At 69.9% G+C, this 56440-nt stretch carries 47 protein-coding genes (1 of these 47 cut by a window edge); 23 read left to right on the top strand and 24 right to left on the bottom strand.

Features of this window, described 5'->3' with window-relative positions:
• Positions 1 to 971: the 5' portion of a Kelch repeat-containing protein gene (locus LXT12_RS22435; protein ID WP_233394531.1), read on the bottom strand. Its footprint begins 376 nt before the window's first position; 971 of the gene's 1347 nt are visible here — the first part of the coding sequence; its start codon is at positions 969 to 971; the stop codon falls past the left edge of the window.
• A 102-nt stretch (positions 972 to 1073) separates the two neighbouring features.
• Here LXT12_RS22435 and LXT12_RS22430 point away from each other — a divergent pair, with 102 nt between their 5' ends.
• The 13 genes from LXT12_RS22430 to LXT12_RS22370 all read left to right on the top strand — a co-directional run bounded on the left by LXT12_RS22430 (position 1074) and on the right by LXT12_RS22370 (position 21109).
• The gene (locus LXT12_RS22430) at positions 1074 to 1985 is read left to right on the top strand and encodes a LysR family transcriptional regulator (RefSeq protein WP_233394530.1); all 912 of its coding nucleotides are present in this window, start codon (positions 1074 to 1076) and stop codon (positions 1983 to 1985) included.
• A gap of 219 nt (positions 1986 to 2204) precedes the next feature.
• The gene (locus tag LXT12_RS22425) at positions 2205 to 5084 is read left to right on the top strand and encodes a TonB-dependent receptor (RefSeq protein ID WP_233394529.1); all 2880 of its coding nucleotides are present in this window, start codon (positions 2205 to 2207) and stop codon (positions 5082 to 5084) included.
• 88 nt (positions 5085 to 5172) lie between these two features.
• Positions 5173 to 6126: a glycoside hydrolase family 43 protein gene (locus tag LXT12_RS22420; RefSeq protein WP_233394528.1), complete on the top strand. Its 954-nt coding sequence runs from the start codon at positions 5173 to 5175 to the stop codon at positions 6124 to 6126.
• A gap of 110 nt (positions 6127 to 6236) precedes the next feature.
• Positions 6237 to 7991 carry an IlvD/Edd family dehydratase gene (locus LXT12_RS22415; protein WP_233394527.1) on the top strand — a complete coding sequence of 585 codons (1755 nt, stop codon included), beginning with the start codon at positions 6237 to 6239 and terminating at the stop codon, positions 7989 to 7991.
• 111 nt (positions 7992 to 8102) lie between these two features.
• A complete protein-coding gene (locus tag LXT12_RS22410) occupies positions 8103 to 9689 on the top strand; it encodes an aldehyde dehydrogenase (NADP(+)) (protein ID WP_233394526.1) in 1587 nt (528 codons plus the stop codon).
• A gap of 179 nt (positions 9690 to 9868) precedes the next feature.
• Positions 9869 to 11410 carry an alpha-N-arabinofuranosidase gene (locus LXT12_RS22405; RefSeq protein WP_233394525.1) on the top strand — a complete coding sequence of 514 codons (1542 nt, stop codon included), beginning with the start codon at positions 9869 to 9871 and terminating at the stop codon, positions 11408 to 11410.
• 199 nt (positions 11411 to 11609) lie between these two features.
• Positions 11610 to 13154, top strand: coding sequence for a glycoside hydrolase family 43 protein (locus LXT12_RS22400; protein WP_233394524.1), 1545 nt, complete (start codon positions 11610 to 11612; stop codon positions 13152 to 13154).
• Between the two features lie 2 nt (positions 13155 to 13156).
• Positions 13157 to 15532 (top strand): glycoside hydrolase family 127 protein, encoded by a 2376-nt coding sequence (locus LXT12_RS22395; RefSeq protein ID WP_233394523.1) that lies wholly within the window; start codon positions 13157 to 13159, stop codon positions 15530 to 15532.
• A gap of 26 nt (positions 15533 to 15558) precedes the next feature.
• Entirely contained in the window at positions 15559 to 16518 is a 960-nt protein-coding gene (locus LXT12_RS22390; RefSeq protein WP_233394522.1) for an ABC transporter substrate-binding protein, read from the top strand.
• 97 nt (positions 16519 to 16615) lie between these two features.
• On the top strand, positions 16616 to 18142 hold the full coding sequence (locus tag LXT12_RS22385; protein WP_233394521.1) for a sugar ABC transporter ATP-binding protein: 1527 nt from the start codon (positions 16616 to 16618) through the stop codon (positions 18140 to 18142).
• 17 nt (positions 18143 to 18159) lie between these two features.
• Positions 18160 to 19149: an ABC transporter permease gene (locus LXT12_RS22380; RefSeq protein ID WP_233394520.1), complete on the top strand. Its 990-nt coding sequence runs from the start codon at positions 18160 to 18162 to the stop codon at positions 19147 to 19149.
• Positions 19146 to 20126: a galactofuranose ABC transporter, permease protein YjfF gene (yjfF, locus tag LXT12_RS22375; protein WP_233394519.1), complete on the top strand. Its 981-nt coding sequence runs from the start codon at positions 19146 to 19148 to the stop codon at positions 20124 to 20126. Before LXT12_RS22380 ends, yjfF begins: the two co-directional genes overlap by 4 nt.
• A 26-nt stretch (positions 20127 to 20152) precedes the next feature.
• Positions 20153 to 21109 (top strand): glycoside hydrolase family 43 protein, encoded by a 957-nt coding sequence (locus tag LXT12_RS22370; RefSeq protein ID WP_233394518.1) that lies wholly within the window; start codon positions 20153 to 20155, stop codon positions 21107 to 21109.
• A gap of 12 nt (positions 21110 to 21121) precedes the next feature.
• Here LXT12_RS22370 and LXT12_RS22365 read toward each other — a convergent pair whose 3' ends face one another.
• Complete coding sequence (locus LXT12_RS22365; RefSeq protein ID WP_233394517.1) at positions 21122 to 21397, bottom strand: hypothetical protein; 276 nt, start codon at positions 21395 to 21397, stop codon at positions 21122 to 21124.
• Positions 21398 to 21660: 263 nt separating this feature from the next.
• Here LXT12_RS22365 and LXT12_RS22360 point away from each other — a divergent pair, with 263 nt between their 5' ends.
• Positions 21661 to 23154, top strand: a complete 1494-nt coding sequence (locus LXT12_RS22360) for an FAD-dependent monooxygenase (RefSeq protein WP_233394516.1) — start codon at positions 21661 to 21663, stop codon at positions 23152 to 23154.
• Here the strand turns inward: LXT12_RS22360 and LXT12_RS22355 are convergent.
• Together LXT12_RS22355 and LXT12_RS22350 are read right to left on the bottom strand one after the other, a co-directional pair.
• Entirely contained in the window at positions 23073 to 23807 is a 735-nt protein-coding gene (locus LXT12_RS22355; RefSeq protein ID WP_233394515.1) for a PEP-CTERM sorting domain-containing protein, read from the bottom strand. The genes LXT12_RS22360 and LXT12_RS22355 overlap by 82 nt on opposite strands.
• A gap of 108 nt (positions 23808 to 23915) precedes the next feature.
• Positions 23916 to 24536, bottom strand: coding sequence for a YdeI/OmpD-associated family protein (locus LXT12_RS22350; RefSeq protein ID WP_233394514.1), 621 nt, complete (start codon positions 24534 to 24536; stop codon positions 23916 to 23918).
• A gap of 79 nt (positions 24537 to 24615) precedes the next feature.
• Here LXT12_RS22350 and LXT12_RS22345 point away from each other — a divergent pair, with 79 nt between their 5' ends.
• Positions 24616 to 24918, top strand: coding sequence for a hypothetical protein (locus tag LXT12_RS22345; protein WP_233394513.1), 303 nt, complete (start codon positions 24616 to 24618; stop codon positions 24916 to 24918).
• A gap of 38 nt (positions 24919 to 24956) precedes the next feature.
• On the opposite strand, the gene LXT12_RS22340 is transcribed toward LXT12_RS22345, so the two are convergent.
• From LXT12_RS22340 to LXT12_RS22290, 11 genes are all read right to left on the bottom strand, one after another.
• Positions 24957 to 26474: a hypothetical protein gene (locus tag LXT12_RS22340; RefSeq protein ID WP_233394512.1), complete on the bottom strand. Its 1518-nt coding sequence runs from the start codon at positions 26472 to 26474 to the stop codon at positions 24957 to 24959.
• Between the two features lie 127 nt (positions 26475 to 26601).
• Entirely contained in the window at positions 26602 to 27582 is a 981-nt protein-coding gene (locus LXT12_RS22335; RefSeq protein ID WP_233394511.1) for a LysR family transcriptional regulator, read from the bottom strand.
• Between the two features lie 47 nt (positions 27583 to 27629).
• A complete protein-coding gene (locus LXT12_RS22330) occupies positions 27630 to 28382 on the bottom strand; it encodes a FadR/GntR family transcriptional regulator (RefSeq protein WP_233394510.1) in 753 nt (250 codons plus the stop codon).
• A 130-nt stretch (positions 28383 to 28512) separates the two neighbouring features.
• The gene (locus LXT12_RS22325) at positions 28513 to 29457 is read right to left on the bottom strand and encodes a glycoside hydrolase family 43 protein (RefSeq protein ID WP_233394509.1); all 945 of its coding nucleotides are present in this window, start codon (positions 29455 to 29457) and stop codon (positions 28513 to 28515) included.
• Positions 29454 to 30977 (bottom strand): arabinosylfuranosidase ArfA, encoded by a 1524-nt coding sequence (gene arfA, locus LXT12_RS22320; RefSeq protein ID WP_233394508.1) that lies wholly within the window; start codon positions 30975 to 30977, stop codon positions 29454 to 29456. The genes LXT12_RS22325 and arfA overlap by 4 nt, the downstream gene beginning before the upstream one ends.
• Complete coding sequence (locus tag LXT12_RS22315; RefSeq protein WP_233394507.1) at positions 30977 to 32314, bottom strand: extracellular solute-binding protein; 1338 nt, start codon at positions 32312 to 32314, stop codon at positions 30977 to 30979. The genes arfA and LXT12_RS22315 overlap by 1 nt, the downstream gene beginning before the upstream one ends.
• Positions 32311 to 33147: a carbohydrate ABC transporter permease gene (locus tag LXT12_RS22310; protein ID WP_233394506.1), complete on the bottom strand. Its 837-nt coding sequence runs from the start codon at positions 33145 to 33147 to the stop codon at positions 32311 to 32313. The genes LXT12_RS22315 and LXT12_RS22310 overlap by 4 nt, the downstream gene beginning before the upstream one ends.
• The gene (locus LXT12_RS22305; protein WP_233394505.1) at positions 33144 to 34037 is read right to left on the bottom strand and encodes a carbohydrate ABC transporter permease; all 894 of its coding nucleotides are present in this window, start codon (positions 34035 to 34037) and stop codon (positions 33144 to 33146) included. The genes LXT12_RS22310 and LXT12_RS22305 overlap by 4 nt, the downstream gene beginning before the upstream one ends.
• Positions 34034 to 35122 (bottom strand): ABC transporter ATP-binding protein, encoded by a 1089-nt coding sequence (locus LXT12_RS22300; protein WP_233394504.1) that lies wholly within the window; start codon positions 35120 to 35122, stop codon positions 34034 to 34036. Before LXT12_RS22300 ends, LXT12_RS22305 begins: the two co-directional genes overlap by 4 nt.
• Positions 35123 to 35135: 13 nt before the next feature.
• Complete coding sequence (locus LXT12_RS22295) at positions 35136 to 36062, bottom strand: arabinan endo-1,5-alpha-L-arabinosidase (RefSeq protein WP_233394503.1); 927 nt, start codon at positions 36060 to 36062, stop codon at positions 35136 to 35138.
• Complete coding sequence (locus tag LXT12_RS22290) at positions 36062 to 36991, bottom strand: dihydrodipicolinate synthase family protein (protein WP_233394502.1); 930 nt, start codon at positions 36989 to 36991, stop codon at positions 36062 to 36064. The genes LXT12_RS22295 and LXT12_RS22290 overlap by 1 nt, the downstream gene beginning before the upstream one ends.
• A gap of 219 nt (positions 36992 to 37210) precedes the next feature.
• Here LXT12_RS22290 and LXT12_RS22285 point away from each other — a divergent pair, with 219 nt between their 5' ends.
• Genes LXT12_RS22285 through LXT12_RS22265 form a run of 5 tightly spaced genes read left to right on the top strand, consistent with a single transcriptional unit; the run spans position 37211 to position 43072 of the window.
• A complete protein-coding gene (locus LXT12_RS22285; RefSeq protein ID WP_233394501.1) occupies positions 37211 to 37978 on the top strand; it encodes an SDR family NAD(P)-dependent oxidoreductase in 768 nt (255 codons plus the stop codon).
• A gap of 31 nt (positions 37979 to 38009) precedes the next feature.
• Entirely contained in the window at positions 38010 to 39071 is a 1062-nt protein-coding gene (locus LXT12_RS22280) for an aldose epimerase family protein (protein ID WP_233394500.1), read from the top strand.
• Positions 39072 to 39087: 16 nt separating this feature from the next.
• A complete protein-coding gene (locus tag LXT12_RS22275; protein WP_233394499.1) occupies positions 39088 to 39555 on the top strand; it encodes an acyl-CoA thioesterase in 468 nt (155 codons plus the stop codon).
• Positions 39545 to 40471 carry an SMP-30/gluconolactonase/LRE family protein gene (locus LXT12_RS22270; RefSeq protein WP_233394498.1) on the top strand — a complete coding sequence of 309 codons (927 nt, stop codon included), beginning with the start codon at positions 39545 to 39547 and terminating at the stop codon, positions 40469 to 40471. Before LXT12_RS22275 ends, LXT12_RS22270 begins: the two co-directional genes overlap by 11 nt.
• 39 nt (positions 40472 to 40510) lie before the next feature.
• Positions 40511 to 43072 (top strand): cation-translocating P-type ATPase, encoded by a 2562-nt coding sequence (locus LXT12_RS22265; protein ID WP_233394497.1) that lies wholly within the window; start codon positions 40511 to 40513, stop codon positions 43070 to 43072.
• 52 nt (positions 43073 to 43124) lie between these two features.
• Here LXT12_RS22265 and LXT12_RS22260 read toward each other — a convergent pair whose 3' ends face one another.
• From LXT12_RS22260 to rpmH, 7 genes are all read right to left on the bottom strand, one after another.
• Positions 43125 to 43694: a PIN domain-containing protein gene (locus LXT12_RS22260; protein WP_233394496.1), complete on the bottom strand. Its 570-nt coding sequence runs from the start codon at positions 43692 to 43694 to the stop codon at positions 43125 to 43127.
• A 19-nt stretch (positions 43695 to 43713) separates the two neighbouring features.
• Complete coding sequence (locus LXT12_RS22255) at positions 43714 to 44187, bottom strand: helix-turn-helix domain-containing protein (RefSeq protein WP_233394495.1); 474 nt, start codon at positions 44185 to 44187, stop codon at positions 43714 to 43716.
• Between the two features lie 136 nt (positions 44188 to 44323).
• Positions 44324 to 45688 carry a tRNA uridine-5-carboxymethylaminomethyl(34) synthesis GTPase MnmE gene (gene mnmE, locus LXT12_RS22250; RefSeq protein ID WP_233394494.1) on the bottom strand — a complete coding sequence of 455 codons (1365 nt, stop codon included), beginning with the start codon at positions 45686 to 45688 and terminating at the stop codon, positions 44324 to 44326.
• Between the two features lie 329 nt (positions 45689 to 46017).
• Positions 46018 to 47733: a membrane protein insertase YidC gene (gene yidC, locus LXT12_RS22245; RefSeq protein ID WP_233394493.1), complete on the bottom strand. Its 1716-nt coding sequence runs from the start codon at positions 47731 to 47733 to the stop codon at positions 46018 to 46020.
• Positions 47726 to 48013, bottom strand: coding sequence for a membrane protein insertion efficiency factor YidD (yidD, locus tag LXT12_RS22240; RefSeq protein ID WP_233394597.1), 288 nt, complete (start codon positions 48011 to 48013; stop codon positions 47726 to 47728). The genes yidC and yidD overlap by 8 nt, the downstream gene beginning before the upstream one ends.
• Before the next feature lie 26 nt (positions 48014 to 48039).
• Positions 48040 to 48537, bottom strand: a complete 498-nt coding sequence (locus tag LXT12_RS22235; RefSeq protein WP_233394492.1) for a ribonuclease P protein component — start codon at positions 48535 to 48537, stop codon at positions 48040 to 48042.
• A 65-nt stretch (positions 48538 to 48602) separates the two neighbouring features.
• The gene (rpmH, locus tag LXT12_RS22230; protein ID WP_054021782.1) at positions 48603 to 48737 is read right to left on the bottom strand and encodes a 50S ribosomal protein L34; all 135 of its coding nucleotides are present in this window, start codon (positions 48735 to 48737) and stop codon (positions 48603 to 48605) included.
• Between the two features lie 321 nt (positions 48738 to 49058).
• Here rpmH and dnaA point away from each other — a divergent pair, with 321 nt between their 5' ends.
• From dnaA to gyrB, 3 genes are all read left to right on the top strand, one after another.
• Positions 49059 to 50534: a chromosomal replication initiator protein DnaA gene (gene dnaA, locus LXT12_RS22225; RefSeq protein WP_233394491.1), complete on the top strand. Its 1476-nt coding sequence runs from the start codon at positions 49059 to 49061 to the stop codon at positions 50532 to 50534.
• 138 nt (positions 50535 to 50672) lie between these two features.
• Complete coding sequence (gene dnaN / locus LXT12_RS22220) at positions 50673 to 51794, top strand: DNA polymerase III subunit beta (RefSeq protein WP_233394490.1); 1122 nt, start codon at positions 50673 to 50675, stop codon at positions 51792 to 51794.
• Between the two features lie 115 nt (positions 51795 to 51909).
• Positions 51910 to 54459, top strand: coding sequence for a DNA topoisomerase (ATP-hydrolyzing) subunit B (gene gyrB / locus LXT12_RS22215; RefSeq protein WP_233394489.1), 2550 nt, complete (start codon positions 51910 to 51912; stop codon positions 54457 to 54459).
• Between the two features lie 374 nt (positions 54460 to 54833).
• On the opposite strand, the gene LXT12_RS22210 is transcribed toward gyrB, so the two are convergent.
• Positions 54834 to 55181 (bottom strand): hypothetical protein, encoded by a 348-nt coding sequence (locus LXT12_RS22210; protein ID WP_233394488.1) that lies wholly within the window; start codon positions 55179 to 55181, stop codon positions 54834 to 54836.
• A gap of 657 nt (positions 55182 to 55838) precedes the next feature.
• Positions 55839 to 56312, bottom strand: coding sequence for a lysozyme inhibitor LprI family protein (locus tag LXT12_RS22205; protein ID WP_233394487.1), 474 nt, complete (start codon positions 56310 to 56312; stop codon positions 55839 to 55841).
• Positions 56313 to 56440 lie beyond the last annotated feature (128 nt).

Genomic DNA, 56440 nt, shown 5'->3' with positions numbered 1-56440 from the left:
GGCAGCCGGTGGGCCTCGTGCATGGCCCGGCGCTCCTCGTTCAGCGGCGACAGCACGCGGTCGAAGCTTTCGGTCGCGGGGTCGAAGACCTCGGCCAGCCGCTGCGCCGGGCCGGCGTGGTCGCCGCCGACGATGAGGACGCGGCCGTCGGCCAGCAGGGTCGCCGTCGGGAACTCGCGCGCGTTGGCCATGCGGTCGGCCACCAGGCGGAAGCGCCGCGTCGCCGGGTCCCACAGCTCGACGCTGTCGCTCTGCAGGCCGCCCACCACGAGGACGCGGCCATCGGTGAGGGCGACCGTGGCGTGGCGCAGGCGCGGCCTGGCGGTCCAACCCGCGGGCTCGGCGCTGCCTGTGGCCGGGTCCACCAGCTCGGCGAAGCCGCCGCTGGCCAGCCCCACCGAGCCGCCCACGACGAGGACGCGGCCGTCGGCCAGCCGCGTCGCCGTGTGGTTGGTGCGGCCGGTGTAGAGGCTGCCGATGCGTCGCCAGCCGCGCGTCGCCGGGTCGAAGCGGTCGATGGCCTCGGACGGCGCGCTCAGCCCGCGCGAGCCGCCCACGACGAGGACGCCGCCATCGGCCAGGGCCACGGCCGCGTGGTACTGCACGGTGGGCGCACCCTCCAGCGCCACGTAATGGTCGCGGTAGGCCGGGCGCAGCTCCAGCTCGCGCCGCGCGCTGGGGCGCCCCGCGGCCTCGACCACCAGGGTGTAGCGCCGCGGGCCGGCCAGCACCGGCGTTCGCACCGGCACTCCGCTCTGCACGGGGCCGAGGTCGGGCTCGATGCGGCCCTGGCCACCGCTGAACACGGCTGTGATCTGCGCGGCCTCGCCCACCCGGGCCTCGCCCGCGTCCAGCCGCTGGACGGCCGGCCCGTCGTCGCCGGGGCTGCCGCCGCCACCTCCGCAGCCGGCCAGGCTCCAGCCCAGTCCCGCCAGCAGCGCCGCGCGGCGCGTGCATGCCTTCTTGTCCATGTCCTCTCCCGAATGCAAATGCCGCCATCGCGCGGCAAGGCCGGCCATGCTGGCGGGCCGGCGCGGCGGCGTGAAGTGCCGAATTGGTGATACCTTTTCGGCATGACCCCGCCTGCCCTTCGCGGCATCGACATCCGGCAGCTGCGCTACTTCCTGGTGCTGGCCGAGGAGCTGAACTTCCGCCGTGCGGCCGAGCGCCTGCACCTCACGCAGCCGCCGCTGTCGCGGCAGATCGCCGCGCTGGAGGCGGCGCTCGGCGTGGCCCTGCTCGACCGTGACGGCCCGGCGACGCGGCTGACGCCGGCGGGGCGCCGCGCCCAGGCGGCCTTCCGCACGGCGGTGCAGGCCTTCGACGCGGCCCTGGCCGAGGCCGCCAGCGGCCCGGCGGCCGACCGCCCGCTGCGCCTGGGCCTGCCCTGGTGGGTGGACATGAGCGCCTTCCCCGCCGTCGACGGCGCCTGGCGCGAGGCCACGGGCCGCGCCGGGCTGGAGCCGGTGATGGACATCGGGCCCACCCTGCTCGACGGCCTGCGCCGCCACACGCTGGACGCCGCCCTCATCGCCATGCCGCATGAACTCCACGGGCTGCGCCACGTGCCGGTGGCCCGGCTGCGCCACGTCGCCCTGGTGCCCAGTGCCAGCCCGCTGGCGCGCAAGCGGGCGTTGCGCCTGCGCGACCTGGAGGCGCTGCCGGCCTTCCTGCGCTTCGCGCGGCGCCAGAACCCGGCGCTGTGGATGCACTACCAGCGCCAGTACGAGGCAGCCGGCTTCAAGCCCGCCACCGAGGCCGAGGCGCCCGGCACCACCGCCACGCTGGCGCAGATCGCCGCCGGCCGCGGCGGCACCTTGATGCCGGCCGCGATGGCGCGCCAGCGCTACGCCGGCGTGGCCTGCCGGCGGCTGCTGGACGAAGTCAGCGTCGAGGTGCACCTCGTGTTCTCGGATGCACTGGCGCCCGAGCTGGTCGAGGCGCTGACCGCGCAATGCACGCTCTTCGAGGCCGCCCTGGGCTGAGGCGCCGCTGAAACTCGAGGCGGCGGCGGGGATGGGCCTCCGTGCTAACCCCGAGTTGCGATGCGAGAAGCGGCATCGGGAAATCCAAAAATGTGATTAGCCGCGGATCGGTCGCTTCCCTAGCATGACCTCACACCCGAAGCCAGCGGCCCACTCGAGCCGGGTACACGCAGGTTTCAGGGTCGGACGGTTACCCCTAATAACGATCCCGGAGACAAGATGAACACCACGAGTCTGGTGCCGCCGCGCGCGGCCGCCATTGCCCCCGTTTTTGCCCTGCGCCTGACCGCCATCGCCACGGCCGCGATGCTGGCCAGCACCGCCCAGGCCCAGGAGGCCAAGGCCGCCGACACCTCGCTGGAGACGGTCGTCGTCACCGGGGTCAAGGCCTCGCTGACCAAGAGCCTGGCGAACAAGCGCACCAACGACCAGGTCGTGGAGTCCGTCGTGGCCGAGGACATCGGCAAGCTGCCCGACAACAACGTCGTCGAAGCGCTGCAGCGCGTCACGGGCATCCAGGTCACCAACCGTGCCGGTGGCGAAGTGGGCACCCTGTCCATCCGCGGCCTGCCCGACATCGCCACGACCTGGAACGGCCGCAACATCTTCACCGCCTCCGGCACGCAGGTCGCGCTGCAGGACATCCCGTCGACCCTGGTGCGCCAGATCGACGTCTACAAGACGCGCGACGCCAGCCAGCTCGAAAACGGCATCGCCGGCCAGATCGACGTCAAGTCGCTGCGGCCCTTCGATTTCAAGGGCTCGAAGTTCTCGCTGCTGGCGCGCGAGACCTATCTCGACCCCGCGAAGAAGTCCAACCCGCAGCTGAGCGCGCTGGCCAGCAACCGCTGGACGACCGGCGCCGGTGATTTCGGTGCGCTGGTCAACCTGTCGATGGTCAAGACGAACTATCGCAACGAAAGCGTGACGCCCGGCGCCATGGTGCCGTTCGTGAGCCCCAATGCCGCGGAAGACCCGGCCGGCTACACCCCGCTGCAGCGCGTCTTCGACAACAACGTCTGGACGCCCGGAACCTATACCGGCCTGCCGCAGAAGGCCGGCTCGACGCTGAATTTCAACGGCCAGGCCTACCCCTACTACCTGTCGCGCGACGCCGTCTTCCAGAGCGACGTGGAGGGCCGGCGCGAGCGCCCGGCGGCCAACGTCGCGCTGCAGTGGCAGCCCAACCAGGACGCCGTCTACACCTTCGAGGCGATGTACAACGGCTATCGCGACAAGGCGTTCAACCAGCTGCTGTTCAGCTTCGTGGACTGGTGGGGGGCCCTGGGCAGCAACCCGGCCGGGACGATCACCACCTTCCCGGGCACCAACGTCATCAAGACGCGCACGGTCGGCAAGGTCTACGGCTTCAACAGCGGCGACTACACCACCTCGGCCACCGATTCCTACATCTACGCCCTGAACGGCAAGTGGAACCTGGGTGACCGGCTGCGGCTGGAGGGCGACGTGTCCTACCAGACCAGCAAGTTCCACTCGGAGTTCACCGCCACCCGCATCGACCGCGTCGCCGATTCCATCAACGTCGACTTCAATTCCGGCGGCGGGAACATGGCCTTCCACTTCGACGACGACGCCAAGCTGGTCGACCCGAAGCAGTGGAACGTGGCGCAGTTCTACGACAACGCCAACCGCAACCAGGGCAGCGCCGGCACGGCCAGCCTCTCGGGCGCCTACGACGCCGACTGGGGCCCGCTGAAGACGCTGAACTTCGGCCTGCGCTTCGACAGCCGCAAGGCCTCGGAGGCGAACCGCACGCAGTCGAGTTTCCTTGGCCGCAACCTGGCCGATGCCTCCCTGGGCTCCAACTACTACCACGTCAACTCCAACTTCGGCACGGACTTCGCCGACGTTCCTCGCTCCTGGATGGAGCCCAATGCCTACTACATCCGCGACAACATCGACGCCTGGCGCGCGATGTACCACTCGGTCGACGCGAACTTCCTGACGACCGACAAGCTCAGCCTGCAGAAGACCTTCGACGTCAAGGAAGACACCACCAACCTCTTCCTGATGGCGGACACCGAGAACCAGCTGTTCGGCCGGCCGCTGCGCGCCAATTTCGGCGTGCGCTACGTGCAGGTCGACACCCGCATGACGGCCTACAAGGTCGATGCCAGCACCAAGGTCGTGACGCCGACGGACGGCCGCAAGACGGCGCGCAAGTTCCTGCCCAGCCTGACGCTGCGTTATGAGCCGGTCCGGGACGTGCTGGTGCGCCTCAACTATGGCGAGACCCTGCGCCGGCCGAACTTCGGCGATCTCAACCCCATCATCCAGCCCAGCGACGACGTCTCCAAGGTCGGCTACGGCGGCGGCAGCGGCGGCAACCCCGGCCTGGAGCCGACACGCTCCAAGAACCTGGACCTGACCGGCGAGTGGTATTTCCAGAAGGACAGCGCGCTCTACGGCACCCTGTTCCAGCGCAGGATCGAGGGCCTGGTCGTGCCGCTGCGCCGTCGCATCCACCTCTCGCCGGCCGAAGACCCATTCCGCAACTCCACCTCGGGGGGCGACCACACCAACGGCTACGACTACGTCATCAGCTCGCCGGTCAATGCGTCCAACGGCAAGATCAGCGGCCTCGAGCTGGGCGCGATCTACTTCCCGAAGGGGCTGCCGGGCCTGCTCGACGGCCTGGGCTTCCAGGGCAGCGTGACGCGCCTCACGTCATCGCAGAACGTGCCGACCGCCAACAACGCCGGCGAGATCGTCTCGCAGCTCGAGGGGCCGTTCTTCGGGGTGTCCAAGCTGTCGTGGAATGCCACCCTGGCCTACGAAAAGGGTCCCATCGGCGCGCGCCTGTCCTACGTCCGCCGCTCCGCCTTCCTGGCCGCCAACGAAGCGGCGCTGTTCGCCAACCCGATCGGCATCTGGCGCCAGCCGGAAAAGAGCGTGGACTTCCAGCTCAGCTACAACATCAACGACCGGATGTCGCTGGATTTCAGCGGTGTGAACCTGACCAACGAAATGCAGCAGCAGTACTACCACTTCGGCGATGCCGGCAACCCGGAGGTGACCAACTTCGGCACCGTGCAAATTGGGCGCGCGTTCTCGGTCGGTTTCCGTTGGAAGATCTGAGGCGAACCCAAACCAGAACTATTCCTTGCTGTTGGGGCGTCGCACGGGCCTTCCCGGGCGACGCCTTTTTTTCATCCCGCAGTCCCCCATGTCCGATCTGCTCGAGCCCCTGATCCGCCAGCGCGCCGACCCCCACATCTCCCGCCACGCCGACGGCTTCTACTACTTCACCGCCTCGGTGCCGCAGTACGACCGCGTCGAGATCCGCCGCGCGGCGACGATCGCCGGCCTGGCCGAGGCGCCTGCCTTCGTGGCCTGGCGCAAGCCCGACGCGGGGCCCTGCTCCGAGCTGATCTGGGCGCCCGAGCTGCACTTCAACCAGGGGGCCTGGTACGTCTACTTCGCGGCCGCGCCCACCCGTGAGCTCGACCACCAGGGCATGTTCCAGCACCGCATGTACGCGCTGCGGAACACTTCGCCTGACCCCTTCGCTGGCCGCTGGGAGCTGCTGGGGCAGGTGGACACGGGCCTGGACAGCTTCTGCCTGGACGCCACCACCTTCACCCACCGCGGCCGGCTCTACTACCTGTGGGCGCAGAAGGACCCGGCCATCCCCGGCAATTCCAACCTCTACATCGCGCCGATGGCGACGCCCTGGCAGCTCGGCGGCCCGCCCGTGCGGCTCAGCCGGCCCGAGCACGGCTGGGAGTGCCGCGGCTTCCTCGTCAACGAGGGGCCGTCGGTGCTCGTCCGCCATGGCCGCGTCTTCGTCAGCTACTCGGCCAGCGCCACCGACGAGAACTACGCCATGGGCCTGCTCTGGGCCGACGAGGATGCCGACCTGCTCGACCCGGCGAGCTGGCGCAAGTCGCCCGAGCCCGTCATGCGCAGCGCGCCCGAGGACAGCGTCTTCGGCCCCGGCCACAACAGCTTCACCGAGGGCGCCACGCCCGGCGAGGTGCTGCTGGTCTACCACGCCCGCACCTACACCGAGATCGTCGGCGACCCGCTGTGGAACCCCGACCGGCACAGCTTCGTCAAGCCGCTGCGTTGGGCCGCCGACGGCATGCCCCGGTTCGGCTGGCCCTCGCGACGGGACTGATACCCGTTCCGGTATCGAGGCACCGAGGAAATTGATTGGATTGCAATTTCCCCCATGCCTAGCATGCCTCGAGCGGCTCCAGGGCCCCGAAGAACAACAGCGAGACACCCATGACGACTGAGGACAAGAAGAGCAAGGTGAGGCTGCGCTCGGCCGAGTGGTTCGGCACGCAGGACAAGAACGGCTTCATGTACCGCTCCTGGATGAAGAACCAGGGCATCCCCGACCACGAGTTCCAGGGCAAGCCCATCATCGGCATCTGCAACACCTGGAGCGAGCTGACGCCCTGCAACGCCCACTTCCGCAAGCTGGCCGAACACGTCAAGCGCGGCATCCTGGAGGCAGGCGGCTTCCCGGTCGAGTTCCCGGTGTTCTCCAACGGCGAGAGCAACCTGCGCCCGACCGCCATGCTCACGCGCAACCTCGCCAGCATGGACGTCGAGGAGAGCATCCGCGGCAACCCGATGGACGCCGTCGTGCTGCTGGTGGGCTGCGACAAGACCACGCCCGCCCTGCTGATGGGCGCGGCGAGCTGCGACGTGCCGGCCATCGTCGTCACCGGCGGCCCGATGCTCAACGGCAAGCTCAAGGGCAAGGACATCGGCTCGGGCACGGCCGTGTGGCAGCTGCACGAGCAGGTCAAGGCCGGCGAGATCAGCATGCACGACTTCATGGCCGCCGAGGCCGGCCACTCGCGTTCGGCCGGCACCTGCAACACCATGGGCACGGCCTCCACCATGGCCTGCATGGCCGAGGCCCTGGGCACCTCGCTGCCGCACAACGCCGCCATCCCTGCCGTCGATGCGCGCCGTTATGTGCTGGCCCACCTCTCCGGCATGCGCATCGTCGAGATGGTCTGGGAGCAGCTGACGCTGTCCAAGGTGCTGACCCGCGAGGCCTTCGAGAACGCCATCCGCGTCAACGCCGCCATCGGCGGCTCCACCAACGCCGTCATCCACCTCAAGGCCATCGCCGGCCGCATCGGTGTCGACCTGGAGCTGGAGGACTGGACCCGCATCGGCCGCGGCACGCCGACGCTCGTGGACCTGCTGCCCTCGGGCCGCTTCTTGATGGAGGAGTTCTATTACGCCGGCGGCCTGCCGGCCGTGCTGCGCCGCCTCGGCGAGGCCGGCCTGCTACCGCACAAGGATGCCCTCACCGTCAACGGCAAGAGCCTGTGGGCCAACTGCCATGACGCGCCCATCTACGACGACGAGGTCATCCGCAAGCTCGACAACCCGCTGATCGCCGACGGCGGCATCTGCATCCTGCGCGGCAACCTCGCGCCGCGCGGCGCCGTGCTCAAGCCTTCGGCGGCCACGCCCGAGTTGATGACCCACCGCGGACGCGCCGTCGTCTTCGAGGACTTCGAGGACTACAAGGCCCGCATCGGCGACCCCGACCTCGACGTCGACGCCAGCTCCATCCTCGTCATGAAGAACTGCGGCCCCAAGGGCTATCCCGGCATGGCCGAGGTCGGCAACATGGGCCTGCCGCCCAAGCTGCTGGCCGCGGGCGTGAAGGACATGGTGCGCATCTCCGACGCGCGCATGAGCGGCACGGCCTACGGCACGGTGGTGCTGCACGTGGCGCCGGAGGCGCGGGCGGGCGGCCCGCTGGCGGTCGTCAAGGAAGGCGACTTCATCGAGCTGGACTGCGCGGCCGGCCGCCTGCACCTGGACGTCTCCGAGGACGAGCTCAAGGCCCGCCTCGAAGCCTGGGCCGCCGCCCAGACCACCGACCCCGCCGACGCGAGCGGCTATCGCCAGCTCTACGTGCAGCACGTGCTGCAGGCCGACGAGGGCTGCGACTTCGACTTCCTGCGCGGCAAGCGCGGCGCGGCCGTGCCACGTCACTCTCACTGAAATGGAATCCAAACAAAGCCACAGAGGCACAGAGACACAGAGAGACCGTCATCCCTCTGCCTCTGTGTCTCTGTGCCTCTGTGGCCGTATTTCATCGTCCCGAAAACAGACATGAGCAACAACATTCAAGGCCTCTCCCTGATCGGCGGCCAGCCCGTCCGCGGCAACGGCAAGCCCTTCCAGGCCTTCGATCCCGGCAGGAACGAGGCCATCGGCCCCGATTTCCACGCCGTCGATGCGGCCCAGGTCGCCGAGGCCTGCGTCCTGGCCGGTGCCGCCTTCGACGCCTACCGCGCCACCAGCGACCACGAGCGCGCCGATTTCCTGGACCAGGTCGCCGCGCAGATCCTCGCCCTGGGCGATGCCCTCGTCGAGCGCGCCATGGCCGAGACCGGCCTGCCGCGCGCACGGCTGGAAGGCGAGCGTGGCCGCACCGTCAACCAGCTCAAGCTCTTCGCCGAGCTGCTGCGCGAAGGCAGCTGGCAGGACGCCCGCATCGACACCGCCCTGCCCACGCGCACGCCGCCGCGGCCGGACCTGCGACTGCGCTTCGTGGGCGTCGGCCCCGTGGCCGTCTTCGGGGCCAGCAATTTCCCGCTCGCCTTCTCGGTCGCCGGTGGCGACACCGCCGCGGCGCTCGCCGCCGGCTGCCCGGTCGTCGTCAAGGCCCACTCGGCCCATCCGGGCACGTCCGAACTCGTCGGTCGAGCGGTGGTGGAGGCCGTGCGCCAGTGCGGCCTGCCGGCCGGCGTCTTCGCGCTGCTGACGGGCAGCGGCCACGGCATCGGCGACACCCTGGTGCGCCACCCCGCCATCCAGGCTGTCGGCTTCACCGGCTCGCGCAGCGGCGGCCTGGCGCTGATGGCCGCGGCGGCGGCCCGCCCCCAGCCCATCCCCGTCTATGCCGAGATGAGCAGCATCAACCCCGTCGTCCTGCTGCCCGGCGCCCTCACCGCCCGCGGGGCCGATATCGCGACGGGCTTCGCCGCCTCGTTGACGATGGGCGTGGGCCAGTTCTGCACCAACCCCGGCCTGGTGCTCGGCCTGGCCGGGCCTGATCTCGACCGCTTCGCCCAGGCCGCGGCCGAGGCCCTCAAGCCTGTGGCTGCCGGCACCATGCTGACGCCCGGCATCGCCGGCGCCTACCAGCGCGGCGAAGAGCAGCTCGCCGGCCAACCGGGCGTCGAGGCCCTGCTGCGCGGCGAATCCGGCGGCTGCCAGGGTGCGCCCAGCCTGTTCCGCACCACCGGTGCCGCCTTCCTGGCCAACCACGCGATGTCGGCGGAGATCTTCGGCCCCGCCTCGCTGCTGGTGGCCTGCCGCGACCTCGACGAACTGCTGGCGGTGCTCGAAGGCCTGGAAGGCCAGCTCACCGCCACGCTGCAGCTGCAGGACGAGGACGAGGCCGACCTCGCCGCCGCCCGCCGCCTGCTGCCGACGCTGGAGCGCAAGGTGGGCCGCATCCTCGCCAACGGCTTCCCGACGGGCGTGGAGGTGTCCACCGCCATGGTCCACGGCGGCCCCTTCCCGGCCACCAGCGACGGCCGCAGCAGCTCGGTCGGCACGGCCGCCATCCAGCGCTTCCTGCGCCCGGTCTGCTACCAGAACCTGCCGCGCGCGCTGCTGCCGCCCGTGCTGCGCGAACCCAACGAGCGCGGCGTCTGGCGCCGCCGCGATGGCGCGTTGACCCGGAACTGAACACAACAAAGCCACAGAGGCACAGAGACACAGAGAGCCCCGGACACAGCAGACACACGAACGCAGAACACCCGTTGATGGCGCTTACCCGCTTTCTCTGTGCCTCTGTGTCTCTGTGGCTGTTTTCTCGGCGGCGCCCATAGACCCAACGACGCAAAGACAACACAGGAGACAAGTCGATGAAGAAACAACTGTTGGCCCTCGTCGCCACGCTGGCCGTCGGCGCGAGCGCCGTGGCGGCGGATACCAAGCTGGTCGTCAACGCCGACCAGCCCGGCCCCGTCATCCACCGCAACGTCTACGGCCAGTTCGCCGAACACCTCGGCACCGGCATCTACGAAGGCATGTGGGTCGGCCCCGACTCCAAGATCCCCAACGTGCGCGGCTGGCGCAAGGACGTGGTGGCGGCTCTCAAGGACCTCAAGGTGCCGCTGGTGCGCTGGCCCGGCGGCTGCTTCGCCGATGAATACCACTGGCGCGACGGCATCGGCCCGCGCGACAAGCGCCCGATCAAGATCAACACCAACTGGGGCGGCGTGCCCGAGGACAACGCCGTCGGCACGCACGAGTTCTTCGACCTCGTCGAGCAGATCGGCGCCGAAGCCTATGTGAACGGCAACCTCGGCACCGGCAGCGCGCAGGAGATGTCGGAGTGGCTGGAGTACATGACCGGCGAAGGCAAGTCCACGCTGACCGACTTACGACGCAAGAACGGCCGCGACAAGCCCTTCCGCGTGCACTACTTCGCCGTCGGCAACGAGGCCTGGGGCTGCGGCGGCAACATGCGCCCCGAGTACTACGCCGACCAGTACCGCCAGGTCGCGAGCTTCCTGAAGACGCCCGGCAACAACCGCCCCATCTTCATCGCCAGCGGCGGCAACGGCCTGCAGACGGAGTGGACCGAGGTGCTCAGCAAGGGCGTGCACAGCGTCAACGCCATCTCCCACCACTCCTACACCCTACCCACGGGCCAGTGGGAGCACAAGGGCGCGGCCGTCGGCTTCCCGGAGAGCGAGTGGATCTCGACGCTGGCCAACGTCAAGAACATCGACGAGATCATCACCAGGAACACGGCCGTCCTCGACAAGAACGACCCGGCGAAGAAGATCGGCTTCTACTTCGACGAGTGGGGCAGCTGGTACGACCCGGACCCCGGCAGCAACCCCGGCTTCCTGGTCCAGCGCAACACGCTGCGCGACGCCCTGCTGGCGGCCCTGCACTTCAACGTCTTCCACGCCCACGCCGACCGGGTGCAGATGACCAATATCGCGCAGATGGTCAACGTGCTGCAGGCCATGATCCAGACGAGCAAGGACAAGCTCGTGCTGACGCCGACCTACCACGCCTTCAAGCTCTACACGCCCTTCCAGGACGCCACCTCCCTGCCGGCCAAGATCGAGAACAACCCGGTCTACAAGGTCGGCGCGGTCGAGATGCCGGGCCTGTCCGCCACTGCCGCGCGCGGCAAGGACGGCAAGCTCTACGTCGGCCTCGTGAACTCGAATGCGAACCAGCCCGCCGAGCTGACGCTGCAGGTCGGCGCCGGCGCGCCCAAGGCGGTCAAGGGCCAGCTGCTGACCGCCGGCGCGATGGACGCACAGAACGAGCTCGGCAAGGCGCCGCAGGTCCTGCCGCAGCCCTATGAAGCCCGGGCTGCCGGCGGCAAGCTGACGCTGAAGCTGCCGGCCAAGTCCATCGTCGTCGTCGCCGTCGAGGGCTGACCCGCCCTCTCGACGAGCACGTTCCGCGAACCGCAACGCCTGCGCCAGCCATGCTGCTCGCCCAGGCGTTGCGCTGCGTTCGCGGCATCCACACGGCATATCAAAACCAGGATCGACAGCGCCTGCAATGTCATTGGTGCACAGCCGCGCAGCCTCCTAGGCTCCGCCGGCCACAACAAGCACACCCGGAGACATCACCATGGCCTTGCACAACCGCCGCGACTTCCTCGCCGGCTCTGCCGCCCTCGCCCTGACCGCCTGCGGCGGCGGTGGCGGTGGGAGCTCTGCGCCCGCCCCCGCGCCTTCGACACCCGCGCCCGCGCCCACGCCGGCCAACCCCAATGCCGTCCAGGCCGCGCTGAGCTTCGGCAACGCGTCGGTCCATGACCCGTCGGTCATCCGCGTCAACGGCTCGTTCTACGTTTTCGGCTCCCACCTCGCGGCGGCCAGGACGACGGACCTGATGAACTGGACCAAGCTGGCCGACGGTGTCGACAACGGCAATCCGCTGTTCGGCAACAAGGTCACGACCGAACTCGCCGCCACCTTCGCATGGACGACGGTGACGGACCTGTGGGCGCCCGACGTCGCCAGGCTCGACGACGGCAAGTTCTACATGTACTACTGTTCCTGCCAGGGCAGCTCGCCGCTGTCGGCCCTGGGCGTGGCCGTCGCCGGCAGCGTCGACGGCCCCTATGCGAACAAGCAGATCGTGCTGAAGTCCGGCATGGTGGGTACGTCCGAGGACGGCACCCCCTACGACGCGACCCGGCACCCCAACGTGGTCGACCCCGCCGTGTTCAAGGACGCGACGGGCAAGCTGTGGATGATCTACGGCTCCTACTCCGGCGGCATCTACATCCTGCAGCTGGACCCGGCGACGGGCCTGCCCATCCCCGGCCAGGGCTACGGCAAGCACCTGCTGGGCGGCAACCACGCCGAGATCGAGGGCGCCTACGTCATCTACAACCCGGCGACCCAGTACTACTACATGTTCACGTCGTGGGGCGGCCTGGCCGCGGCCGGCGGCTACAACGTCCGCGTCTGCCGCTCGCTCGCGCCGGACGGCCCCTACCTGGACGGCTTCGGCACCGACATGGCCACCGTCAGGGCCAGCGCCCCCTTCGACCGCCCCAGCATCCAGAACTTCGGGATGAAGCTGATGGGCGGCCACCAGTACGCCAACGCCGCGTTCGAGACCGGCACGGCCCTGGGCTACGTGTCGCCGGGCCACAACTCGGCCTACTACGACGCGACGACGGGCCAGTACTTCATCATCTTCCACACCCGCTTCCCGGGCACGGGCGAGCTTCACGAGATCCGCGTGCACGAGATGCATTTCAACGCGGACGGCTGGCCCGTCGTCGCCGCGCTGCGCTACGCGCCGCTCAGCCTGGCCAGCCCGGCGCAGACGGCCGACGTCAGCGCGGCGCAGGCGGCCGGCACCTACAAGCTGGTCAACCACGGCAAGGACATCACGGCGACGAGCAAGGGCTCCATCGTCGTGACGCTCAACAACGACGGCAGCATCGGCGGCGCGGGCGGCATGACCGGCACGTGGACGCACGACGGCAGCAACCGCATCACCCTCGTGAGCGGTGGCGTGACCTACAGGGGCGTACTGTCCCGCCAGTGGAATGCCAACTCCAGCGCCTTCGTCGTGAGCTTCAGCGTGATCTCGTCGACCGCCAGCACGGCCGCGGCGACCGGCGTCTCGTTGTGGGCCGTGCGCCTGAGCAGCTGACGATGCGCCGCCTGCTCGCCGCTCTCGCCCTCGCGCTGTGTGCCCATGCGGCCGGCGCGGCGACGCAGGCCTTCGCGCTGGACCGCGTGAGGCTGCTGGACGGCCCCTTCCTCGACGCGCAGGCGACCGACCTGCACTACCTGATGGCGCTCGATCCCGAGCGCCTGCTCGCGCCCTTCCGCCGCGAGGCCGGCTTGCCCGTTCCGGTGGCCAGTTATGGCAACTGGGAGTCCAGCGGCCTGGACGGCCACATGGGCGGCCACTACCTGTCGGCCCTGGCGCTGATGTGGGCCTCCACCGGCGACCCGGCCGTCAAGCAGCGCCTCGACCACGTCGTCGCCGAACTCAAGCGCTGCCAGGACAAGCTCGGCACCGGCTACATCGGCGGCATTCCCGACGGCGCCAAGGCTTGGGCGCAAGTCGGCGCCGGCGACCTCAAGGTCGACAGCTTCTCGGTCAACGGCCGCTGGGTGCCCTGGTACAACCTGCACAAGCTCTTCGCCGGCCTGCGCGACGCCTGGGTGGATGGCGGCAATGCCGATGCGCGCGACATGCTGGTCAAGCTCAGCGACTGGGCCCTGCGCCTGACCACGCCGCTGAGCGACGCCCAGATGCAGGACATGCTGCGCGCCGAGCACGGCGGCATGGCCGAGGTGCTGGCCGACGTGGCGGCGATGACGGGCGACCTGCGCTACCTGGCGCTGGCGCGGCGCTTCACCCACCAGGCCCTGCTGCAGCCCCTGGCGGCCGGCGAGGACCGCCTCACCGGCCTGCACGCCAACACCCAGATCCCCAAGGTCATCGGCTTCGCCCGAATCGCGCAACTGAGCGGCGAGGACGAGGGCCGGCGCGCCGCCGAGTTCTTCTGGCGCACGGTCGTCGGCAAGCGCAGCGTCGCCATCGGCGGCAACAGCGTCAAGGAGCACTTCCACCCCGCCGACGACTTCCGCCCCATGCTCGACGAGGTGGAAGGGCCCGAGACCTGCAACAGCTACAACATGCTCAAGCTGACCGCGCTGCTCGCGCAGTCGGCCGCCGGGCCGCACCGCTACTCCGACTACGCCGACTACTACGAACGCACCCTCTACAACCACATCCTCGCCTCCCAGCACCCCGGCGAAGGCGGCTTCGTCTACTTCACGCCGATGCGGCCCCAGCACTACCGCGTCTACTCGCAGGTCGACCAGGGCATGTGGTGCTGCGTCGGCTCCGGCCTGGAGAGCCACGCTCGGCACGGCGAGTTCATCTACGCCCACGACGGCGACGTCCTCCACGTCAACCTCTTCATCGCCTCCACGCTGGACTGGCGCGAGCAGGGCGTGCGCATCACCCAGAGCACCCACTTCCCCGACGAGCCGCGCACCCGGCTGACGGTGCAGGACGCCGGTGAGTTCGCGCTCAAGATCCGCCACCCCGGCTGGGTGGCGTCCGGCGCGCTGACGCTCAAGCTCAACGGCAGGCGCGTGGCCGCCAAGGCCAGGCCCGACGGCTATGTCGAGCTGCGCCGCCGCTGGGCCGCGGGCGACCAGGTCGACGTCGAGCTGCCCATGCGCACGCGGCTCGAGCCCATGCCGGGGCTGAAGAACTATGTCGCCGTGCTGCACGGCCCCATCGTGCTGGCGGCCAGGACACCCCAGCCCGGCGAAAGCCTCGGTTTTCGGGCCGACGGCTCGCGCATGGGCCACGTCCCGCAGGGCGCCGTCTGCCCCCAGGAGGCGGCGCCCGTCTTCGTCAGCCCGAGCCTGAAGGAAGCCGACGTCGTGCGCCGCTTCAAGCCGGTGCCCGGACAGCCCCTCACCTTCACCGCGCCAGGCCTGATCCAGGGCCGCCACGGCGCCGAGGACCTGCAGCTCATCCCCTTCTTCCGCCTGCACGACTCGCGCTACATGGTCTATTGGGCGCGCAGCACGCCGGCCCAGCAGAGCCTGATGCGAGACGAGCTCGCCAGGGCCGAGGAAGCCCGCCTGGCGCTGGATGCCATCACCATCGACCAGGTCGCGCCCGGGGAGCAGCAGCCCGAGGCCGACCACGGCTTCAAGGGCGAGGGCGCCGAGAGCGGCATCGCGGCGGCCGGCCGCTGGCGGCATGCGCGCCAGTGGTTCAGCTACGAGCTGAGCGACCCGCAGGGCCAGGCCCGGCTGCTCCGCCTGAGCTTCGCCAAGGGCGACGCGGGCCGGCGCTTCGACCTCGTCGTCAACGGCCAGCGCATCGCCGAGATCGAGCTGGCCCGCCCGGATGCGCCGGGCGAGATCTACACCCGCGACTTCGCCCTCCCCGCCGAGCTGGTGGCCCGGGCCGGCGGCCGGCTGACCGTCAAGTTCGTGGCCCGGGCGGATTCCATTGCCGGCGGGCTTTACGGCCTGCGGCTGCTGCGTTAGACATCACACCCTGAAGGAGACACACCATGGCCTTTTCCGTCGTCGCCCGCCGCACCCTGCTGGCCGCCGCCCTCGCGCTGCCCGCCGTCGGCGCCCTCGCTGCTCCCCTCGTCCTGGGCTTCTCCCAGGTCGGCGCCGAGAGCGAATGGCGCACCGCCAACACCGCGTCCATCAAGGCTGCGGCCAAGGAGGCCGGCATCACGCTCAAGTTCGCCGACGCCCAGCAGAAGCAGGAGAACCAGGTCAAGGCCATCCGCAGCTTCATCGCGCAGAAGGTCGACGTGATCGCCTTCTCGCCGGTGGTCGAGTCCGGCTGGGACACGGTGCTGAAGGAAGCCAAGGCCGCGGGCATCCCGGTCATCCTGACCGACCGCTCCGTGAAGGTCGCCGACCCCTCGCTCTACGTCACCTTCATCGGCTCGGATTTCGTCGAGGAAGGCCGCAAGGCGGCGCGCTGGGTGCTGGAGCGTGCGGCCAAGGCGCCCAACGCGGCGCTGAACATCGTCGAGCTGCAGGGCACGGTGGGCTCGGCCCCGGCCATCGACCGCAAGAAGGGCTTCGAGGAGGTCATCAAGGCCAATCCCAAGCTGCAGATCATCCGCTCGCAGTCCGGCGAGTTCACGCGCGCCAAGGGCAAGGAGGTGATGGAGTCCTTCCTGAAGCAGCGCGACAAGAAGATCGACGTGCTGTTCGCGCACAACGACGACATGGCCATCGGCGCCATCCAGGCCATCGAGGAAGCGGGGCTGAAGCCGGGGGTGGACATCCTCATCGTCTCCATCGACGGCGTGCGCGGCGCCTTCGAGGCCATGAAGGCGGGCAAGCTCAACGTCACCGTCGAGTGCAATCCGCTGCTGGGGCCGCAGCTGATGCAGCTGGCCAAGGACGTGGTGGCGAAGAAGCCGGTGGAAAAGCGCATCACCGTCAATGAAGGCGTGTTCCCGGCGGAGGTGGCGGCGAAGGAGCTGCCGAACCGGAAGTACTGACCGTGGTTCGTTGGAATGGGGTTGTGGCCGGGCCCAGCCGGTCACCCGCCGGGGCGAACTCCCGGCACCGCACTCTCGCGACAACGAGAACTCACTCATGAGCACCCAACCCGTGCTGGCCCTCTCCGGCCTCCACAAATCCTTCCCCGGCGTCAAGGCCCTCAGCAATGTCAGCCTGCGCCTCTTCCCCGGCGAGGTCCACGCGCTGATGGGCCAGAACGGCGCCGGCAAGTCCACGCTCATCAAGGTCCTTACCGGCCTCTACCAGCCCGACGCCGGCACCATCACCCTCGACGGACAGCCCATCGCGCCCAAGCGCACCGAAGACGCCCAGGACCTCGGCATCCGCACCGTCTACCAGGAGGTCAACCTCTGCCCCAACCTCAGCGTGGCGGAGAACATCTGCGCCGGGCGCTTCCCGAGGCGCTGGGGCCGCATCGACTGGGCCGCCGTCCATGCCGAGGCTCGCCGCGTGCTCGCGCAGATGGACCTGGACATCGACGTCGCCGCGCCGCTGTCGCGCTACTCGCTGTCGGTGCAGCAGATGGTGGCGATCGCCCGCGCCCTGCGCATCTCGGCGCGCGTGCTCATCCTCGACGAGCCCACGTCCAGCCTGGACGAGGCGGCCGTGCAGCGCCTGTTCACCGTGCTGCGCCGCCTGCGCGACCAGGGCCTGGCCATCCTCTTTGTCACCCACTTCCTCGACCAGACCTACGCCCTGGCCGACCGCATCACCGTGATGCGCAACGGCGAGACCGAGGGCGAGTACCTGGCCAGCGAGCTGAGCCGACTCGCCCTGGTCAACAAGATGGTCGGCGCGGCGCCGGACCAGCAACCCAGCCGCCTGGACAGCCGCAGCGCCGGCACCGGCGAGCCGGTGCTGCGCGCCGAGGGCCTCGCCCGCCGCGGCGCCCTGCAGCCGCTCGACCTCGAACTGCGCCAGGGCGAGGTGCTGGGCCTGGCCGGGCTGCTCGGCTCCGGCCGCACCGAGGCGGCGCGCCTGCTGTTCGGCGCCGACACGGCCGATGCCGGCCACGTGGAGACCCGCGGCCGGCGCGGCCGCTGGCATTCGCCACGCGAGGCCATCGCCGCCGGCATCGCCTTCTGCTCCGAAGACCGCAAGCACGAAGGCGCCATCCTCGACCTCTCCGTGCGCGAGAACATCGTGCTCGCCCTGCAGGCCCGCGCCGGCCTGCGCCTGGCCCTCGGCCGCGAGGAGCAGCAAGCCCTGGCCGAGGACTACATCCGGCGCCTGGGCATCAAGACGGCCAGCGCCGACACCCCCATCGGCCAGCTCTCCGGCGGCAACCAGCAGAAGGCCCTGCTGGCCCGCTGGCTGGCCACGCAGCCCGCCGTCCTCATCCTCGACGAGCCCACCCGCGGCATCGACGTGCGCGCCAAGGAAGACCTGATGGACCAGGTGCGCGCCCTCGCCCACCGGGAAGACGGGCCCGGCATGGCCATCGTCTTCATCTCCTCCGAGCTGCCCGAGGTGCTGCATTGCAGCGACCGCGTCCTGGTGCTGCGCGACCGCCGCGCCGCGGGCGTCTACCGCCGCGGAGAGCTGGACGAACGCAGCGTCCTCGAAGTCATTGCCGCCGAGCCCGCGGCCCAGGCCGCATGAAGCCACTCAGCCTGCCCATGTCCACACCCCCTGCCCGCCCTCCCGCCTGGCGGCATCCCCTCGTGCGGCCGCTGGCCGCCCTCCTGCTGCTGCTCGCCTTCGCCGCGGCCAGCGTGCCGGGCTTCCTGCACCTCGAGGTCAAGGACGGCCACCTCTACGGCAACCTCGTCGACATCCTCCACCGCGCCGCGCCGCTGATGCTGGCGGCCCTGGGCATGACACTGGTCATCGCCACGCGCGGCATCGACGTGTCCGTCGGCGCGGTGGTCGCCATCTCGGCCACCGTGGGCTGCGTGCTGGTCGGGTCGCAGGGCCTGGCCGCGGCCGTCGCCGCCGCGCTGGGCGCCGCGCTGCTGTGCGGGCTGTGGAATGGCCTGCTCGTGTCGGTCCTGGGCCTGCAGCCCATCATCGCGACCCTCATCCTCATGGTCGCCGGCCGCGGCCTGGCCCAGCTGCTGACCGACGGCCAGATCATCACCGTCTACGAGCCGGCCAGCTTCTTCTGGCTGGGCGGGGGCTACCTGCTCGGCCTGCCGGTGTCCCTCTTCGTCGTGGCGGTGGTGGCCGGGCTGACCGCGCTGCTGATGCGGCGCACGGCCCTGGGCCTGTTCATCCAGACGGTGGGCATCAACCCGGTCGCGGCGCGGCTGGCCGGCGTGCACACGGCGGCCATCGTCTTCTTCGTCTATGTCTACTGCAGCCTGGGCGCGGGCCTGGCGGGCCTGGTGATCGCCTCCAACATCAAGAGCGCCGATGCCAACAACGCCGGCCTGCTGCTGGAACTGGACGCCATCCTCGCCGTGACGCTCGGCGGCGGCCAGCTCAGCGGCGGCAAGTTCAGCCTGGCGGGCAGCCTCGTCGGCGCCCTCATCATCCAGACGCTCACCTCCACCATCTACGCCCTCGGCGTGCCGCCGCAGGTGACCATGGTGGTCAAGGCGATGGTGGTGTTCGCGGTCTGCATCTCGCAGTCGTCCGCATGGTCCACGTGGAGGAAGAAGGCATGACGCCCCGCTGGCACGCCATCACCGGCGCCCCTTCGTTCACGACCTGGGTCAGCGTCGTCCTGATGGGCCTGCTGTTCGCCGCCGGCGCGACGGCCTACACCGGCTTCGCCTCCACCCAGGTGGTGCTCAACCTGCTCATCGACAACGCCTTCCTGCTGGTCATCGCGGTGGGCATGAGCTTCGTCATCCTGTCCGGCGGCATCGACCTGTCGGTGGGCTCGGTGCTGGCCCTGACGACCATGGTGGCCGCCTGGCTGCTGCAGGTCGCGCACTGGCCGGCCGAGGCGGTCATCGTGCTGGTGCTGCTCGGCGGCGCGGCCTTCGGCGCGCTGCAGGGCGTCGTCATCCACGTCTTCCGCCTGCAGCCCTTCATCGTCACGCTGGCCGGCATGTTCCTCGCCCGCGGGCTGTGCTTCCTGATCAGCGTGGACTCCATCACCATCGACGCACCCCTGTTCGTCACGCTGTCGCAGACGCAGATCCCGCTGTGGGGCGGCGCCTTCCTGTCGCCTGGCGCGGTCATCGCCCTGGCCGTGCTGGGGGTGGGCCTGTGGGTGGCGCACGCCACCGCCTTCGGGCGCACGGTCTACGCCCTCGGCGGCAACGAGGCCTCGGCGCTGATGATGGGCCTGCCGGTGGGCCGCACCAAGGTCGCCGTCTATGCCCTGAGCGGCCTGTGCGCATCGCTCGCCGGCCTGCTGTTCGCCTTCTACATGCTCAGCGGCTACGGCCAGCACGCCCAGGGCGTGGAACTGGACGCCATCGCCGCCGTCGTCATCGGCGGCACCGTCTTGACGGGAGGTTATGGCTACGTCGCCGGGGCGCTGTCGGGCGTGCTGGTGCTCGGCCTCATCCAGACGCTGATCGCCTTCGACGGCACGCTCAGCTCCTGGTGGACCAAGATCGTCATCGGCGGCCTGCTCTTCGTCTTCTGCGCCGTGCAGCGCCTGCTGTCGCTGAAGAAGGCCCACGCGTGAAGAGGCCCGGCGCTAGGGTGAGGGCCATGGCGAGGACCCTCTTCCTCGCCGCCGCCGCGCTGGCCGGCGGCGCGGCGTGTGCCGCCCCCAATCCGCTGTTCGCGCCGCTCTACACGGCCGATCCCGCCGTGCTCGTGGACGCCGGCCGCGTCTACCTCTACACCGGCCGCGACGAGGCCCCGCCTGACGGCAAGGACTTCGTCATGCACGAGTGGCGCGTGTTCTCGAGCTGCAACATGGTCGACTGGCGCGACGAGGGCGCGCCCATCCGGGCGCGCAGCTTCGCCTGGGCCAAGGGCCGGGCCTGGGCGTCCGACATCGCCAGGCGCAACGGCCGGTACTGGTTCTATGCGACGGTCGAGCACGCCACGGTGCCGGGCTTCGCCATCGGCGTGGCGGTGTCGGACTCGCCCACCGGGCCCTTCGTCGACGCCCGCGGCTCGGCCCTGGTCACGAACGACATGACCACCGAGACCGACATCGCCTGGGACGACATCGACCCCGCCGTCTTCATCGACGACGACGGCCAGGCCTACCTCTACTGGGGCAACACGGTGCTCAAGGTGGCCCGGCTCAAGCCCAACATGACCGAGCTGGACGGGCCCATCACCGTCGTGCCGGTGGCCGATTTCGTCGAGGCCTCCTACCTGCACAAGCACGGCGGCATCTACTACCTCAGCTACTCCCAGCACTTCCCCGAGGAGACGGCCTACATGACCGGGCCGACGCCGCTCGGGCCGTGGACGCCGCGCGGCGTCGTCATGGCCCGCAACCTGAAGACGCCCACCATCCACCAGGCCTTCTTCGACTTCAACGGCCGCAGCTACGTGGCGTATCACAACGCCGAGCTGCCCGGCGGCGGCGAGTACCGGCGGTCGGTGGCGATCGAGGAGTTCCGCTACGGCGCGGACGGGAGCATCCCCTTCATCGCGCAGACGCGCTCCGGCCCCTCGGCCAACCCCTCGGCCGCCTGCACACGCTGACGGCGGCCGGCCTCAGTGCGCCCAGAGCGGGCGGTTCGGGTCGGCCACCGGCTGGGGCTTGAGCGCGCCCCTGACGCGCTCGACGGCCGAGGCGGCATCCCTGTCGTCGACCTTGACGATGAGCCGCAGCCAGCTGGCCTTGGCCCGGTCCGCCTCGCGGCGCGTCCAGCACCAGACCTGCGCACCGAGCTCCCCCGAGGCATCCGTCAGGCAGACCTCGTCGAAGTCCGCCCCCTGGTAGACGAGCAGCTGGTCCTCGTCGACGTAGGTGTTGAAGTAGTCGGGCATTCGCCAAGTCTAAGGATTAGCGCGCCGGCTTGGAAGGGCGCCCCGCAAGCCCGAAAGGCAGGGGAGTTCGCAAGGGAGGCCGCACCGCGGACGCTTCGTCTTGCGTTGCCTCCATTGTATCGGCCGCCCCCGGGCTTGCACGAGGCCCGGGGGGGCGCCCCAGAATCGCCGCCCGATTTCGGGTGCCGGTGAAAAAGGAGTTAGCCCATGTCGTCGACCAGCAGTTCGAAGGGCCGCGAGGCCGTTGTGCCGGAGGTGCGGCCATGAAGGGCCATGCCGTGGTGATCGCCGGCGGGGGCCCGACGGGCCTGATGCTGGCGGGGGAGCTGGCGCTGGCCGGCGTGGACGTCGCCATCGTCGAGCGGCGTGCGAACCAGGACCTGGCCGGCGCGCGCGCCGGCGGCCTGCATGCCCGCAGCCTCGAAGTCCTGGACCAGCGCGGCATTGCCGGGCCCTTCCTCGCCGCGGGGCAGACGGTGCCGCGCTGCGGCTTCGCCCAGGTCAGGCTGGACCTGGGCGACATGCCCACCCGCCATCCCTATTCGCTCGGGCTCTGGCAGAACCGCATCGAGCGCCTGCTGGCCGACTGGGTCGAGGGCCTGGGAGTGGTCTTCCATCGCCCGCTGTCGGTCACGGGCTTCACGCAGGACGAGGCGGGCGTGACGGTGGCGACGTCAGACGGCGCCTCGCTGCGGGCCGCCTACCTCGTCGGTTGCGATGGCGGGCGCAGCACGGTGCGCAAGCTGGCCGGCATCGCCTTCGCCGGCTCCGAGGCCACGGCCAGCCACCTGATCGCCGAGGTGGAGATGCGCGAGGCGCCGCCGCTGGGCGTGCACCAGACGGCGCGCGGCACCTACTCCTTCGGCAAGCGCGACTACGAGGTGCGCGACGGCGAGGTCGTGTTCAAGGAAGGCGGCCCCATCCGCGTGATGGTGCCCGAGGCCCGTGTGGCGAGCGGCGGCGAGCCCACGCTGGCGGAACTGCGCGCGGCCCTCGTCGCCGCCTGCGGCACCGACTTTGGCGTGCACAGCCCGACCTGGCTGTCCCGCTTCACCGACGCGGCCCGCCAGGCCACGGCCTACCGCGACCGACGCGTGCTGCTGGCCGGCGATGCCGCCCACGTGCACTCGCCCGTCGGCGGGCAGGGGCTAAACACCGGCGTGCAGGACGCGGTCAACCTGGGCTGGAAGGTGGCCCAGGTCGTGAAGGGCATCTCGCCCGACAGCCTGCTGGACAGCTACCAGGCCGAGCGCCATCCGGTCGGCGCCACGGTGCTGAGGCTGGCACAGGCCGGGGCGGCCCTGCTCAGAACGGACGACGCCACCGCGGCCCTGCGAGACACCCTGGCGCCCCTGCTCGTCATGGACGGGCCGCGCCAGCGCCTGGCGGGCGAGCTGTCGGGCCTGGGCATCCGCTACGACTTCGGCGACGGCCACCCCCTGCTCGGCCGCCGCATGCCCGACCTGGACCTCGTCACCGCCGACGGGCCGCAACGCGTCTACAGCCTGCTGCACGAGGCGCAGGCGGTGCTGCTGGAGCTGGGCGATGCACGCATTGCCACGCCGCCCGTCGGGCCGTGGGTGAAACGCGTTCGGGCGCACTGCGACGGGCCCTGGCTGCTTCCCGAACTGGGCGCGGTCCCGCCGCCTACCGCCGTGCTGATCCGCCCCGATGGCTACGTGGCCTGGGTGGGCGTGGGGAATGCGTGCGGCCTGAATGCAGCGTTGAGGCGGTGGTGCGGTGTGGGGTTGGCCTGAGGGCAGCGGCTCCCGCGGCGCAGATTCCCTCGCCCTGCGGCGAGCAGGCCGAGCGCACCCAGCCCGATGAGCATGTTCGCCAGCGTGCCCGGCTCGGGGACGCCGCCGACGATGCCCGACATGCCGTCGACGCCGGCGAAGAAGGCGCCGTTGTGCGTCACCTGCAGGTAGTAGACGAAGCTCTCGCCCGTGACCGAGGTCGGCATGGACATCTTGAAGTGCTGGCCGGTCAAGGTGAACGGTATCGAGGCGACGATCTGGCCCCAGCCGCCGGCGGAGGCCAGCTCGCCGGGCGCGGGCGTCCAGGTCATGGGCCGGATCTCCACGATGTCGGCCAGGCCCTGATCCACCACGCGCCGGAACTCGATCACCCGTTCGGTCGTGAGCGGGCGTTCTCCGAACAGGACCTGGTAGGTGCGCCCGACGGGATTGCCGCTGTCCGCCAGCCAGAACTGCAGGCCGTCGGCACCGGGCATGCCGAGCGGCTCGTCGAATTGAACGTCGAACACGGTCTGCCCGGTCTGTGGGTTCGCAGCCGCGTACCACCACAGCGGATCGGCGAGGCCGTTGCCGGCATGTGCCGCGGCGACGGTCGAAGCCAGTGCTGCCGCGCCGAGTACGCGGAGCCCGGCACGGAAGATTCTTGTCGGCATGAACTCCTCCCGAAGACAGGTCTGGCGCCAGGGCGCAGCCGCTCGCGATGAGACAAGCCGGGCACCGGGCGCAAAAATGCTACGACCCCTCGCTGAGTTCGTGTCCCCCTAGTCCACTGTCCCGCCCTTCACTCGCGCCGCAGGCTTCGCAGGATGAATGGTCTCGCCCCTCGCCAGCATCGCCACCAACTGGGCGATGCGCCGGGCGCGGGTCTCGGCCTTGGCGGCGGTCTGGACGCGCCAGAGCACGGCATAACGATTGGCTGCGCTGACGGTGGCGAAGAAGGCCTTGGCGCTGGGCTCGGCGTCCAGCGCCGCCGCCAGGTCCTCGGGCACCGTCGATGTGCGCGCACCGTCGTAGGCCTGGGCCCAGCGGCCGTCGGCCCTGGCAGCCTCGACCTGCGCCAGGCCCGGCGGCTGCATGCGGCCCGCGGCGATGAGGGCCTCGGCCTTGTCGACGTTGATCCTGGACCAGATGCTGCGCGGCCGGCGCGGCGTGAAGCGCTGCAGGAAGTGGTGCTCGTCCAGGCCCTTCTTCTGGCCGTCGATCCAGCCCCAGCACAGCGCCACCTCCACCGCCTCGGGGTAGCTGACGCTGGCCTCCTCGGCTCCGCGCTTGGCGATCCTGAGCCAGAGGCCGTCGGCGCTGGCGTGGTGCTTCTTCAGCCAGGTCTCGAAGGCCTTGGCGGTCTTGAACAGGACGGGGGCCGGGTCGCTCGGGTTGGGCATCCGATGGAGTTTGCATCAGCGGAGCCCGCGCGCGTTGCCGCGGCGTCACGGGACAATCGAGCGCCTCCCCGCCTCAGCCATGCGCCACCTCACCTTCGACCTGACCGAAAGCTCCGACGGCATCTCCACGCTGGAGGCCATGGCCTCCACGCGCGAGTCTGGGCATGCGGCCGTGATGGCCGAGGTGCAGGCGCTGCTGGCCTGGGCGCAGGCGCGCTTCGGCGGCCGGCAGGGGCCCGTTGAGGACGGCTTCGCCTGGGACCACGAGCTGCTGGTGCAGCACGAGGCGGGCGGCTGGGTGACGGTGACGCTGACCTTCAGCGCGTCGGCCGAGTTCGTCGAGGCCTTCGAGGCGGCGTTCGCCGGGCCCGACGACGACTGAATCGCTCGCGGCTTCTTATGGCCCGCGCGCCCCGGGGCTCAGGCTAGCCGCTCGAGCACGCGGCGCTGTGCCGGCCAGCTCCGTTCGCTCGTGACCTGATGGTGGCGAAGCTCGGCGACCGTCTTGAGTTGCTGCTCCTGCACCATCCTCTGTGCACGCTTGACCCGGCCCGCGGCGGAATCGATGAGGGTCGTCACCGTGCTGGCGTCGCGAACGCGGGTGGACGAGTAGTTGCCGGTATCGACGTCGAGCATCCCCCCGTCGAGCGACTCACGGTAGTCGGCGGACAACTCTTCGGACAGGGTCTGCCGGGTTGACTGCCCGCCCTGGCTTTGATTCGTTACCACAGTCTGCTGGTTGAGCCGGTAGGACACCTGGCCGCCCAGGCGCGCCGTACCTGCGGCGTTGAGGCGCCATGTCGGGCCGCCGAAGCCGGCATCGAAGTCCGCCAGCCCACTAGCCGCCGCATCGCCCGCGACCTGGGCAGAGGACTGGGCGGGGACATGGGCCGCCGCCGCAGCCTGCAATTGCATGAACGCCGACTTCATCTGTTCCACCAACGCCGCGTTGGCCTGGCCGTGCTGACCCGCGGCGGCGATGCGGTCGAGCACGCCGCGCAGCGAGGCCTGGCGCTGGGACGCCGTCGCCTGGACGGGCGGCGCCTGCGTGCCGACGCTCAGGTGCATCTCTCCCTCCGCGCCCTCCAACGTGACGGAGGACCGGTCGCCGCCCAGGTGGAGCGCAAAGCTCTCCAATGGCCGCTGGGTCTCGTGGGTTCGGTGGGTGTCCACCGTGAGGTCCAGGCTGTCGATGGCCGTGCGGTCGTAGTCGGCCAAGCCCGAGAGGTCGATGCTCGCCACGTCGTCCTGCCCCAGACCTTCCAACGCGCGGTCCAGGCCTTCGGCCAGCTTCTGCACGGCCTTCCGGTCGTTGACACTCATGGCGCCGGAACTCTCCAGCGACACCTGCGTGCCCACGAGGCCGTCGAAGCCCTGGCTGACGGTGATGCCCAGCTCGACCGACAGCCCCGATTGCAGCCTCACGTTGAATGTGGCGACCGCGCCGTTGTCGGCCACGCTGGCCAGGGCGGCCGACTGCGCCGCCACGATGTCGGCGGCGCGTTGTGCCCGCAATTCGGGCGCCAGGCCGGCCAGCTCGTCGGGTGCGGTGCTGTCATCGACGCGGGTCTGGGCGTAGTTCTCGCCGGTTTCGCCGAAGCGCTTCAAAAGTGCGCCCCCCAGGCCGCGCCATTGGTCGCCCAGGCTGTAGATGCTCCCGGCCCGATTGGCTGCCATCCGGATGCTGATCGCATCGTTGGCCAAGGCGGGGGACGCCCAGACATGGCCGATGCCGCGCGAGGCCGCGGACGAAGACCGGGGGTCGGCATAGGTGGAGACTCCGTTGGCCCCGCTGACAACCGCGCCCGCCATGGGAAGGACGACGGCTGCGCCCTGGCGGCGGGTGGCTTCGTCGACCCGTGGAGGTGAGATCGGGCCTGCACGACTGGCGCCGATACGGTCCAGCAGCCGGCTGCCGGCCAAGGAGATCATGGTCATGTCGAGCCCATCCCTGAAGGGCCGCCGCGACTCTCTGGACGCGTGACGGCGATTCCTCGCTTATCGGCAGCCAAGCCCGCGACTTGAGGACCCCTGTGCGGCCGGCGCCGCGGCGCGCGGCGCCCGTTCAGTACAGGTCCCGGGCCGCCAGCCTGACCTCGTGCAGCAGCTGCCGTGCCGCCGGCGACATCAGGTGCCCCTCGCGGGTGATGATGCCGAAGGCGTCCATGTGGCAGGGCAGTTCGATCGGCAGGATGGCCAGCACGTTCAGCGAGGCGTAGTAACGCGCCACCTCCACGGGCATGACGTGCAGGGAGTCGGTCTGCTGGAGCAGGGCCGTGATCAGCAGCAGGGCGGTGGTGTCGACGCAGTTGCCGGGCGGCTCCAGCGCCGCGCGGCGGAACATCAGCTCCCACCGGTGGCGCAGCACGCTGCCCGGCGGGGGCAGGATCCAGGGCTGGTCGGCCAGGTCGGCGAGCTTGAGGTTGTCTTCCTTCAGCAGCGGGTGGCCCACGCGGGCGACGGCGCAGGCCGGCTCCACCGTCAGCTCCTCGTAGTGCAGGCCGGCCGCGCTTTCCTCCTCGACGATGCGGCCGATCATGAAGTCCAGCCGGCCGCGCTGCAGCATGTCCAGCAACACCTTGCTCGACTCCATGTGCACGCCGATGCGCAGCTTGGGCGCCTGCAGCTTGATGCGGGCGATGGCCCGCGGCAGCAGGCCCATGGCGGGGGTCATGATGACGCCCACCTCCACCTGGCCGCTGAGCCCGTGCTTGAGGGCGACGATGTCATCGTGCGCGGCCGACAGCGAGGTGAGCGCCATGCGGGCGTGGCGGATCATGGTCTCGCCGTAGAGCGTGGGCTCCATGCCGCGCGGGTGGCGCTCGAAGAGCTTCACCTCCAGCATGTCCTCCAGGTCCTTGAGCTGCTTGGAGGCGGCCGGCTGGGTCATGCACAGCACGTCGGCGGCGCGGTGGATGTTGCGTTCGTCGTCCAGCGCGATGAGCAGCAGCAGCTGGCGCGTCTTCAGGCGTGCGCGAAGGAACCAGTTGGGGTTGGGGCTGGCGTCGGTCAGCGCGCCGCCGTTGTCGTCGTCATCGAGGGCCATGGCGGTCTTTCAATGCGCTGCGGCGTGCGTCGTCGGGGCGGTCATGCTCAAGCCAGGTTCACGCGGCCGTCCGCGGCCAGCACGGTGTCGATGTCGTCGCCCGTCTCCTCCAGCTGCACCAGCGTGGCTTGCCGGGCGCCGAGGGGGTCGCGCGCCTGCAGGGCGGTGAGGATGGCCTTGTGGCGGGGCAGCGAGAGTTCGTGGGTATTGGGCAGCTGGCTGGAAAGGATGATGGACTCGCGCAGCGCCAGCGACAGCATGTTGCCGATGTAGGCCAGCAGGTCGTTGCCCGTGGCCTCGGCGATGCGGCGGTGGAAGGCCAGGTCGGGCTCGAGCAGTTCCGCCGTCGTGCGGGCGGCGGCCATGCGTTCGTAGGCGGCCTGGATGGCGCGCAGTTGCTCGTCGGTCGCGGCCTTGGCGGCCAGGGCGGCGGCGGCCGGCTCGAAGATGCGCCGCACCTCCAGCAGGGAGCGGACGAAGTCGCGCTGCGGCTGGGCCTGGATGAGCCAGTACAGCACGTCGGGGTCCAGCATGTGCCACTCGTTGCGCGGCCTCACGAGGGCGCCGGCGCGCTGGCGCGACACCACCAGGCCCTTGGCCACGAGCACGCGCACGGCCTCGCGCAGCACGGGGCGGCTGATCTCGTAGCGCTCCAGCAGCTGCGCCTCGGGCGGCAGCTTGTCGCCGGGCAGCAGCTTGCCGCCGACGATGGCCAGGCCGAGCTCGCTGACGATGCGCGCGTGCTGGCTCTTGCCCTCGGGTTGGGCGCTGTAGGTGGAGTGGTCCGCTCGGGATCTCATCGGCGACGGGCTCGCGGCAAAAGTGGTCATTATCGAAAGCGGGCGACGAAGCCGCCGCCTGGTGCCAGCGCCAGCATGGCGGCGAGGGCGGGCAGGGCGAGGAGGAGGCAAGGCAGCAGACGCATGGCGTTCAGGCGGCGCAGGGGCCGTCGGGCAGGGGGGAGCCGAACTCGGGAAAGCCGTCGGCGCGCCAGCCGAAGGGCTGCACGCGGGCGTGGCGGTTGGGGTCGTTGAGCGGGTCGCCGACGATGTTGCGGTAGCCGCGCGCGTGGTAGACGAGCAGGTCGACGCGGCCGTCGGGCGTCGTCGTGAAGCTGTTGTGGCCGGGGCCGAACTGGCCGGCGGCGGCGTCGGTGGCGAAGACCGGCACCGGCGACTTGTGCCAGCTCGCCGGGTCGAGCAGCTCGGCGCCGGCGTCGGCCCAGAGCAGGCCCATGCAGTAGTTCGCGTCGGTGGCGCTGGCCGAGTAGGCGATGAAGACGCGGCCATGGCGCACCAGCACCGCAGGCCCTTCGTTCACGTGGAAGCCGATGCGCTCCCAGGGCAGCTCGGGGCGGCTGATGCAGGCCGGCGGGCCGGCCAGGGTCCACGGATTGGCCAGTTCGGCCAGGTAGAGGTTGCTCTCGGTGGGCGGGCTCTTCTGCGCCCAGCACAGGTAGCGGCGCCCGGCGTGCTCGAAGGGCGTGGCGTCGAGGGAGAAGCCTTCCTCCGGCGTGGCGATGCGGCCGCGTTCCACCCAGGCGTCGCGCACCGGGTCGGCGCCCTGGCACTCCAGCACGTACATGCGCAGCTTCCAGATGTCGTCGCGCTCGGCCGCGGCGAAGTAGATCAGCCAGCGGCCATCGATGCGGTGCAGCTCGGGCGCCCAGACGTGCCAGCTCATCGGGCCGCTCTCGTGGCGGCGCCAGACGACGGTGGCGGGCGCGGCGGCCAGGCCGGCCAGCGTGGCGGCGCTGCGCAGCTCGATGCCGTCATAACCCGGCAGCGAGCCGGTGAACCAGTAGCGGCCGTCGACGAGGCTGAGGTGCGGGTCGGCGCGCTGTTCGACCAGGGGGTTGTGCCAGGTGGTGCTCATGTGCGGTTGGCCTGGGTGACGATGAGGTTCCACGACGCCGGCTTGAGACGGGCGCGCAGGCGCTCTCCGTCGATGCTGAGGTTGACGAGGTCACGCGGGGCGACGCGGTCCGGCGCCTCCAGGGTGTTGGCCGCGTGCAGGTCGGCCGCGTGCAGCTCCTCGGCCAGCACCAGGCGCCGGGCCGGCCCCAGCCCGCGCAGGTGGAGTGTCAGGTCCATCTCCTCGCCGAGGTCGCGGTTGAGGAGGAAGACCGCCGTCCGACCGGTGTCGGGGTCGTCGACGACGCTGGCGCAGAGGTGGGGCAGCTCGCCGTGCACGGGGTGGAGGCGCCCCGGCGAGCGGATGACGGGGCGCAGCACCTCGCCGCGGGCCCAGCGGGCCGCCTGTGCGAAGGGATGAAAGATGGTTTGGCGCCAGGCCGGCCCGCCGGGCTCGGTCATGATGGGCGCGATGACGTTGCACAACTGCGCCAGGCAGGCCACCTTGAGCCGGTCGGCGTGGTTCATGAACATGGTGAGCATGCCGCCGATGAGCAGGGCGTCCTCGGCCGTGTAGACCTCCTCCAGCAGGCGCGGAGCCTCCGGCCAGCCGGGCTGGCGCATGTGCGCGCCGTGGCGGGCGCGGTACCAGACGTTCCATTCGTCGAAGGACAGCATCAGCCGCTTGCGCGAGCGCTTGCGGGCGGCCACGGCGTCGGCGATGGCGAGGGTGTCCTCGATGTAGCGCGCGTTGGTCTCGATCTGGGCCAGGAAGCTCTCGGTGCTCGAGTCGGCCGGCGGCTTGACGAAATAGCTGTGCAGCGACAGGTAGTCCACCTCGTCGAAGCAGTGCTCCAGCACGCGGTCTTCCCAGACGCCGTAGCTCGGCATGTCGTAGGCGGAGGAGCCGCAGGCGGCCAGCTCGACCGAAGGGTCCAGCCAGCGCATCAGCTTGGCGGTCTCGCTGGCGAGGCGGCCGTATTCGTCGGGCGTCTTGCGGCCGATCTGCCACGGGCCGTCCATCTCGTTGCCCAGGCACCAGAGGCGGATGCCGAAGGGCGCGTCGGCGCCGTCGGCGCGGCGGCGCTCCGACAGCGCCGTGCCGCCGGGGTGGTTGCAGTATTCGAGGTAGCGCCGCGCCTCGTCGGCGCCGCGCGTGCCGAGGTTGACGCCGAACATCGGCTCCGCGCCGACCTGGCGGCACCAGTGCATGAACTCATGCGTGCCGACCTGGTTGGTCTCGGTCGAGGCCCAGGCGAGGTCCAGCCGCCGCGGGCGCTGCACGAGGGGGCCGACACCGTCCTCCCAGTCGTAGCCGGACAGGAAGTTGCCGCCCGGATAGCGCACCAGGGTGGCGCCGAGTTCGCGCGTCAGCGCCATCACGTCGCCGCGAAAACCCAGGGCGTCGGCCGTCGGGTGGCTCGGCTCGTGGATGCCGTCGTAGACGCAGCGCCCGAGGTGCTCGACGAAGACGCCGAAGACGCGCCGGTCCAGCGGCGCCAGGGGGTAGTCGCGGTCGACGATGAGGGAGGCTTGGAACATCAGCGGCGAGCCTTCTTCAGCGCGGTGTTGACGCGCTTTTCGACGTTGGCCTGCACCTCGGCCACCGGCTTGGCCGACAGCAGCAGGTTGGCGACGTCCTCGCCGATCAGCAGCTCGATGGCGCGCTGGGTCGGCACGTTGCCCGGCATGGCGATGCCGGTGTGCGTGATCTCGGCCAGGGGCTCGCGCAGCGGCAGGGCGCGGAAGGCCGGGCTCTCGGCCACCGAGCGGCGCACGGGCAGATGGCCGGTGCGCGACCACTCGGCGCTGTGGTCCCAGATGAACTTCAGGAACTTGAGCGCCGCCTCGTGGCCCTTGGCATCCGTCGTGCCGCCCTTGAACAGGGCCCAGGCGTGGCCATCGGCGAACACCGCCGGCCTGTCGTAGAGCTGCGGGAAAGGCACGACGGCATAGCCGCCCTGCAGCGGCGACTCGGGCTTGCGCGACTCGCGCAGGAACTGGTCGATGGTCCAGGTGCCGACGACGACGACGCCCGCCTCGCCGTTGAGAAAGGCCTGGTTGGCGGCGGCGTAGTCGAGGTTGGGCCGCACATGGCCTTCGGCGTAGAGCTGCTGCATCAGCGTCAGCGCATTTGTGACGGCAGGCTGGTGCATGCGGATGGTCTTGCCGTCGGCCGAGAAGAGCTGGGCGTCCTGCTGGGCTACCAGGGTCAGGAAGGTGCGGTCGTTGGCCGCCGTCTCGTTGGCCACGGCCCAGGCGAAATAGGGCTTGCCCGTCTTCTGCCTGAACTGCCGCGCCTGGGCCAGCAGCTCTTCGGGGGAATGCGGCAGGCGCGGCCGGCCGTCGGGTTGCAGCAGGCCGGCCTGCTTCATCAGCCGCGTGTTGACGTGCCAGAGCCAGGCCCAGGTGTCGAAGGGCAGGGCGTAGGTGTGGCCGTCGAAGCGGGTGCCGCGGGCGGCGTGCTCGGTGAAGTCGCCCATGTCCACGCCGATGCGGGCGAAGTCCTCGTCCAGCGGCAGCACCAGCTTGCGCCGCACGTAGTCGCCCAGGGCCGACTCGTGCATGACGGCGATGGCGGGGATGTCCTTGGCCACGAGGCGGGCGGTGAGCTGGTCGTAGTAGGGCCCCCATTCGCCGATCTGGGTGCGCACGACGATGCCGTCAGGGTTGGTGGCGTTGAACTCGTTGACCAGGGCGGTGACGATGCCGCATTCGCCGACGCCCTCCGACGCCTTCATGACCTGGCCGTACTGCGCCTCGCAGCTGCCGAAGAAGCGCATCAGCGTGATCTCGGTCTTGCCGTCGTCGCGGCGGCCGGCGCCGCAGGCCGCGAGCAGGGCTGCGCACAGCAGCAGGGTGAGGCGCTTGAGCATCATGACTTGCCGGTGCCCGCGACGGCGGTGACGAGGTGGCGCTGGAAGAAGAGGTAGATCGTCAGCGCCGGCAGGCCGGCGAACACCGCCTGCGCCATCAGGAAGCCCAGGCCCTCGGACTGCGCGAAGTTGGTCTGCGTGGACGCCAGGCCCCGGGTCAGCGTGTACATCTCCGGCTTGGTGGCGATGACCAGGGGCCAGAGGTAGTCGTTCCATGAGGCCAGGAAGGTGAAGATCCCCAGCGTCGCCTGCGCCGGCAGGCTCAGCGGCAGGATGACCCGCAGGAAGGTCTTGAGGCGCGAGGCGTTGTCCAGCAGGGCCGCCTCCTCCAGCTCCGCGGGGATGGCCTTGAAGTACTGCGTCATCAGGTAGACGCCGAAGGGCGCGGCCAGGCCGGGCAGGGCCAGGCCGGCGAGGGTGTTCTGCAGGTTCCAGTCCGAGAACAGGCGGTGCAGCGGGATGAAGACGGACTGCGCCGGCACGGCCAGGCCGAACATCACGAGGGCGAAGAGCCAGCGGCGCCCGGGGAACTCGCAGCGCGCGAAGCCGTAGCCCGCGAGCGACGAGAGCACCAGCACGCCGGCCGTCTGCAGCAGCGCGACGATGGCGCTGTTGGCCAGCCAGCGAAAGACCTGCGAGGTCTGCAGGATGTCGAGGTAGTTGGCGAGCGTGTAGGGGGGCGCGAGGAAGACGTCGGTGTGGCGCAGCAGAAAGTCGTTGGGCTTGAACGAGAGCGCCAGCACCCACAGCAGCGGCGCGATCCAGGCCAGGGCCAGCAGCGTCAGCGCCGCCATCACGAAGCGGTCGAACCAGCCGCGGCGCAGCAGCGGGTTCATCGGGCGCCTCCGCGGTCACGTTCAAGCCAGAGCTGGGCCGAGACGCCGATCAGCATGATGGCCAGCAGCACCTGCGAGGCGGCGGTGGCATAGCCGAGCGACAACTGCATGAAGGCCTGCTCGTAGATGAACTGCACGATGGAGCGCGTGCTGTTGTTGGGGCCGCCGTTGGTCATCAGCAGGATCTGCGGGAAGACCTGGAACTGCCGGATGACCTCGATCAGCGTGGCCAGCACGATGGCGCGCTTGAGGCTGGGCAGGGTGATGTGGGTCAGCACGCGCCAGCGGGGCGTGTGGTCCAGCGCGGCGGCCTCGTAGATGTCGGCGGGGATCTGCTGCAGCGCCGACAGGAAGAGGATCATCGGCAGGCCGATGATCCACCAGACGGTGACCAGGGCGATGGTGAGCAGGGCGAGGTGGTCGCTCGTCAGCAGCGGCAGCTCCGGCAGGCCCAGGGCCTGGAAGGCCTGGGCGACGAGGCCGCGCTCGGGCATGAGGGCCAGCTTCCACACCAGGGTGACCAGGGTGACGGAGAACACCGAGGCACAGAAGAACGTGGCACGCAGCAGCGTGGCCAGGCGGCCGGGGCGGTTCAGGGCCAGGGCCAGCATCAGCGACAGGCCGACGAAGATGGGCGTGCTGATGGCGACGAAGCGCAGGGTGTTCCACACGACCTGGTGGAAGACTTCGTCGGCCCACAGCTCCTTGTAATTGCCCAGGCCCACCCAGAAGCTGTCGTTGGACAGCAGGTCGTGGTCGTGGAAGCTGATCCACACGCCCTTGGCCAGCGGCCACAGAAGCAGGACGGCGTAGATGGCGACGAAGGGGAGGACGAAGAGGGCGTGGGCGGGGCGGGGGGCGCGGATGCCGACGGTGGGGGCGGCGCTCATGTCGGCATCTCCCGTGCGTGGTGTGCTCGCCCCGCCTCATCGAAGAGGTGCGCCTCCGCCACGTCGACCTCCACCGCGACATGGCTTCCCATCCGGGGTGTCGGCCCCTGCACCGTCACGATCAACGGGCTGCCGCCTTCCAGCGTGAGGTGGGCCAGCGTGCGTTCGCCCAGGAACTCCACCAGTTCCACCCGGCCGCGCAGCGGCCCCTGCTCGGCAATGCGCAGGTTCTCGGGCCTCACACCCAGGGCCAGCCCGGCCGCTGGCAGACCCTCGGCCGCGACGCGCGTGGTCACCGCAGCGCCGCCCGGCACCGCCACCACCGCGAAGCCGCCGGCGTCCGCCGCCCGCTCCACCGGCACGAAGCCCATGCCCGGCGTGCCGATGAAGCTGGCCACGAAGCGCGTCGCCGGGCGCCGGTACAGCTCCGCCGGCGTGGCCACCTGTTCGATGGCGCCGCCCTTCATGACGACGATGCGCGTGGCCAGCGTCATCGCCTCGATCTGGTCGTGGGTGACGAACACCATGGTGGCGCCCAGCCGCTGGTGCAGCTGCGCCAGCTCCAGCCGCGTGCGGCCGCGCAGGGCGGCGTCGAGGTTGGACAGCGGCTCGTCGAACAGGAAAATACCCGGCTCCTTGACCACGGCGCGGCCGATGGCCACGCGCTGGCGCTGGCCGCCGGAGAGCTGGCCGGGCTTGCGGTCCAGCAGTGCGTCCAGCTCCAGCATGCGGGCCGACTCCTGGATGCGCCGCGCGATCTCGTCGGCAGGGACGCCGATGTTCCTCAGCCCGAAGGCGAGGTTGTCGCGCACCGTCATGTGCGGGTAGAGGGCGTAGTGCTGAAAGACCATGGCCAGGTTGCGCAGCCCCGGTGCGGCGTGGGTCACGTCGCGGTCGCCGATGAGGATGCGCCCGCCGCTCACGGCCTCCAGCCCGGCCACCATGCGCAGCAGGCTGGTCTTGCCGCAGCCCGAGGGGCCGAGGAAGACGATGAACTCGCCCTCGGCCACGTCCAGCGACAGGTTTTCGATAACCTGCACCGCGCCATAGCGCTTGCAGACGTTCTCCAGCTTCAGGCCAGCCACAGGGGTCTCCGGTTCATTCTTCCCGCGCCAGCGCCGGCCAGCCGTCGGCCGACCAGGCGAGGCGCGACACGCGCAGGTGCGGCCGCCCGCCGTCCTCGGCGTCGTAGGCGTGGCGCACGATCACGTCGCCGACGACGTCCTGGTGGCCCGGCCCCTTCCAGCGCGGGCCGCCGGCCTCGACGAGGGTGCCGCCGCCTTCGAGCATCGGCACGCCGTCGCGGTCGACGAAGGGGCCGGTCACGTCGCGGGCGCGGCCGACGCGGATGTTGTAGGTGCTCTGCACGCCGCGGCAGCACAGGTCGTGCGAGACGAAGAGGTAGACCCAGTCGCCGCGGCGCACCAGCGTCGGCGCCTCGATGCCGGCGCGACGCCGGGCGATGAAGCGCGTCTCGCCCGTGGGGCGCAACGTCGCCGCGTCGAGCTCGGTCAGCCGGATGCCGCCCCAGAAGGAGCCATAACTCAGCCACAGCCGGCCATCGGCGTCGCGCATCAGGTCGGGGTCGATGGCATTGAAGTCGTCGCCCGGCGCGCTCTGCACGACGAGGCCCTCGTCGCGCCAGTCGGCGGCGTCGGGTGCGGCGGCGCTGGCCAGGCCGATGGCCGAGCGGTTCTTGCCGAAGGTGGAGATCGAGTACAGCACCCAGGTGCGCCCGGCGTGTTCGAAGAGCTTGGGTGCCCAGACGTCCAGCCCGCGGTGGCCGGGCACCGCCTCGGCCCACCAGGCGGGCGCCTGGCTGAACACGGGCGCGAGGCGGCGCCAGCTGCGGCCGGCATCGTCCGATGCCAGCCGCTGCAGGCCGGGCCCGGTCGTGAAGACGAACCAGCGCTGGCCCTGCACCAGCAGCGTGGGGTCGTGTGCGCGCGTGTCGCCCTGCGGCTCCAGCGCCAGCGCGGCTGCGCTCAGACACAGCGCCAGCAGCGCCGCGCATGGCCCGCGCATCAGTGGCCCCAGCGCAGGACCAGGGGGTCGAGTCGGCGGGCGGCGTCGAGCAGGCCGGCGCGCACTTCGGGGCTCATTTCCGGGAAGGGGTGGCGCGGCGCATCGCAGCGGATGACGCCGCCTTCCTTCATCAGCGCCTTGGCGGTGAGGATGCCGCCCTGGCGGTTCTCGTAGTTGATCAGCGGCAGCCAGCGGCCGTACTGGCGCACGGCCTCCTCGCGGTCGCCGCGGTGGAAGGCGTCGAAGATCATGCGGATGCCGTCGGGGTAGGCGCCGCCCGTCATGGCGCCCGTGGCGCCGGCGTCCAGGTCGGCCAGCAGGGTGATGGCCTCCTCGCCGTCCCAGGGCCCTTCGATGGCCGCGCCGCCGACGCGGATGAGCTCGCGCATCTTGCTGGCAGCCTGCGGCATCTCCAGCTTGAAGTACTTCACGTTGGCGATCTCGTTGGCCATGCGCGCCAGCAGCGGCACCGACAGCGGCGTGCCGGCCACCGGGGCGTCCTGGATCATGATGGGGATGGAGATGGCGTCGGACAGGCGGCGGTAGAAGGCCTCGATCTGGCCCTCTGACACGCGGAAGGTGGCGCCGTGATAGGGCGGCATCACCATCACCATGGCCGCGCCCAGCTCCTGCGCGAGGCGGCTGCGCTCGATGCAGATCTGGGTGGCGTAGTGCGTGGTCGTGACGATGACGGGCACGCGGCCGGCCACGTGTTCGAGCATGGCCCGCGTGAGCGTCTCGCGCTCGGCGTCGGACAGCACGAACTGCTCCGAGAAATTCGCCAGGATGCACAGCCCGTTGGAGCCGGCGTCGATCATGAAGTCGACGCAGCGCAACTGGCCCGGCAGGTCGAGGCTGCCGTCGGCATTGAAGATGGTGGGCACGACGGGAAAGACGCCGCGGTAGGGGCGGGCGGCCGGCTGGCTCATGGGGCGGTCCCTTGTCTCTGAGGGTGGTGTGCGGGCGCCATCGCTGGCACCGGGCCGGCTTCTGGGTGCCGGCATGGGTCGCATTAAAGTATGACTATTTAAGCTTGATGATTGGGGTTAACCCGCGAATCGGCGGCTTTGCAAACAAAAAAGTATGACTAATAATGCCGGTCATCAGCCGGCCGCAGAGCCGCTCGCACACGACCGGAGACGCCCCGAATGACCGCCTACACCCGCTATCCCAGCCTCCAGGACCGCGCCGTCCTGATCACCGGCGGGGCCACAGGCATCGGGGAGACGCTGGTGGAGGCCTTCGCCGCCCAGGGCGCCCGCGTCGGCTTCATCGACCTGGCCGCGGACGAAGGGCGGGCCCTGGCCGGGCGTCTGGCGGCGACGTCGCGCCATGCGCCGCAGTTCGTCGCGGCCGACCTCGCGAACGCCGAGTCCCTGCGCAGCGCCATCGCCGCGCTGCGCGAGCGCACCGGCCCCTTCACCGTGCTGCTGAACAACGCGGCCAACGACAAGCGCCACGCCGTCGAGGAGACGACGCCCGAGTTCTGGGACGCCAGCGTGGCCGTCAACCTGCGCCACCAGTTCTTCACGGCGCAAGCCGTGCTGCCGGACATGAAGGCCGCCGGCTTTGGTTCCATCGTCAACTTCGGCTCCATCTCGTGGATGCTCAAGCAGGGCGGCATGCCGGCCTACACCGCCAGCAAGGCGGCCGTGCAGGGCCTGACGCGCTGCCTGGCGCGCGACTTCGGCCCGCACCGCATCCGCGTCAACACGCTGGTGCCGGGCTGGGTGATGACGGAGAAGCAGCTGCGGCTGTGGGTCACCGAGGAGACCCGGCAGGAGATCGCCAAGGGCCAGTGCATCGCCGACCCGCTGATGCCGCAGCACATCGCGGCCATGGCCCTGTTCCTGGCCGCGGACGACAGCGCCATGTGCACCGCCCAGGACTTCGTCGTCGACGGTGGCTGGGCATGAGGCCCTGCCGACCCAGCCTGGAGGTTTAGAAATGGAATGTCGCGACTACGGCCAGCTGCCCGATGGCCGGGTGGTGCATGAGTACACGTTGAGCAACGGTCTGGGGCTCACGCTGACGGCCATCACCCTGGGCGGCATCGTGACCCGCCTGTGCGTGCCGGATGCGCGCGGTGAAAGCGGCAACGTGGTGCTGGGTTTCGACAACCTGGACGACTACGTCCAGCGCAACCCCTTCTTCGGCGCCCTCATCGGCCGCTACGGCAACCGCATCGCGGGCGCCAGCTTCGAGCTCGACGGCCACGCCTACCCGCTCACCTGCAACAACGGCCCCAACTGCCTGCACGGCGGCACCATCGGCTTCGGCCACCGGCTCTGGCAGGCCGAGCCCGGCGAACCCGGCCCCGGCGAAGCGGCGGTGCTGGTGCTGCGCTACACCAGCCCGGACGGCGAGCAGGGCTTCCCCGGCGAGCTGCAGGTGCAGGCGCGCTACGCGCTGAGCGCCCGGTGCAACGAGTGGCGCATCGACTACGAAGCCACGACCGACCGGCCCACCGTCGTCAACCTCACCCACCACGGCTACTTCAACCTCGCGGGCGAGGGCAGCGCCCTGGGCCACCGCCTGGCGCTGGCGGCCTCGCGCTACAGCGAGGTCGACGCCCACCTCATCCCGCAGCGGCATGCGGCGGTCGAGGGCACGCCCTTCGACTTCCGTGAGCCCACGGTCATCGAGTCGCGCATCCGCCAGGCCCATCCGCAGCTGGTGCTGGCCAAGGGCTACGACCACAACTGGCTGCTCGACGGGCCGCCCGGCCCCGATGGCCTCCGCTTGGCCGCGACGCTGGAAGACCCCGCCTCCGGCCGCCGCATGCAGGTGCTGACCACCGAGCCGGCCCTGCAGTTCTACTCCGGCAATTTCCTCGACGGCAGCCTCGTCGGCCCCGGCGGGCGCATCTACCGCCAGGGCGACGGCCTGTGCCTGGAGACCCAGCACAACCCCGACTCGCCACATCACGAAGCCGGGCCGGACTGGCCCAGCACCGTGCTGCGGCCGGGCGAGGTGTGGCGCAGCACTACAGTCCACCGCTTCAGCTGACACCACCCCGAGCGCCATGGACCTGCCTGCCCACCAACTGACGATGACGGTGCTGATGACGCCGGACACCGCCAACTTCGCCGGCAACGTCCACGGCGGCAACATCCTCAAGCTGCTCGACCAGGTGGCCTACGCCTGTGCGAGCCGGTACGCGGGGCGCTACGTGGTCACGCTGTCGGTGGACCGGGTCATCTTCCGCCAGCCGGTGCACGTCGGCGAGCTGGTCACCTTCCTCGCGAGCGTCAACCACACCGGCACCTCGTCGATGGAGGTGGGCATCAAGGTCGTGGCGCAGAACATCCGCACGCAAGAGACGCGGCACGTCAACAGCTGCTACTTCACGATGGTGGCCGTGGGGGACGACAACAAGCCCGTGCCGGTGCCGCCGCTGCGCCCCTTCACCCCCGACGAACGCCGCCGCCACGCCGCGGCACTGGCCCGCAAGCAAGCCCGCGCCGCCCTGGAAACCCGCCATGACGCCTGACCTCGCCCTGCCCGCCCTCACGCCCGTCCTGACCCAGGCCGCCACCCTCGGCGAGGGCCTGCAGTGGCATGCCGGCTCCGGCCGTTGGTGGTGGACGGACATCGAGGGCCGCTGCCTGCACGCCTGGACACCCGGCGCCCGCGACACCCTGGTGCTGCGCCTGCCCGAGCGCGTGGGCTGCTTCGCCCACGGCTGCTCCGGCGCCCTGCTGCTGGCCATGGCCAAGCGCCTGGCGCGGCTGACCCTGCCCGACCTGGGCGCCACCGGCGAGTTCAGCGTGCAGCCGCAGGAGATCGTGCCGCTCGAGGCCCATCTGCCCACCACTCGCGCCAACGACGGCCGCTGCGACCGCAGCGGCAACCTCGTCTTCGGCACGCTCGACGAGGCCGAGCCCCGCCAGCCCATCGGCAGCTTCTACCAGTACTCCGCCGCCCACGGGCTGCGGCGCCTGGCGCTGGACGGCGTGGCCATCGCCAACAGCATCTGCTTCAGTCCCGACGGGCGCCGCATGTACTACTGCGACACCATGCACCCGCGCATCCTCGTCTGCGACTACGACGCCGACACGGCCCGGGTGTCCGAGCCGCGCATCTTCGTCCGCAAGGACTTCGACAGCTGCTCGCCCGACGGCTCCATCGTCGACGCCCAGGGCTGCCTGTGGAATGCCGAATGGGGCAACGGCGCCGTGGCCCGCTACGCGCCCGATGGCCGCTTCCTCGGCCGCCATGCCGTGCCCGTCAGCAACCCCACCTGCCCGGCCCTCGGTGGCCCGAACGGCGACCAGCTCCTCGTCACCAGTGCCCGCGCGGGCCTGAGCAGCGCCGAGCTGATGTCCAGGCCGCTGTCGGGCAGCCTCTTCGGCGTGACGGTGGGCGCGGGCCTGGCCCTGCCCGAGCCCCTCTTCAACGACGCCTGACGGCACGGTGCGCCGGCGTCGCTTTGCGACACTGGGCGCATGACGGACGCCAAGCTCCCCTCCGGCCTCACCACCGAGCAGGCCCGCCAGCGCCTGGCGGCATGCGGCCCCAACGAACTCCGCGGCCGCGAGGACGCCGGCCTGGCAGCGCTGTTGCGCGGGCTGCTCGGCGAACCCATGTTCCTGCTGCTGCTCGCCGCGGCGGGGCTCTACCTCGCCTTCGGCGACCTGGGCGAGGGCCTGCTGCTGGCCGGCTTCGCCGTCGTGACGCTGGGCCTGACCTTCTTCCAGGAGCGCCGCAGCGCGCGTGCCCTGGACGCCTTGCGCGAGCTGACCGTGCCCCAGGTGCGCGTCATCCGCGATGGCCGCGTGCAGCGCCTGCCGGCCCGCGACCTGGTGCCGGGCGACCTCTTCCTCGTCGGCGAGGGCGAGCGCATCGCCGCCGACGCGCTGTTGCGCGACGCGGCCGGCCTGTCGGTCGACGAGTCGCTGCTGACCGGCGAATCGGTGCCGGTGCGCAAGACCGCCGTGCCGGTTGCCGAGGCTGCGCCGCCTGCTGCCCCGCCGGGGGGCGACGACGCGCCCTGGGTCTTTGCCAGCACCCTGGCCGTCGCCGGCCACGGCCTGGCGGAGGCGGTGGCCACCGGGCCGCGCACCGAGGTCGGCCGCATCGGCGCGGCGCTGGCGGGCATCGCCACCGAGGCGACGCCGCTGCAGCGCCAGCTCGGCCGCCTGGTGCGCCTGTTCGGCGGCGTCGCCTTCGTCGGCTGCGTGCTGCTCGCGGCCTGGTGGGGCCTGTCGCGGGGCGACTGGCGCCAGGGCCTGCTCTCGGCCATCGCCCTGGGCATGGGCATGCTGCCCGAGGAGTTCCCCATGGTGCTGGCCATCTTCATGGCGCTCGGCGCCTGGCGCATGGCACGGCTGCAGGTGCTGGCGCGCCGGCCGGCCGTCATCGAGGCCCTCGGTGCCGTGACCGTGCTGTGCGTGGACAAGACCGGCACCCTGACCGAGAACCGCATGCAGCTGCGGCGCCTCGTCACCGACGAGGCCGACGTCGAACCGCGCCCCGGCGAGGCCCTGCCCGAGGACGTGCACCGCCTGGCGGAGTACGCGATGCTGGCCTCGCAGCGCGACGGCCTCGACCCCATGGACCGCGCCGTGCTGGCCGTGGGCGACGCGGCGCTGGCCGGCACCGAGCACCTGCACCCCGGCTGGCGGCTGGCGCGCGAATACCCCCTGACGCCCGGCCTGCTGGCCATGGCCCAGGCCTGGACGGCGCAGGACGGCGGCCGATGGCTGGCGGCCAAGGGCGCGCCCGAGGCCATCTTCGACCTCTGCCACCTGGCGCCTGCGCGCCGCGAGGCCCTGCTGGAGCGCGTGCGCGGCCTGGCCGCCGACGGCCTGCGCGTGCTGGCCGTGGCCGAGGGCCGTCACGACGGCCGGGCCGACCACGACGGCGCCGCCCTGCCCGACCATCCGCACGGACACGGCTTCGCCCTGCTGGGCCTGCTGGGCTTTGCGGACCCGCTGCGCGCCAGCGTGCCCGCTGCGGTGGCCGAGGCGCGCAGCGCCGGCATCGCCGTGGCGATGATCACCGGCGACCACGCCGCCACGGCCGCGGCCATCGCCACGCAGGCGGGCCTGGACACGGCTGCGGGCGTGCTGGCCGGGCCCGAGCTGGAGGCCCTGGACGATGCTGCCCTGGCTGCGGCCGTGCGCACCGTCCGTGTCTTCGCGCGCGTGTCGCCGGCGCAGAAGCTCAGGCTGGTGGAGGCCTTCAAGCGCAACGGCGAGACGGTGGCGATGACGGGCGACGGCGTCAACGACGCCCCGGCCCTCAAGGCCGCCCACGTCGGCATCGCCATGGGCGGGCGCGGCACCGACGTGGCCCGCGAGGCGGCGGGCCTGGTGCTGCTGGACGAGGACTTCAGCCGCATCGTGGCCGGCGTGCGCATGGGCCGGCGCATCTTCGACAACCTGCGCAAGGTCATGGTCTACATCACGGCCATCCACGTGCCGGTGGTGGGCCTGGCCCTGCTGCCGCTGCTCTTCGGCCTGCCGCCGCTGATGCTGCCGGCCCACGTCGTGCTGACCGAGATGGTCATCGATCCGGCCTGCTCCCTGGCCTTCGAGGGTGCGCCGGAAGATCCGCGCGTGATGCGCCGCCCGCCGCGGCGCGCCTCGGACGGGCTGCTGGGTATCGGCCTGCTGCTGGAGGGCCTGCTGCAGGGCGCCGCCCTGCTGGCCACGACCCTGGCCGTCTACGCCCTGGCCCTGCACGCCGGCCGCCTCGAGGACGAGGCCCGCGCCCTGGCCGTCGTTGGCCTCACGGTGGGCAACCTGATGCTGGTGGCCGCCAACATCGCCGCCGGTCTGGGGCCGCGCGCGCTGCTGGAGCCCGGCGCACGAGCTTTCTGGGCCGTCGCTGCCGCCGCGGCTGCGGCGCTCGCCGCGACCCTGCTGTGGCCGCCGCTGCGGGGGCTGTTGCATTTCGGCCTGCCGTCGGCCGCGGACCTGGGCGCCACGCTGCTCGCGGTGGCGTTGGCGGTGGGCGTGGGGGCCGGCGTCGCGGCCTGGGGGCGGTCGCGCAGCGGGCGTTGACGTTTCGACGGCACTCGCCCCTCAGGGCGCCCGAGCCAGGGTTCCGGCAGAGTCACCCCGCCGCAAAAAGCTCCCGCAAGGCCGCGGCGGTGTCAGGCAGGCCGGCGCGTTCCAGGGTGTCGATGAAGGCGTCGGGTGTGTTGGGCGGCTGGCGCCAAGCCAGCAGCATCTGCTCGATGCGTGCACGCACCAGGGCAGGCTGCAGGTCCACCAGGTGCCGCAGGAACACATCGGGATGCTGGGCCACCAGATCGAAGCCTGCCAGCGTTGCGGCCGGGAAGTCGCGCTCGTTGAAGGTGACGATGACCTGCGCCTTGGCCCTCACGGCTGCAGCCAAGACGTGGCGGTCGCCGGGGTCGGGCAGGGTCAAGGCCTCGATGAAGGGGGCATATCCGCTGACGCAGGCATCGGGCAGGGCGGCATCCATCGCGGCGCGACGACGGTCAAGTGCCGCGGGGTCGACATCGGGTCTTGCCCTGAGCACTGAACGGCGCCACTCCGCGTGGATGTCCGCGCTCCAGGCTGGCCGGTAGAGCCGCGCCTCGGCCAGTTCCAGCAGCAGACTGGTCAGGGGCTGGCTGTGCAGGACGTTGGCATCGAGCAGGGCGGTGAAGTGGCTCATTCGCTTGCCCGGTGCGGGTTCAAAGACCCAGCTCGGCGTCGATACGGGCCAACTCGTCCAGCGCAGCGCGCTGGCGGGCGCGCTGCTGCTCGTCGAAGCGCAGCAGGTCTTCAAAGGCGACGCGGCGGCGCGTGCCCACCTTGCGCGCGGGTAGCTTGTTCTGTTCGATCAGACTGACCACGTAGGGACGAGAGACGTTCAAGTAGTCCGCCACCTCCTGGGTGGTGAGCTCGGCGTTTTGCGGCAGCACGGTCACGGCGCGCCCCTGCCCGAGCTGGGTCAGCATGTCCACCAGCAGGCGCAATGCGCCAGGCGGGATGGCGATCATCTCGTGCTGGTTGTCGGCGGTGACGAGGCGAAGCGCCGGCGCCTCCGCGGCGGTGTCGTCGTCACCTGGGGGAAGCAGGCGGGCGAGCTGGCGGCTGGCCTCGCGGGCCTGAGCGATTTCGCGGTCGTTGGGCAGCCGGGGCGGGCGCCGGCTCGGGGCGGGCATGAGCGGTTCTCCGGGAAGCGAGGATGCCTATCCTAGACGATGAACGAAGCAAACGAAACGAACGAAATCAACAAACCGCCGCTTGACCAGCCCGCGCAGACCGCTCTCCGGCGCCGTCGGAGACGAGGACGCCGGACTACTTCCCGATGCAGAAGCTGCTGAAGATCACTCCCAGCAGCTCATCGGCGGAGAAGGCGCCGGTGATCTCGCCGAGGGCGTCGTGGGCGAGGCGGAGTTCCTCTGCGAGCAGGTCCAGGGCGGCGTCGCGGTGGGCGGCGATCTCGCGGGCCAGGGCGAGGTGTTCGGCGGTGCGGGCCAGGGCCTGGACGTGGCGCTCGCGGGCGATGAAAAGGCCCTCGGGGACGGCCTGCCAGCCGGCCGTCTGCAGCAGGCGCCGGCGCAGGGCCTCCAGGCCCTCGCCGGTCTTCAGGCTCAGCGCGATCTCGCCGGCCGGCGCGGCGGCGAGGTCGGCCTTGTTGAAGACCTGCACGATGCGGCTGGCGTCCACACCGGCCAGCCGCGCCCGGATGCGCTCGTCCTCGGCCTCGTAGTCGGCCTGGCCGACGCGGCCGAGGTCGTGCAGGAAGAGCACGACGTCGGCGTCGCCGATGGCCTCCCAGCTGCGCGACACGCCGATGCGCTCGACCTCGTCGGCCGTGGCGTCGCGCAGGCCGGCGGTGTCGGTGATGTGCAGGGGCACGCCCTCGATCTGGATGGTCTGGCTGACCTTGTCGCGCGTGGTGCCGGGGATGGGCGTGACGATGGCGAGCTCGGCGCCGGCCAGGGCGTTGAGCAGCGAGCTCTTGCCGACGTTGGGCTGGCCGGCGAGCACCACCTTGAGGCCGTCGCGCAGCAGGGCGCCCTGGCGGGTGCGGGCCTGGACGGCGCTCAGTTGCGCCGTCAGGCGGTCGAGCCGGCCGAAGGCATCGGCCTTCTCGAGGAAGTCGATCTCCTCCTCGGGGAAGTCCAGCGTCGCCTCCACCAGCATGCGCAGCTGGATGAGCTGGTCGCGCAGCACGCCGACCTCATGGCTCAGCGCGCCGCCGAGGGCCCGGCTGGCGCTGCGGGCCGCAGCCTCGGTGCTGGCGTCGATGAGGTCGGCCACGGCCTCGGCCTGGGCGAGGTCGAGCTTGCCGTTGAGGAAGGCCCGCTGCGTGAATTCGCCGGGCTCGGCCAGGCGCACGTCGGCGCCGGCCTCGATGACCCGCGCCAGCAGCAGCTGCAGGACGACGGCGCCGCCGTGGGCCTGGAGTTCGAGCACGTGCTCGCCGGTGTAGGAGTGCGGCGCCGGGAAGTGCAGGGCGAGGCCCTGGTCGATGGCCTGGCCGTGGGCGTCGCGCAGGGGCAGGTAGGTGGCCTCGCGGGCCTTGAGCGGCCGGCCGCAAACGGCCTGGATGAGCGGTGTGAGATCGCGTGGCGACGACACCCGCACGATGCCGACGGCGCCGCGGCCCGGGGCGGTGGCGATGGCGGCGATGGGGTCGGTGTGTCGGGCGAGCATGGCGCGATTGTCGGGCGCCAAAAGAAACAGCCGCCCAATGGAGCGGCTGTTTCAAATGTTGGCGCGGGGGAGGCCGGGTTCGGGCGCTCTCGTGAGCCCCGTCCGGGCCGGTGTTCTCTGCCCCGCGAGGCCATTGAAGCGCCTATCGCGGTGCACAAGAAAGCCCCCCGCTCTGGGGGTGATCCGACATCGCGTGATTCAGTTCACGCAGAGCTGTTGATTGCGCGCGCCTGGCGCCGCGCTCCCTCCAGCGGCCACCGCGGAACCGGCTTTGCCGGGCCGCCAGTGGCGCCCCCTTGAGGGGGCTGGCGAAGCCAGTAGGGGGTGGGCTAATTCACGCCCAGCCGCTTGTTGATGAGCCACTGCTGGGCGATGGACAGGATGTTGTTCGTCAGCCAGTACAGCACCAGGCCCGAGGGGAAGACGAAGAACATGACGCCGAAGGCCACCGGCATGATCCACATCATCTTCTGCTGCATGGGGTCGGCAGCCGGCGGGTTGAGCCAGACCTGGAAGAGGCTGGTCGCCATCATCAGCAGCGGCAGGATGAAGTAGGGGTCGCGCACGGACAGGTCGGTGATCCAGAGGATCCACGGCGCTTGGCGCATCTCGACGGTGGACAGCAGCACCCAGTACAGGGCCATGAAGATGGGCATCTGCAGGAAGATGGGCAGGCAGCCGCCGATGGGGTTGATCTTCTCCTCGCGGTAGATCTTCATCATCTCCTGCTGCATTTCCTGCGGCTTGTCCTTGAGGCGCTCCTTCATCTCGTTGATGCGTGGCGCCACGGCCTTCATGCGGGCCATGGACTTGTAGGCGCTGGCGTTGAGCCAGTAGAGGGCGATCTTGAGCAGCACGACCAGCGCGACGATGGTCCAGCCCCAGTTGCCAATGAAGCCGTGCAGCTTGTCCAGCAGCCAGAACAGGGGCTCGGCCAGGATGGTGAGCTTGCCGTAGTCCTTGACGCGCTCCAGCCCCGGGGCCAGGGCGGAGAGCTTGTTCTCTTCCTGCGGGCCGGCGAAGAGCTGGGCCTGCTGGGTGGTGCTGGCGCCGGGGGCGAGCGTGGGCAGGGTGAAGACGAGGCCGGTGGCGTAGCTGTCGCCGAACTGGCCCGGCTGGCCGGGCAGCTTGCGCACGAAGAACTCGCGGTTGCCCGGCTCGTTGACCAGCCAGGCGCTGGCGAAGTAGTGCTGGATCATGGCGACCCAGCCGTCGCCGGCCTGCTTGTCGATGTCGACCTTGTTCTTGTCGATGTCCTCGAACTTGATGGTCTGGAACTTGGACTTGTCGTTGTAGACGGCCGGGCCGGTGAAGCTGGGCGTGAAGGCGGCGCCGCCGGTGACATGACTGCCGTCGCGCACCAGCTGCAGGTAGACCTGCGGCGTGACGGGCGCGGAGCCGACGTTGACGACCTCGTGCGTGACACCGACGGTGTAGGCGCCGCGCTTGAAGGTGAAGGTCTTGACGAGCTTGACGCCGCCGACCTCGGGCGACTCCAGGCGCAGCTTGACCTCGTCCTGGCCGGCCTTGAGCTCGCGCTCGCCGGGCACGGCCGTCATCGGCGTGTTGTGGGCCGGCAGGGGGCCCTGGGCGCCGACCAGGCCGGTCTGGGCGCGGTAGTGCTGGGCTTCGTTGAAGAGGACGACGGGCTGGGGCGTGAAGGCCGGCTTCTTCTGCAGGCCCACCATCTGCAGCAGCTGGTCGGTCACCGTCGGGTCGGGCGAGGTCAGGTAGTGCGGCAGCTCGGCACGCACGATGTCGCCGCCCAGGGTGTCGACGGTGACGGCCAGCACGTCGGTGCGGATGGTGATCTTCTCGGACGGCGCGGTGCCCGGCGCGGCTGCCGTGGCCGGCGCCTGGCCGGTGGCCGTGACCGCGGGTGTGCCGCCCGAGGCGGAAGCGGCCGGCGCCGCCGAGGTCGACACGGCCTTGGGCGCCGGGCTGAACATCGACGGATGCCCGTTGTGCTTTTGCCAGCCGTCCCAGAGCAGGACGAGGGACATCGTGAACACCACCCACAGCACGGTGCGGCGAATATCAGTCATGGGAAGACTCGGACGAGGAAGGGGACGCGCAGGCGCGCGGCACGGACGGGGAAGAGACGAGGCGGGAGAACAGCCGCGGCGGATTGTCAGGCACGGGATCGTGGCCGCCGTCGCACCAGGGCTGGCAGCGCAGGATGCGGTGCACCGTGAGGTAGCTGCCGGCGAGGGCGCCGTGTTTTTCGAGGGCCTGCAGCGAGTAGCGCGAGCAGGTCGGCTCGAAGCGGCAGGCATTGCCCAGCCAAGGGCTGAGCAGCAGCCGGTAGCCACGCACGACGGCCATCAGCGCGCGGGCGGGCCAGCTCGGCTTCACGCGGGCGCTCCCGGCCGCGCAGGCCTCGGGGTGAGTGCGCGGCCGAACAGCTGGGCGAGTTCGGCATGCGCGGCCTGGCGCAGCGCGTCGGACGCGGCACTCGGGAACTGCTGACGGTCGAAAGGAGAACGCAAGCGGACGACCCACAAACCCGGCGGCAGGCCGGCTGCCGCCGCAAATGCGGCGCGGATCTGGCGCTTCAAGAGGGTGCGCGTGACGGCGCGGCGGGCATGGCGCTTGGGCACCACCATCCCGAGCCAGCAGCCCGACGGGGCGCCGGGCTCGCCACCGGGCAGTTGTTCCACAGCGCTGTGGGCAGCCTGTGGTTCGCCTGTTGATAACTCGGCCTGCGCTGTGCGCAACCTTGCGGCCGCCCAGGCGCTGGGCGCCGGATTGGACGGCAGGTGGTGCAGCGCGAAATGAGCGCTGCGGGCTCGGCTGGGGCGGGCAAGCACCCGCTCGAAATCCACCGGGCGCTGGATTCGACCGATCATCGGTAGGCCCGGTGGCGGGCGGCGCCGCGGCGCCGCCGGCATCGCTCGAAGCTGATGCCGACCGCTTAGACGGCCAGGCGCTTGCGGCCCTTGGCGCGGCGCGCGGCGATGACGGCACGGCCACCGCGGGTCTTCATGCGCACGAGGAAACCGTGGGTGCGGGCGCGGCGGGTCTTGGAGGCTTGGTAAGTACGCTTCATGGGGAACCTCTTTTGAGGGAATGTTCGCGCCGGGCACAGCGGTTGGTGCCTGGCTCAGGTGCTTCAAGAGCAAAAAGCGCACGAGCGATGTTTCAATCGCCATGCGCGAAAACCCGTGATTAGAGCAGTTGCCGCCGGCCCGGTCAATAAGTCGCCCCCATCAAGCCGGGTTTGCCAGGGATTGACCCCCTCCGAAATTCTGTGGATAACCCCCGCTTCGGCGGGCGCCGCTTCCGTACAATCCGGCCGCTCGAAAACAAGTTTTCCACAATGAGCCTACAAGAACATGGCAGGGCGGACGGGGTGCAGGTGACGGCGGGCATGGACACGGCGGATTGGGCTTCGGACCTCTGGCGGCGCGGCTGCGAGCGCCTGGCCACCGAGCTGCCGGAGCAGCAGTTCAACACCTGGATCCGCCCCCTGCCGCCGGCCACCGTGGCCGGTGAAGGGGCGAGCGCCCTGGTCGCCACGCTGAAGGTGCCCAACCACTTCAAGCGCGACTGGATCCGCCGCCAGTACGCGGCCCGCATCGAAGCCATCCTGACCGAACTCGCCGGCCGCCCGACGCGGCTGGAGCTGTCCCTGTCCGCCCGCGAACCCGCTGGTGCGACGGCGACGCCTATCGTGGTGGCCGCCGGCACCGGCATGTCCGCGGCTCAGCCGGCGGCGGGCGCGGCGGCCCCGTCCAGCGAACCCAGCGCGGCCCTCAAGCCGGTCGTCCAGCCGGCCGCGCCCGCTGCGACCGTCATCCTGCCCTCGCAGGCGCCGGCCGCCAGCAAGCACCGCATCAACCCGCAGCTCACCTTCGACACCCTGGTTCCCGGCCGCGCCAACCAGATGGCCCGCACGGCCGCCCTGCACGTGGCCGGTGCCCCCGGCGTGACCTACAACCCTCTCTTCATCTACGGCGGCGTGGGCCTGGGCAAGACCCACCTCATCCACGCCGTGGGCAACGCCCTGCTGAAGGACCGGCCGGACGCCCGCGTGCTCTACCTGCACGCCGAGCAGTTCATCTCCGACGTCGTCAAGAACTACCAGCGCAAGACCTTCGACGAGCTCAAGGCCAAGTACCACTCGCTGGACCTGCTGCTCATCGACGACGTGCAGTTCTTCGCCGGCAAGGACCGCACCCAGGAGGAGTTCTTCAACGCCTTCGAGGCGCTGCTGGCCAAGAAGGCCCACATCATCATGACGTCGGACACCTACCCCAAGGGGCTGGTGGACATCGACGAGCGCCTCACCTCCCGATTCGACGCCGGCCTGACGGTGGCCATCGAGCCGCCCGAGTTGGAGATGCGCGTCGCCATCCTGATCAAGAAGGCCGAGGCCGAGGGCCAGCCCATGCCCGAGGACGTGGCCTTCTTCATCGCCAAGAACGTTCGCGCCAACGTGCGCGAGCTCGAAGGCGCGCTGCGCAAGGTGCTGGCCTACGCCAAGTTCTCGCACAAGGAGATCAGCATCACCCTGGCCCGCGAGGCGCTGAAGGACCTGCTGTCCATCCAGAACCGCCAGATCGGCGTGGAGAACATCCAGAAGACGGTGGCCGACTTCTACAAGATCAAGGTCGCCGACATGTACTCCAAGAAGCGCCCGGCCAGCATCGCCCGGCCGCGCCAGATCGCCATGTACCTGGCCAAGGAGCTGACCCAGAAGAGCCTGCCCGAGATCGGCGAACTCTTCGGCGGGCGCGACCACACCACCGTGCTGCACGCGGTGCGCAAGATCGGCGGCGAGCGCCAGAAGAACACCGAGCTCAACCAGCAGCTGCACGTGCTGGAGCAAACGCTCAAAGGCTGACCCAGATCAGCGCTTCGGGTTGACCCGCAGGCCCCGCCAGCCCGGCGGGGTCATGTTTCCGGGCGACAATCGCAGCTTCACGCGCGCGCGCGTTTTGTGCTTTGGGCGTGTCCCGAGTCGAATCTCCAAGAGGCCTCCATGATCGTTTTGAAAGCTCCCCAGGATCAGGTGCTCGCCGCGCTGCAGGCGGTGTCGGGCATCGTCGAGCGGCGCCACACGCTGCCGATCCTGGCCAATGTGCTGATCCGCAAGACGGGCAACCAGGTGGAGCTCACGACCAGCGACCTCGAGATCCAGGTGCGCACGACGGTGCAGTTCGACGGCGACGCCGGCAACCTCGCCACCACCGTCGGCGCCCGCAAGCTCATCGACATCCTGCGCTCCATGCCGGCCGACCAGACCGTCAGCCTCACGAGCAACCAGAACAAGATGACCCTGCAGGGCGGCAAGAGCCGTTTCACGCTGCAGACCCTGCCGGCCGACGACTTCCCCCTGGTGCAGGAAGCCGCCGACTTCGGGCCCGCCTTCAGCGTGCCGCAGAAGGCGCTCAAGGGCCTGATCAACCAGGTCCACTTCGCGATGGCGGTGCACGACATCCGCTACTACCTCAACGGCATCCTCTTCGTCGCCGAGGGCAAGAACCTCACGCTGGTGGCGACCGACGGCCACCGCCTGGCCCTGGCCCAGGCCGAGCTGGACACCGACATCCCCAAGCAGGAGGTCATCCTGCCGCGCAAGACCGTGCTGGAGCTGCAGCGTCTGCTCAAGGACGGCAAGGGCGACGACGAGAACGCGCCCATCGAGATGCGCTTCGCCGGCAACCAAGCCAAGTTCTCCTTCAGCGGCATGGAGTTCGTGACCAAGCTGGTCGAGGGCAAGTTCCCCGACTACAACCGAGTCATCCCCAAGAACCACAAGTTCCGCCTGACGCTGGGCCGCGCCCCGCTGCTGGCCAGCCTGCAGCGCGCCGCCATCCTCACCAGCGAGAAGTTCAAGGCCGTGCGCCTGAGCTTCGAGCCGGGTCTGCTGTCCATCGCCTCCAGCAATGCCGAGCAGGAGGAAGCCAAGGAAGAGATCGAGATCGACTACGCCGGCGACAAGATCGAGACCGGCTTCAACGTCACCTACCTGATGGATGCCCTGTCCAACATGAGCCAGGACATGGTCTGCATCGATCTCAATGACAGCGCCAGCAGCGCGCTGCTCACCATCCCCGACACGACCGGCTTCAAGTACGTCGTCATGCCGATGCGAATCTAGCGATTCGCATCGGCATGGCATGCCGTGAACGTTTCGCACCCCCCTGCCCCCCGCCAAGCGGGGGGTTCTGGTTTGAGAGTTGTACCGGCCGCAATGCGGCCTTTGAAAGTCCCCGATGAGTGATAGCGCCACCCCGAACAGCAATCCTGAAGGCCTGAACGAGAAGCAGCAGGCGGCCAAGGCGGCCGAGGCCAAGGCGGGTGAGTCCTACAACGCCGACTCCATCCAGATCCTCGAAGGCCTGGAAGCGGTTCGCAAGCGCCCGGGCATGTACATCGGCGACACCTCCGACGGCACCGGCCTGCACCACCTCGTCTTCGAAGTGGTGGACAACTCCATCGACGAAGCCCTGGCCGGCCATTGCGACGACATCGTCGTCACCATCCACACCGACAACTCCATCTCCGTCATCGACAACGGCCGCGGCATCCCCACCGGCGTCAAGATGGACGACAAGCACGAGCCCAAGCGCTCTGCCGCCGAGATCGCACTGACCGAGCTGCATGCCGGCGGCAAGTTCAACCAGAACAGCTACAAGGTCTCCGGCGGCCTGCACGGCGTGGGCGTGAGCTGCGTGAACGGCCTCTCGAAGTGGCTGCGCCTGACCGTGCGCCAGGGCGGCAAGACTCATTTCATCGAGTTCGCCAAGGGCGTGCCGCAGAACGGCGAGCTGGAGGTGCGCGACGGCGTCGAAGTGCGTCCCATGAAGATCATCGGCGACACCGACAAGCGCGGCACCGAAGTCCACTTCCTGCCCGACACCGAGATCTTCAAAGAGAACAACGACTACCACTACGACATCCTCGCCAAGCGCCTGCGCGAGCTGAGCTTCCTCAACAACGGCGTCAAGATCCGCCTCGTCGACGAGCGCAACAACAAGGAAGACAACTTCGCCTACGCCGGCGGCGTCAAGGGCTTCGTCGAGTTCATCAACAAGGGCAAGACGACCCTGCACCCCAACATCTTCCACGCCGTGGGTGACAAGATCTCCGACCAGGGCACCAACATCGGCGTCGAAGTGGCGATGCAGTGGAACGACGGCTTCAACGAGAACGTCCTCTGCTTCACCAACAACATCCCCCAGCGCGACGGCGGCACCCACCTCACCGGCCTGCGCGCGGCCATGACCCGCGTCATCAACAAGTACATCGAGGACAACGAGCTGGCCAAGAAGGCCAAGGTCGAAGTGGCCGGTGACGACATGCGCGAAGGCCTGGCCTGCGTCGTCAGCGTCAAGGTGCCCGAGCCCAAGTTCAGCTCCCAGACCAAGGACAAGCTCGTCAGCTCCGAAGTGCGTGCGCCGGTGGAAGACATCGTCGGCCGCCTGCTGACCGACTACCTGCTCGAGAACCCGCTCGACGCCAAGACCATCTGCGGCAAGATCCTCGACGCCGCCCGCGCCCGCGAGGCCGCCCGCAAGGCCCGCGAGATGACGCGCCGCAAGGGCGTGCTCGACGGCCTGGGCCTGCCCGGCAAGCTGGCCGACTGCCAGGAAAAGGACCCGGCCCTGTGCGAGATCTACATCGTGGAGGGCGACTCCGCCGGCGGCTCCGCCAAGCAGGGCCGCGACCGCAAGTTCCAGGCCATCCTGCCCCTGCGCGGCAAGATCCTGAACGTCGAGAAGGCCCGTTATGAAAAGCTGCTGACCAGCAACGAGATCATCACGCTGATCACGGCGCTAGGCACCGGCATCGGCCGCGGCGCCGGCAGTGACGATTTCAACCCCGACAAGCTCCGCTACCACCGCATCATCATCATGACGGACGCGGACGTGGACGGCGCCCACATCCGCACCCTGCTGCTGACCTTCTTCTATCGCCAGATGCCCGAGCTCGTGGAGCGCGGCCACATCTACATCGCCCAGCCGCCGCTGTACAAGGTCAAGGTCGGCAAGCACGAGCAATACCTCAAGGACGCGCCCGAGCTCGACAGTTTCCTGCTCAAGGTGGCGCTGCAGGACGCCAGCCTCGACACCGGCGACGGCACCATCCTCACCGGCGATGGCCTCGACGCTCTGGCCCGCAAGTACGTGACGGCGCAGAGCGTCATCGAGCGCCTGTCCAACTGGATGGACGGCGAGGCCCTGCACGTGCTGGCCAACGGCCTGGCGCTGAAGCTCGACACCCGCGAGGAGGCCGAGGCCAGCGCCGCGGCGCTGAAGGCGGCGCTGCACAACGCCGAGGTCACCGTCGAGACCGACCCGCGCACCGACAAGCTCTTCCTGAAGATCGCCCGCATCCACCATGGCAACGTGCGCGCCAGCATCATCTCGGCGGACTTCGTGCACGGCGCGGACTACGAAGTGCTGGCCGACGCCGGCCTGAGCTTCCAGGGCCTGATCAAGCCCGGCGCTGTCGTGCGCAAGGGCGAGGGCGACAAGGCCAAGGAAAGCAAGGTCGACGACTTCCGTGCCGCCATGGCCTGGCTGATGGGCCAGGCCGAAGGCTCGGTGGGCCGCCAGCGCTACAAGGGCCTGGGCGAGATGAACCCCGAGCAGCTCTGGGAAACCACCATGGACCCGACCGTGCGCCGCCTGCTGCGCGTGCAGATCGAGGACGCCATCGAGGCGGACAAGGTCTTCACGATGCTGATGGGCGATGAGGTCGAGCCGCGACGCGACTTCATCGAGACGAATGCGTTGAGGGCGGGGAATATCGACGTTTGATCCTGTTGTCGGGCGTAGGGCGCCGAATTAACTGCGACTCGCGCCAGAGTTCTGCGACCGGCGGCCGTTAGTTGATGCGACTGACCTCTTTCGAAGTCGATAAGGTGTGTAACCTGGCAAAGTCCATGGTGGCGCAGACTTGATTGGCCAAGCCGTCAACGCTGATCTGACGGAATAAGGTCTGTCGAAAACGTCCGACGAGACGGTTTGCCGTTACAACTTCGATCGTGACGCAGAGGGCCCCGAATGGGGCCCTCACGCTTTGCGCTGCTGTCAGCGCGGAGAGCGCTGGGTCGTAAGCGTGTCCTCACCACCCTTTTGCGGCGCAACGTTCGCGCTCAGCGGGCGGCGAAGCCGTCCGCTGCAGCAGATGGTTAGAAATTTCCGACTTCGTATGGCATTGCTACTCCGGCCTGTAATGAATCTCGGGTCCAGTACGTGTTGACCCGAACGTTGCCGCTCCGAAGCGATCGGAGGACGTGCTGCAAGCAATCCACCGAAAAATAAAGCGAGCCGAATCGGAACACGGCTGTATGGACGGCACCCACTTGGCGAATTGCCTCGACTCGCTCACCAGCGACGTCGCCATAGACGTATTCGTGAAGCCCGTCTTCGTCAGCCTCCTGGTCGTACACAGGCTCAATCATCCCAAGCTGGCTTGCTAGGGTAGCAAGCTCTCCCGTGTAGTCGAACTCCAGGCGGCAAACATCGTTCCGATTCATGGCGCGGCATCTTGACGATGTCTAACGTTCGACATGAGCGGCGTGACGCGGCAGGCGAAGCCTGCCGTGGCACGTCCGCTCGATGGAGGGGTTAGCGTGCGGAGTGGCGCGACTGCCCCATGGATGGGCGCCAAGCGAAGCAAAGGCATGTGCGAGCCGATGCTTGTTTGCTGACGAAAAGGGCAGCCTTGGCGAAGCCTGATTCATGGACGGAAACCGATGGCAGAGATTGTCTTCAGCACGGTAGCCATGGCAGAGATTCTGGGCGGTCTTCTTGGGCGAGGGCAAGCCTGATGCAAGCTGAAGCCGCAATAGGAACGCAACTTGTCGCGACCGATCAGGGCAGAGACCGCTGACTTCTTTTGGTTCGTGGCGGGCACGAGCGCCGATGGGAACCTGATGGGGCGGCAGCTCACCGTTCGCTGGCCGCCGAAGGACGGACAGCCCAAGCCGACGGTGGAACAGAACCTCTGGCGAGAACCGCAAACGGAACGCCGGCCGCCGAAGGACGGACGGCCCACGCAGACCGATGCGAGACAGCAGCGCACCGAATAAGCACATGGCTTCGAACACGAAAGGCATGCCTTCGCTAACGTTCGACATGAGCGGCGTGCCCCGGCTTGCCGGGGCACGTCCGCTCGATGGAGGGGTTAGCCGTCATCGCCCCCATAGCCACGAGTACTCCTCGGACTTGCTCAGATGGGTGATCCGATCTCGGGTTCTGGTTATGCGGCAGTTGAGCGAAGCCAGATCGTCGCCGTTGCCCATGCCAAAGGATGCCGCGATCAAGGCGTCGCACTCCACCTCAAGCAATTGCCGCCAGAGCTGATCGGCCCTGCGAAGTTGATCCTGCAGTCGCTTGCGTGCTGCTGCGACCTTTTCAACTGGCGCTGTCAGCATGTCCTGGGGCTCTGCGGTCTTGATCAGCTGTTCAATCTTCTGGCGAAGAAGTGCATCTGTGCCTTTGTACTCCTTGACCAAGCAATCCGACTCGGCTGCATGAGACAGCTGTCCAGTACCGCACAAGTCGTCGCCGCTCTCGGCTGAGAACGAGGTGCAGCTGATGCCGCCGAGAAGCATAAGGAAACACGTGCAGCGGACAAGACGGAAAAAACGCATGACGGTTTGCATGACGGCTAACGAATAGCGTTTATCCGCCGCTCAGGCGAGGCAGGAAGACGTGGTGACATGGCGGCGGCGGATAAACCCGTTGGACTGAACCGCAAACCCGATGGGGCCGGCGGTCGGTGCGAGAGGGG

It is taken from the genome of Pelomonas caseinilytica (genome assembly GCF_021353235.1).
GTDB classification, from domain to species: domain Bacteria; phylum Pseudomonadota; class Gammaproteobacteria; order Burkholderiales; family Burkholderiaceae_C; genus Pelomonas; species Pelomonas caseinilytica.
Note: the sequence above shows the minus strand (reverse complement) of the source record. Positions and strands in the feature narration are given on the sequence as shown.

What these genes read in the sequence shown, in the direction of transcription:
- LXT12_RS22430 (WP_233394530.1), top strand. Translation starts at nt 1,074, where the DNA reads ATGACCCCGCCTGCCCTTCGCGGCATCGACATCCGGCAGCTGCGCTAC.
- LXT12_RS22425 (WP_233394529.1), top strand. Translation starts at nt 2,205, where the DNA reads ATGAACACCACGAGTCTGGTGCCGCCGCGCGCGGCCGCCATTGCCCCC.
- LXT12_RS22420 (WP_233394528.1), top strand. Translation starts at nt 5,173, where the DNA reads ATGTCCGATCTGCTCGAGCCCCTGATCCGCCAGCGCGCCGACCCCCAC.
- LXT12_RS22415 (WP_233394527.1), top strand. Translation starts at nt 6,237, where the DNA reads ATGACGACTGAGGACAAGAAGAGCAAGGTGAGGCTGCGCTCGGCCGAG.
- LXT12_RS22410 (WP_233394526.1), top strand. Translation starts at nt 8,103, where the DNA reads ATGAGCAACAACATTCAAGGCCTCTCCCTGATCGGCGGCCAGCCCGTC.
- LXT12_RS22405 (WP_233394525.1), top strand. Translation starts at nt 9,869, where the DNA reads ATGAAGAAACAACTGTTGGCCCTCGTCGCCACGCTGGCCGTCGGCGCG.
- LXT12_RS22400 (WP_233394524.1), top strand. Translation starts at nt 11,610, where the DNA reads ATGGCCTTGCACAACCGCCGCGACTTCCTCGCCGGCTCTGCCGCCCTC.
- LXT12_RS22395 (WP_233394523.1), top strand. Translation starts at nt 13,157, where the DNA reads ATGCGCCGCCTGCTCGCCGCTCTCGCCCTCGCGCTGTGTGCCCATGCG.
- LXT12_RS22390 (WP_233394522.1), top strand. Translation starts at nt 15,559, where the DNA reads ATGGCCTTTTCCGTCGTCGCCCGCCGCACCCTGCTGGCCGCCGCCCTC.
- LXT12_RS22385 (WP_233394521.1), top strand. Translation starts at nt 16,616, where the DNA reads ATGAGCACCCAACCCGTGCTGGCCCTCTCCGGCCTCCACAAATCCTTC.
- LXT12_RS22380 (WP_233394520.1), top strand. Translation starts at nt 18,160, where the DNA reads ATGTCCACACCCCCTGCCCGCCCTCCCGCCTGGCGGCATCCCCTCGTG.
- yjfF (WP_233394519.1), top strand. Translation starts at nt 19,146, where the DNA reads ATGACGCCCCGCTGGCACGCCATCACCGGCGCCCCTTCGTTCACGACC.
- LXT12_RS22370 (WP_233394518.1), top strand. Translation starts at nt 20,153, where the DNA reads ATGGCGAGGACCCTCTTCCTCGCCGCCGCCGCGCTGGCCGGCGGCGCG.
- LXT12_RS22365 (WP_233394517.1), bottom strand. Translation starts at nt 21,397, where the DNA reads ATGCCCGACTACTTCAACACCTACGTCGACGAGGACCAGCTGCTCGTC.
- LXT12_RS22360 (WP_233394516.1), top strand. Translation starts at nt 21,661, where the DNA reads ATGAAGGGCCATGCCGTGGTGATCGCCGGCGGGGGCCCGACGGGCCTG.
- LXT12_RS22355 (WP_233394515.1), bottom strand. Translation starts at nt 23,807, where the DNA reads ATGCCGACAAGAATCTTCCGTGCCGGGCTCCGCGTACTCGGCGCGGCA.
- LXT12_RS22350 (WP_233394514.1), bottom strand. Translation starts at nt 24,536, where the DNA reads ATGCCCAACCCGAGCGACCCGGCCCCCGTCCTGTTCAAGACCGCCAAG.
- LXT12_RS22345 (WP_233394513.1), top strand. Translation starts at nt 24,616, where the DNA reads ATGCGCCACCTCACCTTCGACCTGACCGAAAGCTCCGACGGCATCTCC.
- LXT12_RS22340 (WP_233394512.1), bottom strand. Translation starts at nt 26,474, where the DNA reads ATGACCATGATCTCCTTGGCCGGCAGCCGGCTGCTGGACCGTATCGGC.
- LXT12_RS22335 (WP_233394511.1), bottom strand. Translation starts at nt 27,582, where the DNA reads ATGGCCCTCGATGACGACGACAACGGCGGCGCGCTGACCGACGCCAGC.
- LXT12_RS22330 (WP_233394510.1), bottom strand. Translation starts at nt 28,382, where the DNA reads ATGAGATCCCGAGCGGACCACTCCACCTACAGCGCCCAACCCGAGGGC.
- LXT12_RS22325 (WP_233394509.1), bottom strand. Translation starts at nt 29,457, where the DNA reads ATGAGCACCACCTGGCACAACCCCCTGGTCGAACAGCGCGCCGACCCG.
- arfA (WP_233394508.1), bottom strand. Translation starts at nt 30,977, where the DNA reads ATGTTCCAAGCCTCCCTCATCGTCGACCGCGACTACCCCCTGGCGCCG.
- LXT12_RS22315 (WP_233394507.1), bottom strand. Translation starts at nt 32,314, where the DNA reads ATGATGCTCAAGCGCCTCACCCTGCTGCTGTGCGCAGCCCTGCTCGCG.
- LXT12_RS22310 (WP_233394506.1), bottom strand. Translation starts at nt 33,147, where the DNA reads ATGAACCCGCTGCTGCGCCGCGGCTGGTTCGACCGCTTCGTGATGGCG.
- LXT12_RS22305 (WP_233394505.1), bottom strand. Translation starts at nt 34,037, where the DNA reads ATGAGCGCCGCCCCCACCGTCGGCATCCGCGCCCCCCGCCCCGCCCAC.
- LXT12_RS22295 (WP_233394503.1), bottom strand. Translation starts at nt 36,062, where the DNA reads ATGCGCGGGCCATGCGCGGCGCTGCTGGCGCTGTGTCTGAGCGCAGCC.
- LXT12_RS22290 (WP_233394502.1), bottom strand. Translation starts at nt 36,991, where the DNA reads ATGAGCCAGCCGGCCGCCCGCCCCTACCGCGGCGTCTTTCCCGTCGTG.
- LXT12_RS22285 (WP_233394501.1), top strand. Translation starts at nt 37,211, where the DNA reads ATGACCGCCTACACCCGCTATCCCAGCCTCCAGGACCGCGCCGTCCTG.
- LXT12_RS22280 (WP_233394500.1), top strand. Translation starts at nt 38,010, where the DNA reads ATGGAATGTCGCGACTACGGCCAGCTGCCCGATGGCCGGGTGGTGCAT.
- LXT12_RS22275 (WP_233394499.1), top strand. Translation starts at nt 39,088, where the DNA reads ATGGACCTGCCTGCCCACCAACTGACGATGACGGTGCTGATGACGCCG.
- LXT12_RS22270 (WP_233394498.1), top strand. Translation starts at nt 39,545, where the DNA reads ATGACGCCTGACCTCGCCCTGCCCGCCCTCACGCCCGTCCTGACCCAG.
- LXT12_RS22265 (WP_233394497.1), top strand. Translation starts at nt 40,511, where the DNA reads ATGACGGACGCCAAGCTCCCCTCCGGCCTCACCACCGAGCAGGCCCGC.
- LXT12_RS22260 (WP_233394496.1), bottom strand. Translation starts at nt 43,694, where the DNA reads ATGAGCCACTTCACCGCCCTGCTCGATGCCAACGTCCTGCACAGCCAG.
- LXT12_RS22255 (WP_233394495.1), bottom strand. Translation starts at nt 44,187, where the DNA reads ATGCCCGCCCCGAGCCGGCGCCCGCCCCGGCTGCCCAACGACCGCGAA.
- mnmE (WP_233394494.1), bottom strand. Translation starts at nt 45,688, where the DNA reads ATGCTCGCCCGACACACCGACCCCATCGCCGCCATCGCCACCGCCCCG.
- yidC (WP_233394493.1), bottom strand. Translation starts at nt 47,733, where the DNA reads ATGACTGATATTCGCCGCACCGTGCTGTGGGTGGTGTTCACGATGTCC.
- yidD (WP_233394597.1), bottom strand. Translation starts at nt 48,013, where the DNA reads ATGGCCGTCGTGCGTGGCTACCGGCTGCTGCTCAGCCCTTGGCTGGGC.
- LXT12_RS22235 (WP_233394492.1), bottom strand. Translation starts at nt 48,537, where the DNA reads ATGATCGGTCGAATCCAGCGCCCGGTGGATTTCGAGCGGGTGCTTGCC.
- rpmH (WP_054021782.1), bottom strand. Translation starts at nt 48,737, where the DNA reads ATGAAGCGTACTTACCAAGCCTCCAAGACCCGCCGCGCCCGCACCCAC.
- dnaA (WP_233394491.1), top strand. Translation starts at nt 49,059, where the DNA reads ATGGACACGGCGGATTGGGCTTCGGACCTCTGGCGGCGCGGCTGCGAG.
- dnaN (WP_233394490.1), top strand. Translation starts at nt 50,673, where the DNA reads ATGATCGTTTTGAAAGCTCCCCAGGATCAGGTGCTCGCCGCGCTGCAG.
- gyrB (WP_233394489.1), top strand. Translation starts at nt 51,910, where the DNA reads ATGAGTGATAGCGCCACCCCGAACAGCAATCCTGAAGGCCTGAACGAG.
- LXT12_RS22210 (WP_233394488.1), bottom strand. Translation starts at nt 55,181, where the DNA reads ATGAATCGGAACGATGTTTGCCGCCTGGAGTTCGACTACACGGGAGAG.
- LXT12_RS22205 (WP_233394487.1), bottom strand. Translation starts at nt 56,312, where the DNA reads ATGCAAACCGTCATGCGTTTTTTCCGTCTTGTCCGCTGCACGTGTTTC.